Here is a 56,343-nt window from a genome sequence, read left to right as displayed (position 1 = left end):
CGCCCATATGCACCTCCGGCGCCGCCGGCAGTTCGAAGTCGAGCGCGGTCAGCGAACCGTCAGCGCCGCGCGCATGCATGCCGGCGAGCCGGCTGCGCATGCTCTCGGTCATCTCGAAGGCCGTATCGTTCATGCCGAGTGGCTCAAAGATGCGGCGCTTGAACACCTCGCCGAGACGCTGCCCGGTGATGCCCTCGACCACCTGGCCGCACCAGTCGATATTGGTGCCGTATTCCCAGCGATCGCCCGGATCGAACAGGAGCGGCGTCTTGAGCGAGGCCATCGACGAGGTCACTACGCTCGGCTGCCCCTTTTCGACGGCCAGCCGGTTGTAGGTCTCGTTAAAGAAGTCGTAGCCGAAGCCGGCCGTGTGCAGCATCAGCATGCGGGTGGTGATCTCCCGCTTCGGCGCCCGCAGCTGCGGCTCGCCGGCAGCATCGAAGCCCTCGATCACCTGCAGTTCGCCGATCGCCGGCGCATAGGTCTTGGCCGGGGCGTCGAGATCGAGCCGCCCTTCCTCGACCAGTTGCAGAACCGCCGTCCCGGTCACCGCCTTGGTGGTCGAGAAGATCGCGAACACCGTGTCGGTGGTCATCGGCTGGTCGCGGTCGATCCGCCGCTTGCCGGCGGCACCGCGATAGATCGTCTGCGTCCGGTCGGTCGCCATGGCGACGACGCCGGGCACATGCGGCGCGGTCTCGACCACGCCCTTCAGGATCGCGTCCGCCGACGCGGAAAACCCGTTCTGCATCGCTTCCTCCCCAATTCACGTTCTGTTTGTCGTGGTGCAGCGGGCGACCGATCGCCGCCCGCTCCGTCCGCATGCCGCCCAGGCGAGCAGATCCTACTGGATCGCGAAGCCCGGATAGCCCGCCGCCGCAACCTCGTCGCACTTTCGCCGATAGGTGCCGACCCCGCCGGTATAGGACAGCACGCGGCGCGGCTTGCCGGGGACGTTCGAGCCAAGATACCAGGAATTGGTCTTGGCGATCAGCGTCGCCCCGGCGGTCTCGTCATGGTGGCGCACCCACGCGTCCTCGGCTTCTGCCGTCGGCTCCATCACCGTCTTGCCCTGCTGGCGCAGGTGGGCGATGCAGGCGCTGATCCACTCTGTCTGCTGCTGCAGGCAGGTGGTCATATTGCAGAGCGCGGCCGAGGGAGCGAGCGGCACGGCGGTCGTGAACAGGTTCGGATAGCCGTGGATCTGCAGCCCCATCGTGGTGCGGATGTCGCGGCCCCAATCCGCCTTCAGCGAACGCCCGCCCTTGCCGCGGATGTCGATCCGGGTCAGGGCGCCGGTGCCGGCATCGAAGCCGGTCGCCAGGATGATCACGTCGAGCGGGTAGACGGTCCCGTCGGCGAGGCGCAGGCCCTCGGGCACCACCGCCACGATCGGGTTGTCCTTGACGCTGACCGCCGTGACGTTCGGCCGGTGGTAGACCTCCAGATAGTTGCGCTCGAGCGGCACGCGATGGGTCCCGAAGCCGTAGTCGCTCGGGATCAGGAGATCGCACAGCCGCGGGTCCTTCAGCCGCGCCCGCATCTTCTCGCGCACGAACTCGGAGATCTCCTGGCTGACCGCCTCGTCGAAGAACATCTCGCCGAACGAGGCGAGCCAGAGCTTCAACGAGCCGTCCGCGTAGATGTCCTCCAGCACGGCGCGACGCTCGGCCGGCGTCAGCTCCGCCCAGCTGTGCTGGAAGTCGTATTCGAAGCCCGTGAAGGTGTGCGGAAGCGTGCTCCGCAAGTCCTCGAAGCGATCCTTGTAGGCCTGAACCTCCTCGGGTCCGTAGGCCGGGCTCTTCATCGGCAGGGTATATTGCGGCGTCCGGATGAAGACATCGAGATGGCCGACCGTGTCGGCGATGGTCTGGATCACCTGGATGCCGGTCGCGCCGATGCCGACCACGCCGACCCGCTTGCCGGCGAGGTCGATCGGCTCGCGCGGCCAGCGGCTGGTGTGGAAGATGCGGCCCTTGAAGCTGTCCTGGCCGGGGAAGACCTCGGTCAGCGGCGCCGACAGCATGCCGCAGCAGGTGATCAGATACTGGGTGTCGATGACCTCGCCGGCCGCGGTCTTCACCGTCCAGCGGCGCGTTGCCTCGTCATAGTGGGCGGCCTCGATGGTGGTCTCGAACTGGATGTCCTTGCGCAGGTCGAGCCGGTCGGCGACGTAGTTGAGCCAGCGCTCGATCTCCGGCTGGGCCGGGAACTTCTCGCTCCAGGACCAGTCCTTGAAAAGCTCTTCCGAGAAATAATACTGGTAGATGTAGGCTTCCGAGTCGAACTTGGCGCCCGGATAGCGGTTCCAGTACCAGGTTCCGCCGACCCCTGCGGCGTTGTCGTAGGCGCGCACGGTGAGACCTTGGTTGCGCAGCATGTGAAGCTGGTAGAGACCGGCGACGCCGGCTCCGATGATCATCGCATCGAGCCGGGTCGCATCGTCGGTTGCCTGACCGGCATGATTGTTCGTGACCGAAGCGGCCATATCGTCCTCCCATGGTCCGTCCCTGGGGGCGCCTGTCCCAAGCGCATCCCCGAGCGTGCGCCCTCCCGGCAGCACAGCCCATCCTTGTCGGATGTCCAAAGGCTCGCCTGAAACCGCCGAGCCGGTCTTGAAGGCTTCCTGCAAAATTTGGAACGGATCCGACTGTCGGTGCGATTGCCGGCGCATTGGCTCGACAAAAGGCGATGTCTATGCGTTGATGAACGGATGAGCCAAATTGTGCACCGCACAAATCATGCGGCATGGCAACGTAAGTAAACCTGACGCTTCTCGGACCCTTGCGCGATGAGCAGCACCATCAACTACATGTCACTGCCGACTTACGTTCCTGGCCGGCTTGTCCTCGACAGCTCGTCTTGGGCATGCTCAGATTTCCGGCTCCGCATCTTCGACTACGCACCGCTGGACGTCGACATTCCGCCGCTCGACGACTATCTCGTGGTCATCTACCGCCAGGGCGAAACAGCCATGAACCGGCGGGTCACAGGGCCGTGGCGGCAGGACCGGGTCGGGCGCGGCGTGGTCAGTCTGCTGACCCGCGCCGAGAATTCGCACTGGCATTGGGGGGACAGGGTCGAGGTGACCCATTTCTACATCTCGCCGGCCAGCATGATCCGCACCGCCAACGAGGTCTTCGATCAGCCGGCCGAGCGCCTGGAATTGCGCGACGTCTTGCGCGCCGACGATGGCGCCCTGGAGACGATCGCCCGTCAGGCGGCTCACGAAGTGGCGGCGGGCGAGGCCGGCGGACGCCTCTTCGTTGATGCCCTGGCGCTGCAGGCCAACATCCACATTCTGCGCAACTATGCCTCGGTCACCTTCCGCCGCCCGCCTGCGCATGGACCGCTGTCCCGCAGCCACGCGCAGCGGATCGCCGAATTCCTGCGCGACAATCTTGGCCGGAACGTCTCGCTCGCCGAACTGGCCGCCGTCACCGGCTTTGCGCCGGATGCCTTTGCGCGGAAGTTCCGCGCCTATTTCGGCATGCCTCCGCACAGCTACGTGACGCAGATGCGCGTCGAGGCCGCGGCCGCTCATCTGCGGCGCGGGGCCTTGTCGATCAAGGAAATCGCGCTCCTGACCGGCTTCGCCGACCAGAGCCATCTGACCCGGATCTTCCGCAAGGAGATGGGCACCACGCCGGCCGACTACCGCAGAGACCAGCGCAGCGCCGTCGCGCTCGCGCCGGTTCGGCCCGATGCGTGAGGGTCGCCCGGCGCCACCGCACGGCACCGCGGCGCGGCCGGAACGGACCGCAGCCGGCCGCCCATTCCCTTCGCGCCCGCGCTACCCTTCGGCCAACCGTCGTGCCAGCGCCGGGGCGAGGCCCGTGCTCGGCTTGCCGGCCGGCCGCCGATAGTTGCCGACCGTCGGCTTGGCCGGATCGAGTGCGACCAGCGCCTCCGCCTGCTTGACCGCCGCCACCATGGCGTCGACGCAGGGCACCGGCACGCGGCCGCGCACCCGGGCGGCCAGCCCGGCCAGCGGCGCCCCGCCGAGCACGATCACGTCGGCCCCGTCCTCAACGATTGCCCGGCCGGCCAGGGCGACAAGATGGTCCTCCATCTCGGCCTGGACGCTGTCGATCGACGTGAAGGCGCGGTCCGCGCAACGCACGCCGGCCGAGCGGCCCTGCAGCCCGTTGGCCTCGATGCATTCCCGGTACCAGGGCTCCATGGCCGTCGTGAAGGTGACGACCGCGAAGCGGCGGCCGAGCATCAGCGCCGTGACCATCGCCGCCTCGGCATAGCCGACGACCGGGATGTCGAGCAGTTCGCGCGCCGCGCCGAGGCCCGGATCGCCGAAGGCGGCGACGATGACGGCATCGAAGCCGGCGGCCCGCTCGGCCAACGTTTCCAGGAGGACCGCGCCGCCGATCTGGGCCTCGATCCGGCTGGAGATATACGGCACGCCGCGCGGCGCGGTGGCGCCGACCAGTTCGGTGCCGGGGGCGGCGGCGGCGCGGCCGACCGCGAGCAGGCGCTCGGTGACGCTCTCGCTGGTGTTGGGGTTGGCGACCAGGATCCTCATGCGCGCCTCCGCGGTGCCGCGGGCCGGCCGGCGGTCCAAAGCCCGGCGCCATCGAGGATGGCCTCGATCCGCTCCGCAAAGCCGATCAGGCGGAAATCCCAGCCGCGCGCGGCCGCGATCTGCAATCCGAACGGCAGGCCCTGCGCGTCGCGGCCGGCAGGCAGCGAGATCGCCGGCACCTGGGCATGATTGAAGAAGGGCGTGAAGACCGCATGGGCGCGCGGGGCGACGGCGATGCCGCCGATCGTCTCCGGCCCGAGCCGGTCGTTCGGCCAGGCGCAACAGGGCACCGTTGGGGCGAGCAGGAAATCGACATCCAGGAAGAAGCGCGCCACCGACCGGCGCACCTCCTGCGACAAGAGGAAGGCCCGCGAGACGGTCGGCCCGTCCATGGCCAGCCCCTGCTCGATCTGCCGGCCGACATCGGGATCGAACAGCGACGGGTCGCGCCGCCAGGCCTCGCCGTGGATCGCCGCCAGACCGGCGAACTGGATCGGCATCAGCGACAGTTCGGTCAGTCCGTCCGGCCAGACCGGATCGCGCCGCTCCACAGTCATCCCGGCGGCCTGTAGGGCGGCCACGGCCCTCTCCAGCCCCTCGGCCACCGCGGCGTCGACAGGCACGTCGAGCCCGAGTTTCGGCGACCAGGCGATGCGCGGGGCGGAGGGGCCGTCCCGGCCGTCGAAGAGCGCGATCAGGCTTTCGGCATCGCGCGGGTCGGGGCCGGCCAGGACCGTCATGACCAGGCGGATGTCGGCGACCGCATTGGCGATCGGCGAGATGCAGGAGAGCCCGCCGAACGGGCTCGCGAAGCCCGGACCGCGCGGCACCGCGCCGTAGGAGGGTTTGTAGCCGACCGCACCGACATGGGCCGGCGGGCGCCGGCTCGACCCGCCGCCGTCGGTGCCGAGCGCGACCGGGACGAGCCCCGCCGCCACGGCCGAGGCCGGTCCGCCGGAGGATCCGCCGGGGGTCAGGCGCGGGTCCAGCGGGTGGCGGGTCGTGCCGTAGACCTTGTTGGTCGTCATGCCCTTGCAGGCGAATTCGGACGAATTGGCCATGCCCATCACGACCGCCCCGGCGGCGCGCATGCGGGCGACGCCGATCGCGTCGGCGGGCGGGCGGAAGTCGGCGAAGAGCCGCGAGCCCTGCGTCACGCGCCGGCCACCGACCCAGAGATTGTCCTTGACCAGGATCGGCACGCCGGCGAGCGGCAGGCTCTCCCCGGCCGCCAGCCGTCGGTCGACTTCGGCCGCCGCAACCCGGCCCTCGTCGGGATCGAAATCGACCACCGCGACCAGATCCGCCGCCGCCTCGATCCGGCGCGCCGCATCGGCCGCGACCTCGGCCGCCGAGATCTGCCCCGCCCCGACCGCCGCGGCGATCGCCACCGCGCCGGTTTCCTCATCGATCGTCATGCCGTTTCCCTCGTTGAATTTACCCGGCCGCTGCTGCAACACGAACGGATGCCATGGATGGCGCCATGCCGGCCGCGGCCGGCTGCCCGAAATTGCGGCATGCGTGCCGCGCCCCTACCCGCTACCACCGTGCCCGAACGTGATCCCCGCGGAGCCTTCCGGACATGACCCTGCGCATCGGCATGCTGACGCCGTCGTCCAACACCGTCCTGGAGCCGGTCACGGCCGCGATGGTCCGCGAGCTTGCCGACGTGACGGCGCATTTCGCCCGCTTCAAGGTCACCGAGATCGCACTCGACCGGGCCGCGCTCGGCCAGTTCGACGACCAGCCGATGCTGGCGGCGGCCGAACTGCTCGGCCATGCCCATGTCGATGTGGTGACCTGGAACGGTACCAGCGCCAGCTGGCTCGGCCTCGACCGCGACCGCGCGCTGGCCGACCGGCTCGCCGCCGCGGCCGGCGCCCCGGCCAGCACCTGTGTGCTCGCCCTGTTTGACCTGTTTTCCCGCGCAAACATCCGTTCGATCGGCCTGGTCACCCCCTATACGGCCGATGTCCAGGCCCGCATCGCCGAGGTCTACGGCCGCGAGGGCGTACGCGTCGTCGCCGAAAGCCATCTCGGCATCCGCGACAACTTCACCTTCGGCACGGTCGATGCGGCGACGCTCGACGGACAAGTGGCGACTGTGGCGGCGGCGAAGCCCGACGCGATCGTGATCCTGTGCACCAACGTCGCCGGCGCGCCGCATGCCGCGCGCTGGGAGGACGAGCATGGCGTCGCCGTCGTCGACAGTTGCGTCGTCACCCTCGACGGCGCCTTGCGCGCCGCCGGACGTTCGGGCTTCCAGGCGCCGCGCTGGGGCCGCCTGTTCGCCTGAGGGACCGCGCCCGAGCGCGCTCACGGCCGGACCTCCGCCGGCATCAATGGCGGCCGCCAGACGAAGCCCACCTCAGCCTCCAGCCGGGCCGCGAAGGCGAGAAGCCGCGCCTCCTCGCCCGGCCGGCCGATCAGCTGCAGACCGAAGGGCAGGTCGTCGAAGGGCGCCGGCAGGGTGACGACCGGAAAGCCGACCAGCGAGACCACGAAAGTGACCGTCAGATAGTCGAGGATGTCGGCGAGCGGGCGGCCGTCGATTTCCAGAACCTCGCCATCGGCATGGGGCCAGGGCATGACCGAGGCCGCCGGGGCGACCAGCACGTCGCGGGTCTGGAAGAAGGCGATGAAGCGGCGCCAGAGCCGCGCCCGCGCCGCTTCCGCCTCAAGGTAGGCGCGCGCGGTCAGGCCGCGCCCGGCGCCGAGATTCCAGCGCACCGGATCGGTCAGAAGGTCCTCGCGCCCGTCGACCAGATCGGCCAGACCACGCTCGATCTGGGCGGCACGCAGGGTTCGGAACGCTGCGGGCGCCTCCGCGCAGTCCGGATGCGCGCGCTCGACCGGGCCGGCGACGGCGGCGAGACGGGCGACTGCCTCCTCGAAACGGTGCCGGACCGCGTCGGCGATCGGCGCGACGCCGAAATCGGCCGTGGCGGCGACGCGCACCGGCCCGAGCACCGCCCCCGAGGCCGGGTCGGGCGTGGCGAGCGGCGGCCAGGCGGTCAAGGACAGCGGATCGGCCGGATCGGGTCCCGCCATCGCGGCGAGCATCAGGGCCGCATCGGCGACGGTGCGGGCCATGACGCCGTGGCTGGCAAGCCCGGTCCAGGCGAGGTCCCGGCCCGGCTCGGCGATCCGGCCCGGCGTCGGGCGGACCGAGACGATGCCGCAGAAGCCGGCCGGGGTGCGCACCGATCCGCCGAAATCCGTACCCTGGGCGAGCGGCACCAGCCCGGCCGCCACCGCCGCGGCCGACCCGCCCGAGGAGCCGCCGGAGGTCAGGCGCGGGTCGTAGGGATTGGCGGTCGGCCCCTGGATGCGGTTGGTGCAGACCGCGCCGAAACCGAATTCCGGCGTGTTGGTCTTGCCGACGATGACCGCCCCGGCCGCCTTCAGGCGCGCCACCGCCGGGTCGTCGGCTGCGGGAACGTTGTCGGCGAAGAGCAGCGAGCCGCGCGTGGTCCGAAGACCCGCGGTATCGGTCACGTCCTTGACGGCGACCGGCAGCCCGTGCAGCGGGCCGACCGGCCGGTCGGCCGCATCGAGCCGGCACGCGGTGGCGATCGCGCCCTCGCGATCGACGGTGATGAAGGCCTTCAGCGTCGGCTCGAGCCGGGCGATCCGGTCCAGCGCGGCCGTCACGACCTCTTCGGCCGAAACCTCACGCGCGGCGAGGTGGCGGGCGAGCGTGACGGCATCGGCGGGCGTCCCGGCGGCTTCCGTCCCGGTCTGTCGGCTTTTCATGCAGTGCCCCCGCGTTCCTGCCTTTTTGTTGGGCTGCGATCGTCCCGCAGACTGACATCACAGACCTCAATTCTCTGATTCATAGAGACTTTCACCAATTTGGCATGCCCATTGCTGAAGTCCAGTCATGCAAGACGGATGCCGGACGGGTGCGATGGTGCAGGGCGAAGGCATGGGTGGACGGTCCCTGGTGGTCGATGCGGTGACGCATCGATATGGGACCAGCGTGGCGGTCGAGAACATCAATCTCGACATCCGCGCCGGCGAACTGGTGGCCCTGCTCGGCCCTTCCGGCTGCGGCAAGACCACGCTGCTGCGGATCATCGCCGGCTTCGTCCGGCAGACCGAGGGCCGCATCATCCTGGCCGACGACATCGTCGACGACCTGCCGCCGAACCGGCGCCAGATCGGCATCGTGTTCCAGAACTATGCCCTGTTCCCGCATATGACGGTGGCCGAGAATGTCGCCTACGGGCCGGCCGCGCAGGGCGTCGGCAAGGCCGCGCGCGAGGCAGAGGCGAAGCGGGTGCTGGACCTCGTCCGGCTCGGCCATCTCGCCGACCGGTTGCCGCGGCAACTGTCCGGCGGCCAGCAGCAGCGCGTCGCCCTCGCCCGGGCGCTGGCCATCAAGCCGCGCATCCTGCTGCTCGACGAGCCCTTCGCGGCGCTCGACAAGAACCTGCGCCTCGACATGCAGATCGAGATCAAGCGCCTGCAGCGGCTCTCCGGCGTAACGACCGTCATGGTCACCCACGACCAGGAGGAGGCCCTGTCGATGGCCGACCGGGTCGCTGTGCTGAGCCAGGGCCGGTTGGAGCAATTCGGCTCGCCGCTCGACATCTACGACCGGCCGCAGACCCTGTTCGTCAACACCTTCGTCGGCACCGCGAACCGGATGCCCGGCGTGGTCATGGGCTCCTCCGGCGACGGACTGGCCGTCCGGCTCGATGCCGGCGCCGACATCGTCGCGCAGGCGCCCGCCGGCGGCCTCGGCCCGGCCGCGCGCGCCACGCTCTGCATCCGGCCCGAGCATCTCGAACTGTGCGACGATCCCGCAGGTTTCGCCGCGGTCGTCGAGATGGGCCTGCCGCTCGGGCCGACCGTCGTGCACGAGGTGCGCACCGCCGATGGCCTCGGCATCAAGGTCGCCGAACCGCGCCGCGCCGGTACCGCGCTCCGCACCCCTGGAACCCCGGTCCGCGTCCGCGTGGCGGCGCCGGGCCTCGCCTCCGCCTATCCCCTCCTGCCTTCGTGAGGATTGCCATGTCGTTGGATCGCCGCCATCTCCTGAAGACCGCACTCGCCCTCGGCGCCATGCAGGCCTTCCCGGGTCTGACCTGGGCGCAGGCGCGCCCGCTGGTCTTCGCCACCTTCACGGGCAGCTGGGAGGAAGCCCACAAGGCCGTCCTGGTCCCGGCCTTCCGCAAGGCGACTGCGGATGCCCAGATCGTGCTCGACCCGATGCTGTCGGTCGACCAGATCGCCAAGGTCAATGCCGCCCGCGCCAACCCGCCGATCGACGTGATGCTGCACGATCCGGGTCCCGCGCTGGTCGCCATCGGGCAGGATCTGGTCGAGCCCTATCCGGTCGCCAAGAGCGCCTACTACAAGGACCTGATCTCGGAAGCGCAGGTCGATACCGGCCCGGCGCCGTTCTTCCAGGTGGTCGGCCTGACCTATAACCCGGAGGTCATCAAGACCCCGCCGACCTCCTGGGCGGATCTCTGGAAGCCGGAATTCAAGGGCCGCGTCGGCATCACCAACATGAACTCGACGCTCGGCACCGGCTTCATGGTCGAGATCGCCAAGATGCACGGCGGCTCGGAAGCCAATATCGACCCGGCCTTCGCGGCGATCGAGAAGCTGAAGCCGAACCTCGCCGCGGTGGCGACCAATCCGGGCGCGCTGGCGACGCTGTTCCAGCAGGGCCAGATCGACATCTCGCCCGGCAACTTCAACGCCATCCAGATCCTCAAGGCCAAGGGCGTGCCGGTCGAGTTCGTGGCCCCCAAGGAAGGCGCGATCGCGTTCAAGACGACCATCCACATCGTCAAGAACTCGCCCAACAAAGAACTCGCCTTCAAGCTGATCGAGGCGGCCCTGTCGCCCGAGGTCCAGGCCAAGCTGATGGACAGCCCCTATCTGATCGTGCCGACCAACACCAAGGTCAAGATGGGCGGCGAGATCGCCAAGGTACTGGCCAAGGACACCGACGACTTGAAGAAGAAGTTTGTGTTCCAGGACTGGAAGAAGATCAACGAGCAGCGCTCGGCCTGGATCGAGAAGTTCAATCGCGAGATCAAGATCTGACGGCCTGATCGAGATCGCAGCCTGGGTGTCCGAGAGGTGCCGTAACGATCAACGCCTTCTGTCATTGCCGGGCTTGTCCCGGCAATCCAGCGGAGGCGTCAGGACGCACGGGGTCGAAAGCCGGGATGCCCGGGACAAGCCCGGGCATGACAGAAGCAGGGGCGTTGGCGCAGCGATGCGGCGGCGTCCGTCATCCGGAACGCCCGCCCGACCGCTCTGCCATTGCCGGGCTCGTCCCGGCAATCCAGCGGGGCCTCGCGGACCGCGGTGAGTGGTGCGAATGGAGTGCCTTGCTGGTCCGCTCGTGACCGTCTGAAGTCCGGCCGTCCCTACGTCAGGATCCCACCATGTCGTCTGCCAGTCCGACCGCCTATGACATGAAGCTGGCCTTGCCGCTGACCGGCTTTCTGGCGGCCTTCTTCGCCGCACCGCTGGCGCTGCTGTTCCTGCTCAGCCTGCAGGTCGACCCGAAGGGCGGCGGCTACGGGCTCTCGCAATATACCAACTTCCTCGGTGACCTGTTCAGCCTCGGCGTGCTCGGCTCGACGCTCCTGCTCGGGCTGGAGGTCACCGCGCTGTGCCTGCTGCTCGGCTATCCGGTCGCCTGGATTTACACCCGCTCGGGGCCGAAGGTGCGCAGCCTGATCATCCTGATCGTGCTCCTGCCGCTGCTGACCTCGGTGGTCGTGCGCACCTTCGCCTGGATCGTCATCCTCGGCCGCCAGGGCATCGTCAATTCGACGCTGCTCTCGCTCGGCCTCGCCGAGACGCCGCTGAAACTGCTCTACACCCAGGGCGGCCTGATCGTGGCGCTGGCCCAGGTGCAGATGCCGTTGACCATCCTGCCGCTGATCACCGCCATCGGCCGGATCGATCCCAATCTCGGCGACGCCTCCGCCTCGCTCGGCGCCGGCCAGTGGCGCACCTTCGTCAAGATCATGCTGCCTTTGTCGCTGCCCGGCATCATCGCCGGCGCCATGCTGACCTATGCGGCCTCGATCACCGCCTTCATCACGCAGAGCCTGGTCGGCGGCGGGCAGATGCTGTTCATGCCGATGTATCTCTACCAGCAGGCCTCGACGCTCCAGAACTGGCCCTTTGCGGCGGCGATCTCGATCATCTTCCTGGTCGCGGTGCTCGGCGTCGTCACCCTCTTCAACCTGCTCGGCCGCCTGTCGCGCGGCTACGCCAACGCGTGAGGCCGCCCATGCGGGTCGATTGGGAAGCCCTGTCCTTCCGTTTGGCGATGGGCCTCGTCGCGTTCGTCGCCCTGGTGCTGCTGGTCGCACCGACCGCGGTGGTGATCATCGTCTCCTTCACCAGCGGCTTCTCGCTGCGCTTCCCGCCGCCCGGCTATTCGCTGCGCTGGTACGGGGAACTGCTCGACGCCTGGCAACTGCATTTCGCCGCCATGAACAGCCTGAAGGTCGCCGCCTGGACGACCGGCCTGTCGGTGGTGCTCGGCACCATGGCGGCGCTCGCCATCGCGCGTTCGCCGAAATGGTCGGCGAAGCTGCTCGACAGCTTCTTCATGTCGCCTTTGGTGCTGCCGGCGCTGGCCTTCGGGCTCGCCGGGCTGATGTTCTTTTCCGCCCTCGGCTTGCCGGTCTCGCCGATGACGCTGATCATCGGCCATACCGTGGTCTGCGTGCCCTATCTGGTGCGCAATACGGTCGCGGCGCTGTCGCAGCTCGATCCGAGCCTGCTCGAATGCTCGGCCAGCCTCGGCGCCGACCGGCTCTATACCTTCCGCAGGATCACGCTGCCGCTGATCCTGCCCGGCATCCTGGCCGGCGGCTTCATCGCCTTCATGTCGTCCTTCGACAACGTCCCGGTCTCGCTGTTCCTGCGCGATGCCGCCACCGACATGCTGCCGATCCGTATGTGGCAGGATCTGGAAGGCAAGCTCGACGTGACCATCGCGGCGCTGTCGGGCGTGCTGATCGTGTTCACCGTCGCGCTGATCATGGTGATGGAACGGCTGACCGGCCTGTCGCGCCGGCTCGCCTGACGGGACGGACCGCCCACCGCATGAAGGCCTCCCGCCCGCCTTGCCGGTCGGCCCGCCTTCGTGACAGATGGCGCGCGACGGCCGGCGCGGGTCACACACCGCGGAACAGCTGGATGCCCCAGGGCGTGAACTTGAACGGAAGATGATAGTGCTGCGCCACGTCGCCGATCACGAAGCGGAACGGCACCAGGTCGAGAAAGGCCGTCTCGCGGGCCGAGTAGCCGGCCGCCTTGAGCCAGTCGCCGAGATGGAACAGAACCTCGTGTGGCCCGGCGACGATCCCCTCGCCGCGCACGCTCGGATGGTCGAGCTGGCCATTGGCACCGAGCCGGCCGGCGGCGATCAGGCGGCGCTCGGGCTCCAGCGCGTGGAGTTCGACGAACAGCCCCTCCGCCGCGATGCCCCGCGCGATGTCCACGCCGTGAATCGATACGCCGCCCGCCATGCCGCTCTTCCCTCTGCCGTTCTGGAGACGGCGCTATGGTAGCGACGCCGGACCGGAATGCCAGCGCGCCGGCATCCGCGGATGCCGCACCCGCCGATGCCCGCCCGGCCGTTCCGTCCTGGACCGCTTCGTGCGGGACCGTTCCGCCGACGTCCGATCCCCCCCTGGGACCGGCCCTGGCCGCCATGATGGCCGTGCAGGCGGTAATCTCGATGGCGGTCTTCGCGCCCGGCGTGGTCGCGCCGCGCATCGGGCTCGATCCGTCGACGCTCGGGCTGTTCTCGACCGTCGTCTTCGCCGTCGCGGCGCTGGCCGCGCCGAAGAGCGGCGTCCTGGTCGCGCGGCTCGGACCGATGGGCGTGGTGGCGGCCTGCTGCCTCGCCACCGCGCTCGCCATGCTGGCGGCCGCGGCCGGATCGCTGGCCGGCCTCATCGCGGCCGGGGCGCTGATCGGCTTCGCCTTCGGGCCGGAGACGCCGGCCAGCACCACGCTGCTCGGCCGGCTGACGAAGCCGGCCCGGCGCTCCTTCGTCTTCTCGGTACGCCAGACCGGCAACCAGATCGGCGCAGCGATCGGTTCGGTCGCCCTGCCAGCCCTGGTGGCGGTCGTCGACCCGCGGCTCGGCTACGGGCTGGTCGCGGTCCTGGCCGGCGCCGTCGCGATCCTCTGCTGGCGCATGGCACCGCGCTACGATCGCACCGTCGCGGCGGCCGGGGCATCCGCCCGGATGCCGCTCGCGGCGCTCTTTCGCTCACGGCCGCTCGCCACGCTGGCCCTGGCCTCGGCCGCCTTCGGGGCGATGCAACTGGGGCTCAACACCTTTTTCGTCAGTCATGCCGTCACCGGCCTCGGCCACCCGCATGTCGCCGCCGGCTTCGCGCTCGGCGTCGCCCAGATCGCCGGGTTGGCCGGGCGGCTCGGATGGGGTGCAGCGGTCGGCTGGATCGGCACGCCGCGCGGGGTCATCGCCGGGCTCGGCATCGGCATGACGGTCGCCGCCGCCACGCTGGCGCTGGCCGGCCCGGCCCTGCCCTTCTGGGCCCTGGTGCTGCTCGCGGCCATGTTCGGCACCACGGCGAGCGGTTGGAACGGCCTTTTCGTTGCCGAGATGGCCCGCCTCGCCCCGGACGGCCGGGTCGCGGAGACGACCGGCGCGGTCCTGACCGTGACCTATCTCGGGCTCCTTGTCGGACCCGGCCTGGTGGCCGCGACCGCCGCAGTCGGCGGTCTCGGCCTGAGCTTCCTGGTGCTGGCCGGCATCTCGGCGCTGGGCACCGCGGCGCTGATCGCGGGAGGCCGCCCATGAGCGATGTCGTCGACACGCCGCCGCGCCGCGCCGCGACCCGCCCGCGTCAGCCGCCGGCCTCGCTGTCCGATCAGGCGGTGGTGCGCCTGCGCGAGATGATCGTGCTCCTGGAAATCGCGCCCGGCGCGATCCTGAGCGAACCGCACCTGACCGCGATCCTCGGCGCCTCCCGCACGCCGGTGCGCGAGGCCCTGAAACTGCTCGCCGCCGAGGGGCTGGTTCTGCTCCGCCGCAATCGTGCAGCCATCGTGGCTCCACTCGACGAGGCGGAGTTGCATCACCTGTTCGAGGTCGAGGTGGCGCTCGAAAGCCACGCCGCCCTGCTGGCCGCCACGCGCATGAGCCAAGCCGCGCTCGACCAGCTCGCCCGCCTGCAGGTCCAGTTGGAAGACCGCCACCAGGCCGGCGACTGGGCCGGCTATATCCGCATCAACCAGCGCATCCACTCCGCGGTGGTCGCCGGTGCCGACAATCCGGCCCTGGCGGAGACCCATGCGCGCATCCTCGGCCGCCTGGCCCGGGCGCGCAATGTCGGGCTGTCGGCGGCCGGCCGCATGGAGGAATCAATCGCCGAACATCGGGCGATTCTGGCTGCCCTGCAGGCGCGCGATGCCGAGCGCGCCCGCACGCTTTTCGCCGCTCACGTCGAGCGGACCGGCGAACTGGTCGCCCGTCACTGCGCCGAACACAGCCCCGGCACCGCCCGCCGCCGACGCACGACGCGGTGATGGCGGCACGCCCCGGTCACTTCAGCCAGGCCTGCAGGCGGTCGGCGGCCTCGACGATGTCGGCCTCGGTGCCCGCGAAGGAGAATCGGATGAAGCCGTGGCCGCGCGCGGCGTCGAAATCCGGCCCCGGAGTCGCTGCGACGCCGGCCTCGACCAGCATCCGGCGGGCGAATTCGAGGCTGTCGTTGGAGAAGCGCTTGACCGAGGCATAGACGTAGAAGGCGCCATCGACCGGCAGCAACTCGTCGAATCCGATCCGCGGCAGCCGGTCGATGAGGACCGCACGGTTGGCCGCATAGACCGCCCGGGTGGCGTCGAGTTCCACAGCGGAGGCCGGGTCGAAGGCGGCGACGGCGGCGCGCTGCGAGATCTCGTTGTTGGAAAGGTAGAGGTTCTGCGCCAGCCGGTCGACCGGGCGGACCAGCATTTCGGGCAGCACCATCCAGCCGATGCGCCAGCCGGTCATGCAGTAATATTTCGAGAAGCTGTTGACGACGATCGCCCTGGGCGAGAATTCGAGCGCGCTGCGCTGCTCGCCGGCGAAGACGAGGCCGTGATAGATCTCGTCCGAGATGAACCACAGGCCGAGTTCGTCGGCGACCTCGACCAGCGCCTTCAGCGCCTCAGGCGAATACATGGTGCCGGTCGGGTTGGCCGGACTGGCGATCAGGATGCCGTGCAGCGGCTTCAGGGCATGGGCGCGTCGGATCATGTCGGGCGTCAGCGCCCATCGGGTGTCCGCGCCGGCCTCGATCTCGACGGCTTCGATGCCGAGCGCGCCGAGCAGGTTGCGATAGGCCGGATAGCCGGGCGTCGGCATGGCGACGCGCTGGCCGACATCGAATGCGGCCAGAAAGGCGAGACTGAAGGCGCCGGAGGACCCGGCCGTTACGGCAATTCGGTCGGGCGAGACGTCCAGCCCGTAGGCCTTGGCGTAGTGGCCGGCGATCGCCTCGCGCAGCGGACGGATTCCCATCGCCTCCGTGTAGCCGAGCCGGCCCGAGGCGATGGCCGCCTGGGCCGCCGCCACGACCGGCTTCGGCGCCGGGGCACCGGGCTGGCCGACCTCCATGCGCACCACCCGGTGGCCCTGGCGCTCGCGCTCGACGGCCGCCGCCAGCACCTCCATGGCGATGAAAGGCTCGACGCGGCTGCGATTTGATGGCTGGAACGGCATGGCAGTCTCCGGTGTCGGGCCCTTGCGCGCGACGCTCTATCAGGTCGCGGCCCTGAGGCAAGACCCGCTGCCGCGGCCCCGACCGTCATTGGGAGCGGTCGGCGCCGGAGCACGGCGGCGGCAGCCCCGGACGCCACCGCCCCTCAAGCAGATGTGAGACCGGCATTGCGAGCCCGGCTTCGCGGAATGGCGCCGATATCCTATAAGGCTCGTCACGCCTGGGCTGCGGTCCGGCCGAACCGGAGTTCGCGATCGATGAAGCTGCGCCTCGCCGTCCTTGCCCTCCTCGCCGCCCTCGTGCTGCCCTTCGCGGGTCTGGCATCCCGGCCGGCCGCTGCCGCCGATGCATTGACCGCCCAGCAGAAGACGGCCGTCGAGTCGATCATCCGCAACTACCTGCTCGAACATCCGGAACTGCTCGAAGAGGTGATGACGGCGCTCGAGAAGAAGCGCGCCGACGAGGCCGCGCTTGCCCGGAACCAGATCATTTCCGAGAAGGCGGGCATTCTGTTCAATTCGGCGCGGCAGGTCGTGCTCGGCAATCCGAAGGGCGACGTAACCGTTGTGGAATTCTTCGACTACCGCTGCGGCTACTGCAAGCGCGCGCATTCCGACATGGCGGCTCTCCTCAAGGAGGACGGCAAGATCCGCTTCGTGCTGAAGGAATTCCCGGTGCTCGGTCCGGCGTCCAAGGACGCTGCCCGGGTGGCGGTGGCGGTCAGCCGGATCGCACCCGAAAAGTATGCAGACTTCCACCAGAAGCTCCTGCTCGGCCGCGGTGAAGCCAACCTGGCGCGCGCGACCGAGGTCGCGGTTTCGATCGGCATCGACAAGGGGCGCCTGGAGGCCGAGATGGGCAGCCCGGAGATCGAGGCGACGCTGGATGAAAGCTACGCCCTTGCCAACGGGCTGGGTCTGACCGGAACGCCCTCCTACGTGATCGGCAACACCGTCGTACCCGGCGCCGTCGGCTACGACCAGTTGAAGCAACTCGTGTCCCAGGCCCGTTGCGGCACGACGACCTGCTGAGACCCGGTCCGACGCCTCATCCCGCGCCACGTTCGCCAGCCGGCCCGATGGGGGCTTTTCCTGGCCGGTCCGAGCCCCTATAAAGCGCGCCTGCAGCCGGCCCCCGAGCGGGATCGACTCGGGGCGGTTTTGGCCGCTCCGGCGATCGCGAAGCGGGGCCGCAACCCGGGCGGCGGGAGCCTTGCGAGGCTCTACCGGATCCTCCGGGCGGATCGGCCGCCGGCACGGCCCAGGATGGACATGTCGATCCCAGTCTTCGCCGAGTGTCGTTTCCCCGTCGCCGACCGGCCAGCCCTGGCCGGTTTCCGGCGCCTGCGGAAACGATGCCGCCGAGGTCGCCTCCCCTGATCCGGCGCGGCGCCCGCTCCGGAGCGGACGCGCCGGCCCTCAAAGGCTCGAGTAACGTAATGGCCACCACGAAGAAACCGTTCGACACCGATCTGATCCGCGATCTCGCGATGCTGATCGCCGAGACGGACCTGACCGAAATCGAAGTCGCCCATGGCGACCTGAAGATCCGCGTCGCCCGCAACGTGACCATCACCGCGCCGGTGCACATGGCGCCGGCCCCGAGCTATGCGGCCGCGGCCGCACCGTCCTCCCCGCCGCCGGTGCCGCCCTCGGCACCCGGAACGGCCGCGCCGGTCTCCGACTTCGCCGGCCACCCGGGCTTGGTCAAGTCGCCCATGGTGGGGACTGCCTATCGCGCCGCCGAACCCGGCAGTGCGCCGTTCGTCGACATCGGGTCGAAGGTGCGCGAGGGACAGACCCTGCTGATCATCGAGGCCATGAAGACCATGAACCAGATCCCGGCCCCGCGCGCCGGGACGGTCACCGCCATCCTGTTCGACGACGCCGCGCCGGTGGAGTATGGCGAGCCCCTGGTCGTGATCGAGTGAGCCAAGGACCCGCGCGGATGTTCAACAAGATCCTGATCGCCAACCGCGGCGAGATCGCCCTGCGCGTTCTGCGCGCCTGCAAGGAACTCGGCATCAAGACCGTGGCGGTCCACTCGACCGCCGATGCCGACGCCATGCATGTCCGCCTCGCCGACGAGAGCGTCTGCATCGGCCCGCCGCCCGCACGCGACAGCTACCTGAACATCCCGCAACTGGTCGCCGCCTGCGAGATCACCGGCGCCGACGCGGTCCATCCGGGCTACGGCTTCCTGTCCGAGAATGCCCGCTTCGCCGAGATCGTCGAGGCGCATGGCGTCAAGTTCATCGGCCCGACGGCGGAGCATATCCGCATCATGGGCGACAAGATCGAGGCCAAGCGCACCGCCGAGAAGCTGGGCATCCCGGTCGTGCCGGGCTCCAACGGCGGCGTGTCGAGCGAGCAGGACGCGCTCCGGGTCGCGGCGGAAATCGGCTATCCGGTGCTGATCAAGGCGGCCGCCGGCGGCGGCGGGCGCGGCATGAAGGTGGCGAAGACCGAGGACGACCTCGTCGAGGCCTATTCGACCGCCCGCACCGAGGCACGCAACGCCTTCGGCGACGATTCGGTCTATATCGAAAAGTATCTCGGCCGGCCGCGCCATATCGAAATCCAGGTGATGGGCGACGGCAAGGGCAACGCGATCCATCTCGGCGAACGCGACTGCTCGCTGCAGCGCCGCCACCAGAAGATCTGGGAAGAGGCCGGCTCGCCCGCCCTCAATGCCGAGGAGCGCGACCGCATCGGCGGCGTCGTCGCCAAGGCGATCGCCGATCTCGGCTATGCCGGCGCCGGCACAATCGAATTCCTCTACGAGGACGGCGAGTTCTACTTCATCGAGATGAACACCCGCCTGCAGGTCGAGCATCCGGTGACCGAGGCGATCACCGGCATCGACCTCGTCAACGAACAGATCCGGGTCGCCTCCGGAGCGACGCTGTCGGTGCGCCAGGAGGACGTGAAGTTCAACGGCCACGCCATCGAGTGCCGGATCAATGCCGAGAACCCGGCCACCTTCACGCCGTCGCCGGGCCGGATCACCTACTACCATCCGCCCGGCGGGCTCGGTGTGCGGGTCGATTCGGGCGTCTATCAGGGCTATTCGATCCCGCCCTACTACGACAGCCTGATCGGCAAGCTGATCGTGCACGGCCGCAATCGCGTCGAGTGCATGATGCGGCTGAGGCGCTGCCTGGACGAGTTCGTCGTCGACGGCATCGAGACGACGATCCCGCTGTTCCGCAAGCTGGTGGAGAACCAGGACATCGCCAACGGCCAGTATGACATCCACTGGCTGGAGCGCTTCCTGGCCTCCAAGCCGTTCGCCGACGGAGCCTGACGCGCCGATGGCCGGCCGAAGTGGCTCCAGCGTCGACATCACCCCAGACATCCTGCTGCGCGCCTATGCGGTCGGCATCTTCCCGATGGCCGAATCGGCCGACGACCCGGGCCTGTTCTGGGTCGAGCCGGAACGGCGCGGTATCATCCCGCTCGACGGCTTCCATGTCGGCCGCCGCCTCGCCCGCACCGTCAAGGCCGACAAGTTCGAGATCCGCTGCGACAGTGCCTTCGAGGCCGTGATGGAGGGCTGCGCCGCGCCCGCCCCCGGCCGGCGCAAGACCTGGATCAACGACCGCATCCGCGAGCTCTACACCGCCCTGCACCATTTGGGCCGTGCCCATTCGGTCGAATCCTGGATGGGCGAGGAACTGGTCGGCGGCCTCTACGGCGTCTCCCTCGGCGGCGCCTTCTTCGGCGAGAGCATGTTCTCGCGCGAAACCGACGCCTCCAAGGTCGCGCTGGTCCACCTGGTCGCCCGTCTGAAGGCCGGCGGCTACACCCTGCTCGACACCCAGTTCGTCACCGAACACCTGTCCGGCTTCGGCGCCATCGAGGTCTCGCGCCGCGAATACCAGCGCCTGCTCGAACGCGCCATCGTGCTCGAGGCCGATTTCGCCGCCCTCCCGAAGACCGGAGTGACAGGGGCTGAAGCGCTCGTTCGCCTGTGAGGCTAGGTCTGCCACGCGAGAGGGTGACACCCTAGATTGTTGTTCGGTTTCGGATTATGGTTTGACGGGAGCAATTACACGACTCCTGGATGACGTCATGCATCTTACCGGAACATCCCTGCGTTCGAGCCGATTGAAGGCGCTGGAGCCCATCGTCCAGACTTGGGCCGATTGCGTCGTCGCCTATTCAACTTTTCACAACGGCGACGATGCCGCCTACTACTACGGTGAGCGTCCGAACGTATCGGTTCTGTGCAGCGCCGCATGGGTGGCCGGCGCTGTGGGGATTGAAGAATACGCAGCGGAAAAGGGATTCGGCCCGAAAGCGCGACCGGGGCGAGCCGACCTGTACATCAAAGGGCGCGATTTCTATTTCGCCATTGAGGCGAAGCATCGCTGGGACGATATCTTCTCGGAAGGGTCCAATACCACCATCCAGGATGCGATTGTCAGTGCGAAGGAAGACGCTCGAGACGTCCATGACGGGACCCGGGTTGCAGTTGTTTTTCTGGCTCCGTCATGCAAGAGTGATAGTCTCTTTGAATTCAAGAAAAATCCGAAGATAATTATCGACCGATACGTCGAGAGCATCCAAAGTACATACGGTGATGCCGGGCTGATAGGGTGGAGTTTTCCACAATCGACGCGATTCATCGAAGGAAGCGACGGCAACTTCTGGCCCGGCGTGGCGGTTCTGGCATATGCCGTCAACCGTGACTCGTAGATTTTCGACTATCTACTGCTTGACCGCGGTCGCCGGGACGTCGCTGGAGGTGGCTTTGCAGGCGGTCAGCCAGATGTCGTAGACGGGGTGCTCGACGGCGTGCAGGCCAGGGCTGTCGGCGAACATCCAGCCGGTGAAGATACGGCGGATCTTGTTGTCGAGCGTGATCTCGTCGACTTCGACGAAGGTGGTGGTCAAGGGCGCGATGGTCTGCGGGCGCGAATAGCAGACGCGCGGGGTCACCTGCAGGGCGCCGAACTGGACCGTCTCGTTGATTGCCACGTCGAAGGCGATGATCCGGCCGGTGATCTTGTCGAGCCCGGAGAAGTTGGCGATCGGCTGCGAGATCTTGGTGCCGTCGTCGGGCGACGGCGGCGGCTGGCGGCGCCCCTGGCTCTGCGCGAAGGCGGCTCCGCCCAGCGCAATCGTTCCGGCCGCGAGCGCGGCCACCAGGATATGCGCCCGAAGAGTCCGTCCGCCCGTCATGCCGCGTCCGCTTGTCCCTGCCCTGCCCTGCCGGAAATGCCCCGCCGGACGTGCCATTTTCAGAAGTCTCGACCCGGCGGCTGACCGCCCGGAAGCGGCTTGCCTCGGCCCGTCCGGCCGCGCCGTCACCCGCTGAAGGCTTCCGACGGCGTCGGCCACATAGCACGCGTCTAGCGGGGCGAAAAGGCGAGATTCAGGCGGCGGGGGATGATGGCACCGCCGACCTCCCGCCCGGCCGGCGTCGGCATCGAAAGGATGCCGTCAGCGCGTCCTTAACCTTGACGCCCGATTCACCCTGCCCCTTGAGCAGGCCTTAAGCGTGAACGGCCCCAATGGCCCTCGAAAGCGGGTGGCGACGGGAGGGTCGGGTGCACGCAAGGCTCTTTCATCCGGGGTTCGGCGTCATGCCGGTGCGATTCTGCCTTTCCGTCCTTTTGGCCGCCGCCTTGGCCGGCTGCTCGGACGAGACCGGATTCGCCGGCGCCGCAGCCGCCGCCACCGCGGACGGCACCGGCCCGGCAACCACCCCGCTTGCCGACAAACCTCTTGCCGCCGCGCAGACAGCGACCACCCCCACCGGAATCGTCCCAGCCGGCGCCGCCCCCACCGGTCGCCGCTTCCCCGTCGAGGGGACATGGATCTGGGCCGATGGTGGTCGCTGGCTGCCGGCGCGCAATGTCGGCTGCGGCGAGGGCCAGGCGAAGCTGGCGCTGAAGCCGAACGCCGTCGAGGTCAAGGCCGGCCGCTGGCATCATGCCGCCTTCACGGTGATCGAGTGGCACCCGGCCGCCGCAGGCCAACTGCGGCTGCGGTTGGAGGAGAAAACCAGCCTCGGCCGGCGCCGTCTCCTGGTCACGCTCAATCTGGCCGAGCCGGGCTTCGTCCGTTTCGTCGGCGCGACCGACGAGCGTGGCCGGCCGCTTGCCGGCTATCGCGAACGCGACGGTCGGGAAATCGGTCCCGAGGAGGATCGGGCAACACTGGCCAAGGCCTTCACGCTGATCCGCTGTGCCGGATCGAGTCCCGCCCCCGACGCGACCGCGCTGCTGCGCGGTACGACGCCGGGCGAACGTCTCCGGGTGATCCGATGAGTGCGAAGCCTCCCCGCCTGCGCCCGGGCGTCAACATCCTGCCGCGCGCGGCCCGCACGGCGGCGGTCGATCGGGATCAGGACCTGCTCTCCTTCGACGACTACACGGCTTTCGCCACATGGGTCGATCCGATCGGGCGCGTCCGCCGCGCGCCGGTCGAACCGGATGGCGACGGGACCTGTCGCCGGCGCCTAGTGCCGGATGCGACGCTCGACGCCATCGAGCGGCCGCGCAGCACGGTGCATTGATCGGAAGCCGGCGGTGGAAGGAGCCTCTTCCGCACCGCTCGCTTGACCGGCTTTGCCTGCGGCGATCTTCGCAAGCGAGCGGGGCCGCGGCTTTGATGGTCGAAGATGGCCGCCGACGCTCGGCAAGCGCGACAAGATCGTCCCATTGCAAAAGGCCGGGCTGATCCGGCCCGGCCTCTTCGACACGCTCGATGTTCAACGGTCGAAGCCGGCCGGCATCGCCCGGGAAGCGCCCCTTCTCCCCTCTCAGAAGCCTCGATTTCGCCGAGGGACAGGGAAGGCCGCGCGCCGCCGGTCAGGCTGCCGCCGTCACTTCGGCTGCCAGGCCTGATAGTCGGCCGAGGCGCTCGCGCGCCGGGCAGTCCCGAGGATCGAGCCCTTCGGGCGGTAGGCACCCGGCGTGCCCGTGAGATTCGGCTGATGCGGCAGTTCCCATTCGCGCACGCGGTGGCCGTCGCGGCTCGGGATCACGTCGGTGCGGTGATGCATCCAGCCGAACCAGCCCGGCGGGATGGTGGTCGGTTCGGCATAGCCGGCATAGATCACCCAGCGCCGCTGGACGCCGAGGGTCGGATCGATCGCCCCGCCCTTGGTCCGGTAATAGGCGTTGCCGAACTCGTCGTGACCGACCAGTTCGCCGTTGCGGCGGGTATGCACCATCGTGCCGATGGTGTGCCCGTTCCACCAGGTGAAGAGTTTCAGCAGGAAATCGATCATCGCGCGCGCATCCCGGAAACCGGATGCCGGGGCGGCGGGCTGTCCCGCTGCGGTCCCGGTGCCGGCATGGGTGTCGGTGCGCCGCCCGCAAGCCGCGGCGGAACACCAGGAACGGGGCGTTTATGGCGCCTCGGCGCCGGCCTGTCCAGTCGCACGATCGTCGGAGCGCCTGCGTATCGCCGCGAAGGCGGTGCGAGGGGTAGACGCCGCCGTGCCCTGCCCGTCGGCGGGCCGGTAGGGATCGGCCAGATGCGGATCGGGCGGAACCGGATGGGGCCGATACGGAACCTCCACGGGCGGCCGACGGCGCTCCGAAGGGGTGCCAAGCACCAGCGTGTCGTCGTCCTCCGGCAGGCCGCGCAGGGCGTTCCAGCGCGTCTTCTGGGCGGCGAGCAGACGGAGCGTGCCCTCCAGATGTAAGACGCCGCCGGTTTCGTCGAGATCGAAGCGGCGGTCGTCCGCCAGGATGGACAGGATCCGGGTGACCAGCGTGTTCGGCGCGAAGGGCTTGGCGATCACCGACTGGATGCCGCACAGGATGGCATGCCGGATCAGGCGCAAGGTCGGATGGGCGGTGACCAGGATGACCGGCACCAGCGCCAGCGCCCCGGCCTTGGCTTGGCGCATGGTGCGCACCAGTTTGAGCCCGCTGGTCGGCTTCATGCGCCAATCGACGATCGCGAGATGCGGCGGTTCGACCGCCATGGCGGCGAGCGCGTCCTCGGCGCTGTCGAAGCAGCGCACGCGCGCAACACGGCAGCCATGCAGAATCGATCGGAGGATCGCCTGCATCGGACGCGAATCGTCGACGACGACCACATCGAGCGATTCGAGAGCGAGCCCGAAGGCCCGATGATGCCGCATGGGCTACCTCGCCATCGTCGCATCCGCCGCGGGTTCGCGAGCGCTGCAAACGATTTGGCCCGCGATCCGAGGGACCCGGCCGACCTGTCGCGATCCTGCCACGGTCGGCTTAAGTGTCGGTTGCCGCGTCCGCGCGAGTTTCGATCGAATTGTCGCAATCGCCCCCCCGGACCCGGCCGGTCTTCGCCGGCAAGGACCCGGCCCGATTGGCGAATTCGCCGCTCCTCCCCGTTATCCACACCGTCCGACCCAACATATAGCCGGCTGAAGGGAGCGACGCCCCCAAGTCTTGACCTCCCAAACAGACTCGGACTAGCTTCGAAGCCATCGGATCGCGGCCCCTCCGGCCGTGAAAGATCCGGCATAAGTTCCTGAAAATGTACTGAAATCGGATCGGGTCGCGGATCTTCCGGATCGGCGCCCAGCCGATTTTTGCGCGTGTTTCAGGGGGCTGCGTAATCGGCCGGGCATTAACACTATATTTAGTGGCCAGGCCGAGCCTGAGACACTACATAGAGACGCGGCGCGGCGATTCGAAGCCAGAGTCGGACCAATCCGACCGGCCGCGTCCATCGGGGCGGAAGAAGAAGAACGATAGGGCCTGCGGCGTAACGGCCGACGGGCGGGGACAGGATGGCGACCCGACAGGGCGCCTCCATCATGCTAGGATCGGGCTCGTGAGGTCCGATCACCATTGGGGGTCGACACGATGCGCATCGAGCGGCGCTTCACGACGGCGGGTCTATCGCCGTATGCAGCGATCGAATTCCGAACCACGACGAGCGAGATCCGCAACCCTGACGGTTCGGTCGTCTTCAAGCTCGACGGCATCGCGGTGCCGGCGCAGTGGAGCCAGGTGGCGGCGGACATTCTCGCCCAGAAGTATTTCCGCAAGGCCGGTGTGCCGACCCGCCTGAAGCGCGTCGAGGAGGAGACCGTTCCCTCCTGGCTGTGGCGCTCGGTGGCCGACGAGGCCGCGCTCGCCCCCCTGCCCGCGTCCGAGCGGACCGGCTCGGAGATCGACGCCCGCCAGGTCTTCGACCGCCTCGCCGGCACCTGGACCTATTGGGGCTGGAAGGGCGGCTATTTCGACGCCGAGGCCGACGCCCGCACCTTCCATGACGAGCTCTGCTACATGCTGGCGATGCAGCTCGTCGCCCCCAACAGCCCGCAATGGTTCAATACCGGCCTGCACTGGGCCTATGGCATCGACGGCCCGAGCCAGGGCCATTTCTACGTCGACTATCGGACCGGCAAGCTGACCCGCTCGGAGACCGCCTACGAGCATCCCCAGCCGCATGCCTGCTTCATCCAGTCCGTCGACGACGACCTCGTCAACGAGAACGGCATCATGGATCTGTGGGTGCGCGAGGCGCGCCTGTTCAAATACGGTTCCGGTACCGGCTCCAACTTCTCCAAGCTGCGCGGCGAGGGCGAACGGCTCTCCGGCGGCGGCCGCTCGTCCGGCCTGATGAGCTTCCTGAAGATCGGCGACCGTGCCGCCGGCGCGATCAAGTCGGGCGGCACCACCCGCCGCGCCGCCAAGATGGTCGTGGTCGACATCGACCATCCCGACATCGAGGACTATATCAACTGGAAGGTGAAGGAGGAGCAGAAGGTCGCCGCGCTGGTGACCGGCTCCAAGATCGTCTCCCGGCACCTCGGCGCGATCATGAAGGCCTGCGTCAACTGCGACGGCTCGGGCGAGGATTGCTACGACCCGCTGAAGAACCCGGCGCTGAAGCGCGAGATCCGCGCCGCCAAGAAGAGCCTTGTCCCTGAGAACTACATCAAGCGCGTGATCCAGTTCGCGCGCCAGGGCTACAAGGACATCGAATTCCCGACCTACGACACGGACTGGGATTCGGAAGCCTATCTGACCGTCTCGGGCCAGAACTCGAACAATTCGGTGCGTGTCACCGACGAGTTCCTGCGCGCCGTCGAGCAGGACGGCAAGTGGGACCTGAAGTTCCGCCAGACCGGCAAGGTCAAGAAGACGCTGCGCGCCCGCGACCTTTGGGAGACCGTTGGTCATGCCGCCTGGGCCTCGGCCGATCCGGGCATCCAGTTCCATACGACCATCAACGACTGGCACACCTGCCCGGCCTCCGGCGAGATCGTCGCCTCGAATCCGTGCTCGGAATACATGTTCCTCGACGACACGGCCTGCAACCTGGCCTCGATCAACCTGCTGCCCTATCGGCGCCAGGACGGCAGCTTCGATGTCGAGGCCTATGTCCATACCTGCCGGCTGTGGACCGTGGTTCTCGAAGTCTCCGTGCTGATGGCGCAGTTCCCGTCCCGGGCGATCGCGGAGCTTTCCTACAAGTTCCGCACCCTCGGCCTCGGCTACGCCAATATCGGCGGCCTCCTGATGTCGTCGGGCATCGCCTATGACAGCCCGGAAGGCCGCGCCATCTGCGGCGCGCTCTCCGCGGTGATGACCGGCACGGCCTATGCGACCTCGGCCGAAATGGCCAAGGAACTCGGCCCCTTCCCGGGCCATGCCGAGAATGCCGACCACATGCTGCGCGTGATGCGCAACCATGCCCGGGCGGCGCGCGGCGAACATGACGGCTACGAGAAGCTGAACACCCCGCCGGTTCCGCTCGACAATGGCGCCTGCCCCGACAAGGCGTTGCTCACGGCGGCCGTGAAGGCCTGGGACGACGCCCTGGCGCTCGGCACGAAGTTCGGCTACCGCAACGCCCAGGTCACCGTGATCGCGCCGACCGGCACGATCGGCCTGGTCATGGACTGCGACACCACCGGCATCGAGCCGGACTTCGCGCTGGTCAAGTTCAAGAAGCTGGCCGGCGGCGGCTACTTCAAGATCATCAACCAGTCGGTGCCGCAGGCCCTGCGCAGCCTCGGCTATCGCGAGAGCGAGATCGCCGAGATCGAGGCCTATGCGGTCGGCCACGGCTCGCTCGCCCAGGCGCCGGGCGTCAACCCGTCGTCGCTCAAGGCGCGCGGCTTCACCGACGAGGCGATCGCCAAGATCCAGGGCGGCCTGAAGTCGGCCTTCGACATCAAGTTCGCCTTCAACAAGTGGACGCTCGGCGAGGAGTTCTGCACCAAGGTGCTCGGCTTCACGGCGGCCGATCTCGACAGCCCGTCTTTCGACATGCTGACCGCGCTCGGCTATTCCAAGGCCGAGATCGAGGCCGCCAACATCCATATCTGCGGCGCCATGACGGTCGAGGGTGCGCCGCACCTGAAGGCCGAGCATCTGGCGGTGTTCGACTGCGCCAATCCGTGCGGCCGCACGGGCAAGCGCTTCCTGTCGGTGGAAAGCCACATCCGCATGATGGCCGCGGCGCAGCCCTTCATCTCCGGGGCGATCTCCAAGACCATCAACATGCCCAACGACGCCACCGTCGAGGACGCCAAGAACGCCTACACGCTGTCCTGGCGTCTGGCGCTCAAGGCCAACGCGCTCTACCGCGACGGCTCCAAGCTGTCGCAGCCGCTGAATTCGCAGCTGCTCGCCGATGACGAGGACGAGGCGGAGGATGCGGCCGAGGCGATGATCGCGGCCCCGGCTCCGGCACGGGCCGCGATGGCGGCGGAACGGATCGTGGAGCGCATCGTCGAGCGGGCGATCCGCGAGCGCGAGAAGTTGCCGAACCGGCGCAAGGGCTATACCCAGAAGGCGATCGTCGGCGGCCACAAGGTCTATCTCAGGACCGGCGAGTATGACGACGGCCGCATCGGCGAGATCTTCATCGACATGCACAAGGAAGGTGCCGCCTTCCGCTCGCTGATGAACAATTTCGCCATCGCGATCTCGCTCGGCCTGCAATATGGCGTGCCGCTGGAGGAATATGTCGACGCCTTCACCTTCACCCGGTTCGAACCGGCCGGCATGGTGCAGGGCAACGAGGCGATCAAGAATGCGACCTCGATCCTCGACTATGTCTTCCGCGAGCTGGCGGTGTCCTACCTGGCGCGGCACGATCTGGCCCATGTCCGGCCCGAGGATATCGGCGCGACGGCGATGGGGTCCGGCGTGGTCGAAGGCGTCGCCAAGCCGACCCCAGGCCCGGAGGCCGTGGTCTCCCGCGGTCTGGTGCGCGGCAAGGTGCAGGAACGGCTGAAGGTGGTCGACAGCGGCCCGCGCAACGCCACCAATGTCGCCCCGGCCTCGTCCGGCCCGGCCGTGGTCACCGCCTTCGCCAATGTCTTCGGCGCCACCGCGCTGAAGGCCGGCGCCGCCACCGAGACGCGCAGCGTCCCGGCCGGCCGCACCGAGGCCGAGGAGCGCCCGCAGCCCGCCATCGGCGCCCGCATCGCGGAAGCCCGCATGAAGGGCTACGAGGGTGAAGCCTGCAGCGAATGCGGCAACTTCACCATGGTCCGCAACGGCACCTGCCTGAAATGCGACACCTGCGGCGGCACCAGCGGCTGCAGCTGATCTCGCCCCAAAACCCGACGATGGCGCCTCGGACGAAAGTCCGGGGCGTTTTCTATTGCGCCAGGTCGCCCGACATTCCCCAGTGCGCGGGCTTGAATGCCGCGTCATATGTCGTATATTTTGCGACAGATGACACAGGGTGCTGTGATGGCGACGGCTTCGGTTTCGGCCAAACGTGATGATCTTCAACGCGTGAGCGATCTGCTTGGCGGCACCGCCGTGCTTTCGAAGCGGGTGTCCACCGCGCTGGAGGTGCACGAGTTGATCTTGGAGGGACTGCCGGCCTCGGCACTCGATCATCTGGTCGACCAGTTGCGGATCCTCGGCCGCACGGAGTCCCTGGAGAAGGCCGTCGGCATGAGCATCCGGACGCACCAGCGCCGCCGGGCGGATCTGTCCAAACCGCTCGGACGGGAGCAGAGCGGCCGAGCCTGGAAGTTCGCCGAAATCCTGACGCGTGCCACCGACGTGTTCGGCTCCCAGGAGGAGGCCGAGCATTGGCTGGAACGTCCGGCCCTGGCCTTCGACGGATACCGACCTCTCGACCTTCTCAGTACGCCCGCCGGAGCGGAGATGGTCGACGACCACCTGGTCCGCCTCGAATACGGGGTCTACACGTGACATCCGTTCCGGCGGTGCTCGGCGGCGAGGTCATCATTTGGCGCCTCGACCTCGAACGCCATGCGCCAACATGGAACACGGGTGAAGGCGCCTATCGCGTCGGCGGGCGCTGGAACAGCCGCGGCACAAGGGCCGTCTACAGTTCGCTCGACGCCTCGACGGCGATCCTGGAAGTCGCAGTCCACAAGGGGTTCAAGACCCTCGATACGGTCGCCCACATCCTGACGGCCGCCCGAATTCTCGACCCCCGACAAATCCACATCGTCGAGCCGACCGGCCTGCCCAACCCGCACTGGCTTCGGCCGGGCATTCCGAGCGCCGGCCAGCAGGCCTTCGGCAATGACCTGATCGCCCGGCACAAACTCGTTGCCCTGCCGAGCGCGGTCTGCCCGTTCAGTTGGAACGTGGTCTTCGATCCCGAACGGGCGGCTGGGACCTACGAAATCCTGTTCCAGGAACGCTTCGCCCTCGACACCCGCCTGCATCCGCCGGCGTGAGAACAATCTGCCTCCGCCCTCACCCCCGCAGCACGAAGCGCGAGCCCGGGACCGTCGTCCGGTCGACGGCGTCGAGGTCCCAGGCGATGCCGAGGCCGGGGGCTTCCGAGGGGTAAGCGCGGCCGGCTTCGATGCGCATCGGGCTGGTGGTCAGGCTGTCGAGCTGGGGGATGTATTCGACCCAGCGCGCATTGGGCACGGCGCAGCACAGCGCGACATGCAGTTCCATCAGGAAATGGGGCGAGACCGGCAGATTGAAGGTCTCGGCCGCGTGGGCGACCTTGAGCCAGGGCGTGATGCCGCCGATGCGCGCCACGTCGACCTGGACGATCGAGCAGGCGCCGGCCTGCATGTATTCGCGGAAATGCAGCGGGCTGTAGAGGCTCTCGCCGACCGCGACCGGAATGGTCGTCGAGCGCGCCAGGCGGACATGGCCGGCGAGATCGTCGGCCGGCAGCGGCTCCTCGAACCAGGCGATGTCGACGGCCTCGTAGTGGCGCGCGCGGCGGACGGCCTCGTCGACCGTGAAAGCCTGGTTGGCGTCCGTCATGATCTCGAAGGCCGGGCCGACCGCATCGCGCACGGCGGAGAGACGGGCGACGTCCTCGCTGACATGCGGCCGGCCAATCTTGATCTTGGCGCCGCCGAAGCCGTCGGCCTTCGCCTTCAGCGCATCCTCGACCAGGGCGGCGGGTTCGAGATGCAGCCAGCCGCCCTCGGTCGTGTAGAGCGGCAGGCTCGCCTGCGCGCCGCCGGCCAGCCGGTGCAGCGGCTCGCCGAATTTGCGCGCCTTCAGATCCCACAGCGCGGTGTCGAGCGCCGCCATGGCCAGCGCCGTGATCGCGCCCACCGTGGTGGCGTGGGTGACGAACAGCATGTCGCGCCACAGCCGCTCGATCTCCAGCGCCTCGCGGCCGATCAGCAGCGGCCCGAGCGTCTTCTCGATCAGCTTCATCACCGAGGGGCCGCCGGTGCCGATCGTATAGGAGTAGCCGATGCCCGTGACGCCGTCGGCGTCGGTGATTCGGACGATCGGCGTCTCCTGGCTGACGAAGCTCTGGATCGCGTCGGTGCGCTTCACCTTGGGCGCGATATCGACCATTCCGGCTTCGATCCGGACGATGCGGGCCATGATGTTCCTCCCGGGTTTCCCGGTCTTGATTGTGAAGCCTGGGCGCGGTCGGCTCGGAGCCCGTCCTGATCGAATCGCCACGATCGACATGACGGGAACCGGCTCAAGCCCTTGGCGCCGAGCAATTTCCGTGTCGCTCGGATGCCTGCAACCGCGCAGGACAGGCTGCAGGGCTCCGGACTTGCCCGTCATCTTCTTCGATTCGATCGACGAGTGCACGCCGAGGCGGACGCAGCCGGCGCAGGCCCGGTCGGCGACGCCATGCGGACCGGGACGGCCGTCGCAGCGCCCCCGCCCCATGGCGGCCTCCGCCTCGCCGAGGCCGTCCGACATGGCGCTGCTCGGCGGCAGCGGACCGTCAGATCGTCACCCCGGCCTGCAAGTCGGCGTGTGTCGCGTCGAGGGCCTCGCCGACCACCGCGATGATGCGCGCGATGTCGTCCGCGGTCGCCACCAGCGGCGGGGCCGTGGTCAGGGTATCGCCGAGCGCGCGCAGGATTACGCCGCGAGCCTGGCAGTGGCGCTCGGCCATCAGGCCGACCATGCCGGGCGACGGGAACGGGGCCTTGGTGGCCTTGTCCGACACCAGTTCCCACCCGCCCAGAAAGCCGATCCCGCGCGCCTCGCCGACGAGCGGGTGGCCGGCGAGGCTCTGGACGCCCGCCTGCAGGACCGGCGCCAGCCGTTGCACGTTGCCGACGATATCAAATTCCTCGTAGAGATCGAGCGCCTCCAACGCCACCGCGGCCGCGACCGGGTGGCCCGAATAGGTGAAGCCGTGGCCGAAGACGCCGAGCTTGCCGGACTGCGCATAGCAGGCGTCCCAGATCTTCGCATTCATCATGACGGCCGAGATCGGCACATAGCCGGACGACAATCCCTTGGCGATCGCGATCATGTCCGGCTCCAGCCCGTAGACCTGGCAGCCGAACATCGCGCCGAGCCGGCCGAAGCCGCAGATCACCTCGTCGGCGACGAACAGGATGTCGTATTTCTTCAGGAGCGGCTGGATCAGGTCGAAATAACCCCGGGGCGGGACGATGACGCCGCCCGAGCCGATGACCGGCTCGGCGAAGAAGGCCGCGATCGTCTCCGGGCCCTCCCTGAGGATCAGGGCCTCCAGGTTGGCGGCGAGGCGGGCCGCGTAGTCGGCTTCCGATTCGCCGGGCAGCCCGTAGCGCCAATGGCTCGGACAGTCCGCATGCAGGAAGCGCGGCAGCGGCAAGTCGAAGTCGGCGTGGTTGCGGGCGAGGCCCGTCAGGCTGCCGGACGCCACCGTGATGCCGTGATAGCCGCCGATGCGGCCGATGATCTTCTTCTTCTCGGGGCGGCCGCGGGCGTTGTTGTAGTACCAGGCGAGCTTGATCGCGGTGTCGTTCGCCTCGGAGCCCGAATTGGCGAAGAATACCTTGGACATCGGCACCGGCGCGATGCCGAGCAGCCGTTCGGCGAGCTCGATCGCCTTCGGGTGGCTCTTGTGGCGGAACAGGTGGTAGCTCGGCAGTTCCATGAGTTGCCGGTATGCCGCATCGGCGAGCCGCTTCTGCGCGAAGCCGAGCGAGACCGACCAGAGGCCGGACACGCCCTCGATATAGGCCTTGCCGTCCTCGTCATAGACCATGACCCCGTCGCCGCGGGTGATCAGCAGAGGACCTTCGCGGTCGTGCCGCTGCAGGTCTGTCATCGGGTGGATGACACCGGCGCGATCGCGCGCACTGTCGGAGTTGGCCGGCGATGGCGTCTGGTCTTCGAACACGGGGCCTCTCCTGGGTGAACGGTCAGAGGGCTGCGCGGAGCGCGGCGGTGGCGGCATGGTCGACGCTGCCGTCCGGAGCGATCACCGCCTTGTAGACATCGCGCGCGCGGTCGCGGGAAATCCATTTTTCCTGCACATCCTTGGCGATGCGCTCGGGATCGCGCGTCGCCGGGTCGCCGTAGCCGCCGCCGGCCGTCGAATAGGAGACGACCGTCTGGTCGCGGCGCACCAGCACCTGCTCGGACGTGCCGAGCGGCGTGATCGTGCCGTCGTCGGCGGCGAGCCACTGCCGGGCCGGCTGGGCGTCGAAGCCGCCGCGCGTGCCCTTTGCGGCATTGACGGTACCGTCCGAGCAGTAGCCAAGCTCGAAATCGCAATCGATCGGTCGGTATTCGACCAGGATGCCGGGCGCGCCGCGATGCATGCCGGCGCCCTCACTGTCGGCGACCAGACGACGCGTCCCGATCATCATCGGATGCAGCATCTCGTCGACCTCGACGCTGTCGTAGAAGGGCATGCCGGCATTGCCCATCGAGAACAGCGACAGCCAGCCGTCCTGCGTCGGCGTCCCGGCGCCGCCGGCGGCGGCGAGGATCACTTCGTTGACGAAGGCATGGCCGTTGCGCGGATCGACACCCGAGATGACGCCCGCCGCCGGCGGGATGGCGGCGCCGCCTTCCGCCATTCCGATGGTCGGATCGATGGCGGCGAGCGCGCATTGCACCGCATTCGTCACCCGGTCGCCCAGATTGGTGGTGGCGACCGAGGTCGAGGTCGGATGGCGCGGGATGCCGACGACGCAGCCTTCGCGCAGGTGCACGACGATACGGCGCAGGCTGCCGGCATTGGGCTGCATCGGCGTCGGCAGGCTGTTGAAAACGCCGACCAGCGCCGCCGTGCGCGCGCAGGCATGGGAGAGATTGACGCCCACCGGCAGGCTGTCGATGTTGTCGGTCATGTCGACCGTGATCAGCGCCGCCTCGGGATCGACAGTGACATCCGCGGTGGCCGGGATGCCCTCGGCCGGGGTCCGCGGCAGCGGATCGTGCATCGAGGTCGCCCGCGCGCGCCCGGCCCTGATGCCGCGGATGCAGGCGATCATCTGCTGTTCGCACAGGTCGAACCAGTCCTGGGCATGCCGCGTCAGCGCGTCCCAGCCGAGTTCTCGCCCCATACGGACGATCTCCTGCTCGCCGATCCGGGCCGCCCCGACGGTCGCCAGATAGTCGCCGCGCCACTGGTTGGGCACCCGGATGCGCATCATGCAGATGTTGATGATGTCCTGGATGTCCTTGTAGCCCGTCTGCACCTTCACGGCCGGGAAGATCAGCGCGCCCTCCTCGTAGACGTCGCGCGCATTGCCCATGTAGGTGGTCGGCAGCGAGTTGCCGCAATCGGCCTGATGCGCCTTGGCGAGCACCGTGAAACGGTGCCGGCCGTCGTCGTCGAAGACCGGGACCAGGATGGTATGGTCGGCCGCATGGCTGTTGCCGTGATAGGGCGAATTGTGCAGGAACGCGTCGCCCGGCTTCGGGTCGGGGTGCATATCGAGCATCGCCCGCGCCATCAGATCCGCGCCGCCGATCACGTGGATCGGATAGCTGTCGGCGGCGGTCAGCAATTCGCAATCGGCCGTGACCAGCGCGCAGGAGAAATCGCGCGCGGTGTTGATGACACCCGAACGCGCGGTCCGCAGCAGGGTATTGGCCATCTTGCGGGTCACGCCTTCGAAGCGCTTCTGCGTGATGGCGAGGCGGACGCCGTCGGGCTTGGGGCGGGTCTCGATGGCGGTCATGCGGCAGTCTCCTCGGCGTCTCGAAGGGCAGGAAGGGGCCGGGCGTCCCGGACCGTGCGGGCGCTCACAGGGTGATCAGCAGATGGCCGGCCGGCCGCTTCACCGCCGTGGCGCCCGGATCGACCACGACGGTCGTAAAGCTCGATTCGATCACCGCCGGGCCCTTGACGGGCACGTCCGGGGCGAGGTCGTCCCAGCGCCACGCTGGCGCCTCGACCGATCCCGTCTGGCGGAACGTCATGGTCCGATGCTCGACCCCGGGGCCGCGCCCGGCCCGCGGCGCGAGATGCGCCCGGCTTTCCTCGGCCACCCGGCAGCGGGCGACGGCGCGCCAGTTCATGATCTCGACATCGTCGCCATCGTCGCGGAAGCTGAACAGGTCCTGATGGCGGGCATGGAAGGCCGCGACCAGCCGGGCGACCGCGTCGGGGGCGGCCATGTCGGCCGCCGTGATCGGAACCTCGATCTCCCAGACCTGGCTCGGGTAGCGGCCTTCGATGGCGAGTTCGACCCGCCTGGCGAAGGCGTCGGGCCCGGCCGCGGCGAAGAAGGCCTCAGCCTGCGCGGTCAGGTCGGCCAGGATCCTCGCCGCGCGGGCAGCATCGAAGCGACGGGTCGGCATGAAGGCGGTGACCGAGAAGTCGCGGGTCAGTTCCGACATCATCGCCCCGGCCGCGCTCAGCGCGGCGGCGACGTCCGGGACGATCACGGTATCGCAGCGCAGCCGCCGGGCGATCAGCACCGCGTTGATGCCGGCGGCCCCGCCGCCGCCGATGATGACGGCGCCGGTCGGGTCGATGCCCTGCTTCACGGTGATGTCCTCGATGGCGTTGACCATCTGCTCGGTCGCCAGATCGATGACAGCGAGCGCGGCATCCTCCAGACCGAGGCTCAGAGGATCGGCCACGTCCCGCTTCAGCGCCGCCCGCGCCGTGTCGAGGGCGAGCCCCATGCGCCCGCCGAGGAAGAAGGACGGATCGATATAGCCGAGCACGACCGCCGCGTCGGTCACGGTCGGCTTGGTGCCGCCACGCCCGTAGCAGACCGGCCCGGGCGTCGAGCCCGCGCTTTCCGGCCCGACATGGAGCAGGCCGGCGGCATCGACCCGGGCGATCGACCCGCCGCCGGCACCGATGCTCTTCACGTCGACCGACGGGAAGCCGGTCAGGTGGCCGCGATAGATCGGGCCGAGCCAGGTGTCGCGCGTCCAGGGGATGATGCCGTCCTTGACCAGGCTGACATCGTAGGTGGTGCCACCCGCGTCGGTGACGATGGCCGCGTTCCAACCCTCCTCGGCCGCGAAATAGCGCCCGGCGACCGGAGCCATCGACGGCCCGGAGTTGAGCGCCAGGATCGGGCGTTCGGCGAGGTCGTCGACATCGACCAGACCGCCTTGCGAGGTCACGGCGAAGATCCGGCCCTTGAGGCCGGCCGCGGTCAGCCGCGTCTTCAGGGCATGCATGTAGCCCTGCATGATCGGCTTCAGCGAGGCATCGATCGCGGTCGCGGACGTGCGGCGATACTCGCGCACCGTCGGGTTTAATTGATGCGCCAGTGTGTAGGGCACACCCGGCATGTGCGCGTCGAGCAGCGCGCCGACCGCCAGTTCATGCGCAGGATTGACGATCGACCAGATCAGCGACACCGCAACGGCCTCGATGCCGGCCGCCTTCATGGCTTCGATCGTGGCGACGACCTCGGCCTCGTCGAAGGGGACCAGTTCGCGCCCGTCGGCCCAGATGCGGCCCGGCACCTCGAAGGTGCGCGAGCGGGGGATATAGGGATCCGGATAGGGAACCTGATAGTTGAACGGGTCGGTGCGGCCGCCCTCGCGGATCACCAGGATGTCGGGATGGCCCTCCGAGACCAGGAGCGCCGTGGCGGCGGTCCGTCCGGTCACGACCGCATTGATGGCGCGGGTGGTCGAGTGGAACAGGAGGTCGGTCTCCGACAGGATCGCGGCGACGCTGGTCCCCATCTCGTCGGCCGCGACCGCCACGGCGTCGAGGATGCCGTCGACCGGGTCCGGATAGGTCGTCGAGGCCTTGTGCAGGGATAGCACGCCGTCGCGGTCCACGACCAAGTCCGTGAAGGTACCGCCCACGTCGATCGAAAGCCGCATCCGTGTTCCCCTTGCGTGACCGGCATTGCGCCGGTGGCTCCATCATGAACTTGCGGCCCATGCAAGCAAGTTGCAGGCCAGCATCCGAGGCCGAAAGAGCATGGCCGACGGACCGGCCGAGGCCGTTGATCAAGACACATGTGCTGCTTTGCAAGCCCTTTGCCTGCAAGTTGGGCATCGGAGGCCGACTCGTCGCTGCTGTGCCCCGAACTTCGGCGCCGTCGCTGATTGCGTGGTTTGCAAGTTCGTTTCATCGACAGGACGGCACGTCCGTTGCACGGGACGGGCGCCGACGAACCGGAGACCGCCCCCATGCCCAAGACCACGCTCGTTCCCGCCAGCCTCTCCTTCCAGCCCCGCCCGTCCTATCCCTATTCGCCCGGAACGGCGGCCGCCGGCTTCGTCTTCACGGCCGGACAGGTCGCCTGGACGTCGACGGGCGAGCTCGTCGGCCTCGGCGATGTGCCGGCTCAGACGCGTCAGGTGCTCACCAACATCCGGGCGATCCTGGCGGAGGCCGGCGCGACCATGGACGACGTGCTGAAATGCAACGTCTACCTCGCCGACATCCGCCATTTCGCGGCCATGAACGCCGTCTTCGCAGAGTTCTTCCCCAAGGATCCGCCGGCACGCACCACCGTCCAGGCGGCGCTGGCCGAGCCCGAGATGCTGGTCGAGATCGAAGCGATCGCCTATGTGAAACCATGACCGAAAGTGCGCCGCTGGCGCGGATTCGCGTCCGACAACAGACTGCTCGTTGCACGGACTTGACGATCGAGCCCGAACGGTATCGTTAGGCCGCCATGACCGACGAAGCCTCCTCCGCCGCCGTGCTGCCCGCCGCAGCCGAAACCACCCCGGCCCCGGCCAAGACCGGCACTGCGCTGCCGGCGGTGGGCCCGCGGCTGCGCCTGCAGCGCCGGATCCGCCGGCTGCGGCTGAAGGACCTCGCGGTGAAGGCCGGTTGCTCGGAGAGCCTGCTGTCGCGCATCGAGAACGGCCTTGTGACGCCGTCGCTGACCACCCTGCACCGGCTCAGTCAGGCGCTCGGCATCAATGTGTCGACCCTGCTCGAGCCGGTCGAGGAGAAGATCTGCACGGTCTACGGCCCCAACGACCGGCCGCGCCTGTTGCGCGGCGACGAGGCCGAGGGCGACGGCTCGACCGCCGACAGCATCATTCCGGTCGACGAGAAACGCCGCCTGGAAGGGTTGATGATCACCCTGCCGGCGGGCGGGCCGCTGTGCGGTCCGTTCCGCCATGCCGGCGAGGAGGTCGGCTATGTCGTCAACGGTGCCGTCGAACTGACCGTGGAAGGCGAGATCTTCATCGTCCCGGCCGGTTCGACCTTCTTCTTCGAGTCGGACCGTCCGCACAGCTACCGGGCGTCCGGTCCGACCAGCGCCCTGGTCGTCTGGATCAACACGCCGCCGACCTTCTGAGCAGCCGATAGCCCTCGCGCTCACCCCGGCATCGCGTCGTCGTCGGTACCGGCCTGTTCGACCATGCGCAGGAAGCGGCGGGTCCGCTCGTGTATCGGGGCGTCGATGACCTGTTCGGGCGGACCCTGCTCGATGATCCGGCCTTCGTCCATGAAGATGACCCGATCGGCCACGTCGCGGGCGAACCGGATCTCGTGCGTGACCACGATCATGGTCATGCCGGCGGCCGCGAGGCGCCGCATCACGTTCAGGACCTCGCCGACCAGCTCGGGGTCGAGCGCCGAGGTCGGTTCGTCGAAGAGCATCAGCCGCGGCTTGATGGCGAGCGCGCGCGCGATCGCGACCCGCTGCTGCTGCCCGCCCGAGAGCCGGTGCGGGAGATGCTGCGTGTGCGCGTCCAGGCCGACGCTGGACAGCAGTTCCTGCGCCAGCGACTCGGCCTCCGCTTGCGGGACGCCGTGGACCCGGACGGGTGCTTCGACCACGTTCTCCAGGGCGGTCAGATGGCCGAACAGATTGAACGACTGGAACACCATGCCGATGCGGGCCGAGGCCTTCGCGGCGGCGAGGCTGCGGACGGGGCGCGGGCGGCCCGTCGCGTAGTCGTAGCCGACGGTCTTGCCGTCGATCCGGATCTCGCCCCAGTCCAGGACCTCGAGATGGTTGATCATGCGCAGAAAGGTGCTCTTGCCCGAGCCTGACGGCCCGAGGATGACGACGCATTCGCCGCGATTGACCGTCAGGTCGATGCCGGTCAGCACCTCGCGGCCGCCATAGGCCTTCTGCACATTCTTGGCGACCACGAAGGGGGCACCGATCGGCGCCTCGACATCTGCTGCCGCGGCGATGCGGGCGAGCCAGGCTTCGTCGAGTTGACGGCGCGCGACCGGCGCGGGCCGGGCCGGCGCAGGGTCTTCGGGGGTGCGCACCGGTTCGGCGTCGGCGGGGGCCGGATTCCAGCCGCCGATCAGGCCGCCGGTCAATCGGGCCATCAGGTTGGCGCCCTTGCGCTGGGTCCGGTCGGTCTCCAGGTCGTAGCGCGCCTCCAGCCAGGCCTGGAACAGCGAGATGGCACTGGTCATCACCAGATAGATCGCCCCGGCGGCGATGAAGACGGGGAAGAACCGAAAGTTCTGTCCGACGATCTGCTGGGCCCTGAAGGTCAATTCGTTGACGAAGACGATCGAAGCGATCGAGGTCAGCTTGAGCATGCCGATCGTGTCGTTGGACACGCCGGGCAGGATGGCCCGCATCGCCTGCGGCAGGATGATCCGCCGCAGCGTCAGGAACTTGCCCATGCCCAGACTGTCGGCCGCGATGGACTGGTTGCGGTTGACCGACAGGATGCCGCCGCGAATGATCTCGGCGCTGAAGGCGGCCTCGTTCAGCGCGAAGCCGATGATCGCCGTGGTGATCGGATCGAGCCTGATGCCCAGTTCGGGCAGTGCGTCGAACAGGAAGACCAGCTGCAGGAGCTGCGGCGTGCCGCGCACGACCCAGATGTAGAACCATGCCGACGCACGGACGGCCGCGAGGCTCGAAAGCCGCATCAGCGCGAGCCCGAGCCCGAGCAGCAGGCCGACCGACATCGCGCAGACCGTGATCTTGACCGCGATCCACGCGCCTTCCCACAGGAAGCCGGAGACGAAATAGCCCCAGACCTCGATTACGAAGGGCGGGGGGCCCTTCTTGGTGATGCTCCCGCCGGACGCCAGGTTGTCGAGTGTCGAGGTGTTCTGTGTGCCGGCGTCCGGGCCGCAGGCGGACAGCAGCAGCGTGAGGATAAAAGCCAGCGAAAACAGGCCAGTAAACCGTCGGAGCCAGATCTGCATTCGCCACACCCGGCCGCTGCGGCCGCCATCTGTTTCGCCCCGGAGCGCGGATCGCCAGAGCCGGCTCCGCGGTCATGCCCTTCGCTTCGGCGGACGGCGGGCGTGGCACAAGGCCTCGCCCGCAGACGCCGGGTCAGTCCTTCTTGATTTCGGCCGCGACCTGCAGGTCCGGATCGATCTTGTATTTCTGGAAGATCGCCTTCTGACCGCCGCTCGCCTGGACGGCCACGAGGCCCTCGTAGATCGCCTTGAGCAGCTCGTCGTTGCCGTTCTTGACCGCCGCCCCGATGGTGAAGCCGGTCAGGATCTTGAAGGCGCGGGCATAGGTCTGCGGGTTGTCGATGGCGAGGGATTCGACGATCGCGAGGTCGGTCATCATGATGTCCGCGCGGCCGGTCTGGACGAGCCGGATGCCGGCGGCGAGGTCCGGATAGGTCATCACGGTGACGCCGGGCTTGCCGGCCGCCTTGCACTTCTCGTCTTCCTTCTTGAGGGCGGCTTCCTCGACCGTGCCGAGGCCGGCCGCCGCGGTGGTGCCGCAGGTCTGATCCAGCCCGCCGATCTTCTTGGGATTGCCGGCCTGGGTCAGGGCGCCCGTGCCGGCCTGCATGTAGAGCACGTAGTCGACCTGCTTGGCGCGCTCGGCCGTGTAGTAGAGATTGTTCCAGAATACGTCGATCTGGCCGGAAATGGTCGCCGGCAGCAGGCCGGACCAGCCACCGAGGAAGATCTCGTACTTGATGCCCTGACAGTCGAACACCGCCCGGGCCAGATCGGTATCGGCGCCGATGATCTTGTTGAAGTCCGCGCCATCACGCATGGTGTAGGGCGGGGTCTGCGGATCGGCGCCGAACTTGATCGTCTTTCCGACGAGGCTCGGATACTTTGTGGCCAACTTTGCCGGCTCGCAGGCCGGGGCTTGGGCCAGCGCCTCGCCGGCCACGCCGAGCGCGAGAGCGAATGCGACTGCGGAAGTCCATCCTTTGGCCGTCATGTCGGTATCCTTCGAGTTCGCGGACGAAGAGGTGCCTCCCGGAGACTGCGGTCCGGGACACATCCCGCTTGCGGGTCGCACCGGGCAGGAGCCGGGATCCGTTCGCACAACCAAGTGCGCACCGTTCAAGTCTCTTGCGCCGAGGTAAATTAGCAAGCCGCGTGCCAAGGCCACCGGACCGGAACGCCTGTTCACGCAGGGACACGGTGCGACGTTCGCGGCAAAGCGCCGCTGGTTTCTGCGGCACTTGCCCGAAAGTTGCTCAATCCCGGATCTTCCATGGCGCGCCAGGGCCTTTTGCGGCGCTGCGCCGGGATGCGGGAACCACCCGCCTGGGCTGCCGAAAATCAGGCCGTTCCGTGCCCGATTTCAATGCAAGTCACTTCTTTACCACGCAACTCTGGTTCGTTAGATTTGAATCCAGTGACGCCCTTGCGTCCCGCGAGGACGGGGAGACCCATGCAGCTTGCCAGGGCAGACCTCCTGAAGGCCTACAGGACCATGGCGCTGATCCGCGTCTTCGAGGAGCGGGTCCAGCGGGAGATGTCGTCGGGCGACATCCCCGGTTCGACCCACCTCTATGCCGGGCAGGAGGCCTCCGCGGTCGGCATCTCGATGCACCTGACCGATATCGACCGCGTCGCCTCGACCCATCGCGGACATGGCCACTCGATCGCGAAGGGATGCGATGTCGACGGCATGATGGCCGAGATCTTCGCCCGCGCGACCGGCATCTGCCACGGCAAGGGCGGCTCGATGCACATCGCCGATCTCGACAAGGGCATGCTCGGTGCCAACGGCATCGTCGGCGGCGCCCCTCCCCTCGCCTGCGGGGCGGCCCTGACCGCCAAGCTGACCGGCTCCGGCGCCGTGGCGGTCGCCTATACGGGCGACGGTGGCTTCAATCAGGGCACGACCGCGGAATCCCTCAATCTCGCCCGGGTCTGGGACCTTCCGGTGATCTTCGCCATCGAAGACAACGGCTTCGCGGAGGCGACCGCGTCGAGTTGGGCCGTCGCGGGCGACATCGTCGTCCGGGCCGCCGGCTACGGCATCCCGGCCGAACGGGTCGACGGCACCGATGTCTTCGCGGTCCACGAGGCGGCCGGACGCGCGGTGGCGCGCGGCCGCGCCGGCGAGGGACCGACGGTCCTGCACATCACCGTGCCGCGCTATCTCGGCCATTTCAGCGGCGACGCCGACACCTATAGGACCCCGGCCGAAAAGCAGTCGATGCGATCCGAGCGCGACTGCCTGAAGGTCTTCCGCGCCAAGGTCGTGCCGGCCGGCCTGATCGACGAGGCCGAACTCGACGCCATCGATGCCGAGGCGGCGGCCTCGGTCGAGGGCGCCGTCGTGGCGGCCCGCGCCGCACCCCGACCGGATCCCGCCACCGTCGCGACCGACGTCTACGTCTCCTATCCCTGAAGCCCGCCGACACGCGACGGAGACCCAGCAATGCCGAGGAAGTCCTTCCGACAGGCGCTGAACGAGGCGATGCGGCTGGAGATGCGGCGCGATCCGCGGGTCTTCGTCATGGGCGAGGATGTCGCCGGCGGGAAAGGAGCGTCAGGCGAGCAGGATGCCTGGGGCGGTGCCTTCGGGGTCACCAAGGGGCTGCTCGCCGAATTCGGCCCCGAGCGGGTGCGCGACACGCCGATCACCGAAAGCGCCTTCGTGGGCGCCGCCGCCGGCGCTGCGATGACGGGCCTGCGGCCGGTGGTCGAGATCATGTTCGTCGATTTCATGGGCGTCTGCTTCGACCAGATCTTCAACCAGGCCGCCAAGTTCCGCTACATGTTCGGCGGCAAGGCCGTCACCCCCATGGTGCTGCGCGCCACCTTCGGGGCCGGCACGCGCTCGGCCAGCCAGCACAGCCAGGCGCTCTACCCGCTTTTCACCCACATTCCGGGCCTGAAGGTCGTGGTGCCATCCTCGCCCTATGACGCCAAGGGCCTGCTCATCCAGGCGATCCGCGACGACGACCCGGTCATCTTCCTCGAACACAAGGCGATGTATGACGACATGGGCGAGGTGCCGGACGGCGCCTATGTGGTGCCCTTCGGCGAGGCCGGCGTGCTGCGCGACGGCGGCGATGTCACCATCGTGGCCTATGGCCGCATGGTCGGCCGCGCCATGGAGGCGGCGGCCCGGCTCGCCCGCGACGGCATCGAGGCGACGGTGGTCGACCCGCGCACGACCTCGCCCATCGACATCGACACGATCGTCGAGACGCTCGAAGAGACCGGCCGGCTCGTCATCGTCGACGAGGCCTATCCGCGCTGCGGGATGGCCTCCGACATCGCCGGCATCGTCGCCGAGGAGGCTTTCGGCCTGCTGAAGGCGCCGATCCAGAAGGTCACGCCGCCGCATGCCCCGGTGCCCTATGCGCCGGAGCTCGAGGCCGCCTACATCCCGAGCGTCGAGAAGATCGAGGCGGCGGTCCGCAAGGCCGTCGGGTGGACCCGATGAGCGCCGCCGTGACGCCGGTCCGCATGCCGCGCTACGGCATGACCATGACGGAGGGGGCCGTGGCCCGCTGGCTGGTGGCGCCGGGCGAGGCGGTCGCCGCGGGTCAGGATCTGGCGGAGATCGAGACGACCAAGATCACCAATGTGGAGACGGCCGCCGCCGCGGGCGTATTGCGCCGCGCCGTCGTCGAGGCGGGACGGATCGTGCCCGTCGGCACGCTGATCGGCGTGATCGCGGACGCCGGCGTCCCGGACGCCGAGATCGACGCGGTCGTGGCGGCGCAGGCCGAATGGGTCGTCGAGGCAGCCGACACGGATGCAGGCCCGGTCGACGAGGTCGTCACGGTCGGCGCCCTGTCGATCGCCCTGCGCCGCACGCCGGGGGCGGGGCCCTCCGACGCCGTACCGGTGGTGCTGATCCATGGCTTCGGCGGCGACCGCGACAACTGGATGTTCGTCGAAAGCCAACTCGCCGCGGAGCGCCCGGTCCTGGCGCTCGATCTGCCTGGCCACGGCGCCTCCGGCACCGAGATCGGCGACGGCACGCTGAAGACGCTGGCCGGGGCGGTAACGGGCCTGATTGACGCCCTCAACCTGCCGCGCGCGCATCTCGTCGGCCATTCGCTCGGCGGCGCCGTCGCGCTCGCTGCTGCGGCCGCACGGCCGGAGGCGGTCGCCTCGCTGTCGCTTCTGGCGCCGGTCGGCTTCGGACCCGAGATCGACGGCGGCTACATCGCCGGCTTCCTGGCGGCCGAGCGGCGCAAGGATTTGAAGGACATCCTCGGACGGCTCTTCGCCAATGCCGACGCGGTCGAGCGCCGGATGATCGACGACGTGCTGCGCATGAAGCGCCGCGACGGCGTCCCCGAGGCGCTCGCGGCGATCGCCGCCGCCGTGTTTCCCGACGGGCGGCAGGCCGTGGACCTGCGCGCCGAAGCCGCGTCGCTGGCCTGTCCGGTCGCCGTCATCTGGGGCGAGGCGGATCGGATCGTCCCGATCGCCCACGCCGCCGGTCTGCCGGCAGGAGTTGCGACGAGCCGGATCGCCGGTGCCGGCCACATGCCGCAGCTCGAAGCGCCCGCGGAGGTCGTCCGCGCACTGCGGGACTGTTTTGCGCGCGCGGGGGTCTGAGCGATGACCCCGTCGACTGCCGCCCGCGGCATCCCCGGCCTGGCCGGGCTTGACCATGTCGGCCTGACCGTCCCCGACCTGGAAGCGGCCGTGGTCTTCTTCGTCGAGGTGATCGGCGCCGACTTCGTCTATGCGGGCGACGCCATCGGCGGGCGGCCCGAGGACGAGGCCTTCATGGCCGAGGCGCTCGACGTCGACCCGAAGGCGACCTGCCGCTATTCCTTCCTGCGCTGCCGGAACGGTCTCAACCTCGAGCTCTTCGAATACACCGCCCCCGACCAGGTCCGCACGCGGCCGCGCAACAGCGATTGGGGCGGCCACCACATCGCCCTCTATGTCGACGACATCCATGCCGCCGTCGCCCATCTGAAGGCCCATGGCGTCCGCATCCTCGGCGAACCGATGGCGATCACGACGGGCAACTCGGCCGGCGCGTCCTGGGTCTATTTCCTCGCGCCATGGGGCCTGCAGATGGAGCTCTGCTCGGCGCCGCGCGGCAAGGCCTACGAGGCCGACGCGCCGGTCCGCCTCTGGCACCCGAAGCGGCCGGCGGAGTGAGGCCGCCATGGTGGAAACGACCGATGTCCTGATCGTCGGCGCCGGGCTGTCCGGGGCCGTGGTCGCCCGCCGCCTCGCCGAGGCCGGGATCGCCGTGACGTGCCTGGAACAGGGCGGGCGCCACGACCGCGAGGACTATCGCGGCCGCCACGACGACGTCGAGGTGGCGGGGCTCGGCCCCTGGCATGCCCATCCCAACCGCCGGGGACGGCGGGAGGACACGCCCGTCGACGACACCGACGCGGAGATGAAGCCGCAGCTCTTCCACGGCGTCGGCGGCTCGACCATCCTGTACGGCGCCCACTGGATGCGCTTCCTGCCGTCCGATTTTCGGGTGCGGTCGCTCGACGGCGTCGCCGACGACTGGCCGATCGACTATTTCGAGCTCGATCCCTTCTATGATCGCATCGACCGCGACTTCGGCGCCTCGGGCCTCGTCGGCGACCCGGCCTATCCGCCGCGTGCGGACTACCCGCTACCTCAGCTGCCCGTCGGCGCCTGGGGCACGAAGGTCGCCGCGGCCCATCAGCGCCTCGGCTGGCACTGGTGGCCCGGCTCCAATTCGATCGCATCGCGCCCCTATGACGGGCGACGGCCCTGCGTGCAGCGCTCGACCTGCGGCTACGGCTGCAACGAGGGCGCCAAGGCCTCCGTGGACCTGACCCACTGGCCGCGCGCGGAAGCGCTCGGCGCGCGTGTGCTCGATCATGCCCGTGTCGCCGAGATCACGCTCGACGCAGCCGGCCGGGCAGACGGCGTCGTCTATGTGCGCCACGGCGAGCGCCGCCGGATCCGCGCGGCGCTCGTGATCCTCGCCGCCAACGCGCTCGGCAGCGCGCGCCTGCTCCTGCTGTCGCGCTCCGGCCGCAACCCGGACGGCCTGGCGGCCCGCTCCGGCCAGGTCGGCCGGCGGCTGATGATGCACCCGTTCGGGCGGGTCGTCGGCTTCTTCGACGAACCGATGCAGAGCTGGCAGGGCCACTGGGGCCAGAGCCTCTATTCGATGGAATTCGCCGAATCCGATCCGTCCCGCGGCTTCGTGCGCGGCGCGAAATGGAATCTCGGCCCGTCCGGCGGCCCGCTCTCGGCGGCGCTGTTTCCCTGGCGCGACGGCCGGCGCTGGGGCGATGCCGTCCACGACCATGTCGCCGCCTGGCTCGGCCGGACGGCGATCTGGGGGCTGTCCTGCGAGGACCTGCCCGATCCGGAAAACCGCGTCGAACTCCATCCGACCCTGACCGATTCCGACGGGCTGCCGGCGCCGCGGCTGGTCTATCGCGTCTCGGAGGACTGCCACAGGATGCTGGCCTTCAACACCGCCAAGGCGGAGCAATCGCTGCGCGAGGCGGGCGCCTACCGGACCGAGGCGACCGGCCTGATCCCGGATCTCGGCTGGCACCTGCTCGGAACCGCCCGCATGGGCGACGACCCGGAGACCTCGGTGGTCGACCGCTGGAACCGCGTCCACGACGTGCCCAACCTGATGATCGTCGACGGCAGCACCTTCGTGACCGGCTCCTCGGTCAATCCCGCGCTGACCACCGCGGCCCTCGCGCTGCGGGCGGCCGAAAGGCTGGTCGCCGGGCGCCGCGACATTCGGAGTGCGGCATGAGCGACCCGCGCCGGACGCAGCTGTTCGATCTGCTCGTGCCGGGCCGCGGGCCAAGCCCGGCCTACTCGGCGGCCGATCCCGCAGGGGCCCTGATCGCCCGCGTCCTCAAGATCCGTCCGGATCTCGCCGGCGTGCCGGACCGGATCCTGGCCGCCCTGCCGGAGGCCTTCGGGCCGGACGATGTCGAGGCCTGCGCGGCCGCCGACCGTCCGGGCTTCGAAGCCCTGCTCGAACTCGTCTTCGGCGCCTATTTCCTCAGCCCCGCCGTCCGCCACGCTATCGGCTATGACGGCCAGCAGGCTCTCACCCTGCCGCGCGACGGGTTCGGGGCCGAGGAGCAGGCCGTCGCCATGATGGCGGCGCCGCCGCGCTGGCGCGATCCGCGCGTTCCGGTCGATCCGGAGGCATCCGAGTGTCCAACTGCGAGTCCGCAATGACGTCCGATCCGGTCAGCCAGGTTTCCAACCGCTCCACGCGCCGCGATGCCCATGGCCCGGCGGTGCGCGCCGTGCTCAACCGGGAGGCGGGCGCCGGCAGCGAGGGCGCAACCGCCCCGCAGACCGGCGCCCGGATCGTCGGCCGTCGTGCCGAGGCCGTTCAGCCGTGACGCCGCGGGGGTCAGCCGATCTGCCAGCCGCCGTCCACGGTGATCGACTGGCCGGTGACGTAGCGCGACAGGTCGGAGGCCAGGTACACGTAGGTTCCGGCGAGATGATCGAGCGGACCGAGATGGCCGACCGGAATCCGGCCCTCGAGCGCGCCCCTGACTTCCGCTTCCGGCACGCCGCGGATGGCGGCACGGTCGCGGAACAGCTGCCGGATCATCTCGGTGTCCATTTGCCCGGGGCAGACCGCGTTGACCAGAATCCCGGCCGGCGCGAGTTCCGCCGCCAGGCTCTGCATCACGCCGATCATGCCGAATTTCGAGGCCGAGTAGGCCGAGTTCTCGCGCCCGCCGCGCAGTCCGAACAGCGACGAGGTGAATACGATCCGGCCGCCCTTGCCGTGCGCCAGCAGGCGCCGGGCCGCGACCTTGGCGGTCACGAAAGCGCCGGTCAGGTTCACGTCGAGCACCCGGCGGAACTCGTCGACCCCGGTTTCGACCCCGTGCTTCAGGACCAGGATGCCGGCATTGGGCACCGCGATCGCAAGCGGGCCGAGGTCCGCCTCGATCCGCGCGACCGCCATCTCGGTCGCCGCTTCGTCGGTCACGTCGAGGGCGACCGGCAGGACCCGGCCCGGCAGCCCCGCCGCCGCGGCCTCCAGCACGTCGGCGCGCACGTCCGCGATCGCCACGGCGGCGCCCTCGGCCAGGAAGGCGCGCGCGACCGCGAGCCCGATCCCCTGCGCGCCGCCGGTGACCAGCGCCACCTTGTCCTGCAACAGTCCCGCCAAGTCGTCGCCCTCCGGTATCGGGCCTGCGGCCATCCGCAAGTCCTTTGCGCAAGACGCAAACGACATGCCACCGTCCTGCGACCCCCCGGAGGCTTGGCCATGACCGCCCCGCTCGCATTCGATGCCGCCATCGAGGCCGCCACCCCCGCGCTCCTCGCCTTCCTCGACCGGCTGGTCGCCGCCGACAGCAGCAACCCGCCCGGCGACACGCGTTCCGTCGCGGACCTCGTCGTCGATCGGTTGAGCGCGGCCGGCATTGCCCCCCGCACCGTCCGCAAGGTGCCGGAGAAACCCAACGTCATCGCCGTCGCCGAGGGCAGCGGGCCCGGCCGGCATCTCGTCTTCAACGTCCATCTCGACACCGTGCATCCGGGCGAGGTCGCCGACTGGTCGGTGCCGCTGCACGCTGCGACGCACCGGGACGGCCGGATCTTCGGCCTCGGCGTCGGCAACATGAAGGGCGCGGTGGCGGCCCAGACGCTCGCCTTCGAGCTGCTGGCGGCCCACCCGGACGCCTGGTCCGGTCGCATCACCTTCACGGCCGTCGCCGACGAGACGGTGTTCGGGCCGGATGGGGCCGGCTATCTCCTGGAGACCGAATCGGGACTGATCGGCGACGCCATGATCTGCGGCGAGGGACCCGGCGCGATGGCGCTCGCGCTCGCCGAGAAGGGTCTCCTGTGGCTGGCGCTCGACGCCACCGCGCCGTCTGCCCAGGGCATGCTGGCGCGCCCGCTCTCATCGGCGGTCACCCGCCTCGCCGCGGCGATCGCCGAGATCGACCGCTGGAACGACACGACGGCGGCACCGCCTGCCGAGATCGCCGCGGTCGCGGACCATCCCGAGCGGGACGGCCTTCGTCTCTCGGTCAACACCGGCACCATCGCGGGCGGCCGTTTCGTCAGCCAGTCGGCGACCCGGGCCACCGCGGAGATCGATTTCCGCATCCCGCCGGGCCTGACCATCGCCGACATCGAGGCCCGCGTCGACGCGGTGATCGGGCGGATCGAAGGCCTGTCGCGCCGGCGCCTGAAGGGCTGGGAGCCGAACTGGACCGCGGCCTCCAGCCCGATCGTCGCCGCCATGGCAGCCGCCCATGGCGCGGTGCGGGGCGAAGCGGCAGTCCCGGTCGTCCGCTTGCCCGCGAGCGATGCCAGCCGCTGGCGCCGGCTCGGCGTGCCGGCGGTCTGCTATGGTCCGCAGGCCGATCGCGTCTCCGGCGTCGACGACTGGGTTCATGCCCGGGACGTCGTCGATTGCGCCAAGATCTACGTGCGCGCTGCGCTCGCCTTCCTGTCCGAACCGACCTGACCCCGGCATTTGCCGAACACCGACCCTCGAGGCCCGAACATGCTTCTGCCGGATCCCTTTTCCTCCAAGTCCCGCCCGGCCGTGTTCGGCATTCGTGCCGCCATCTCGGCGGCGCATCCACTTGCGACCGCGGCCGCCCAGGCGATCATCGAGCAGGGCGGCAACGCGGCGGATGCCACCGTCGCCGCCCAGGCTGTGATCGGCGTGCTCATCCCCGAGGCCGGCGGCGTCGGCGGCGACGGCTTCTTCCTGGTCCGCACCGCGCCCGGGCAGGTCACCGCGATCAACGCCGCCGGTGCGGCGCCGTCTTCCGGCGTCCCAGAGGCGATCCGCGACGACGGCACGTCCGTCAACGTGCCGGGTCTCGTCGCCGGATGGGCGGAACTCGCCCGCCGCTTCGGCCGCCTGCCGCTCGCCCAGAGCCTCGCACCCGCGATCCGGATCGCACGCGACGGCATGCGCGTCCGGCCGCGTCTCGTCCATACCGTCGGCCAGCAGCGCGCGCGGCTGGTCCGCGGCGGCGCCGAAGCCTCCGTCTTCCTGACTGCCAAGGCGCATGATCTGGTTTGCCAGCCCGAACTTGCCGCCACGCTGTCAGGCATCGCCCGGGACGGCGCCGACTGGTTCTACGGCGGCCCGGTCGGTGCCGCGGTGGCGCAGGCGGTGGCGGCGCGCGGCGGGCTGATGACACCCGGTGACATGGCCGGCCACCAGACGACCGTCACGGCGCCGATCTCGGTCGCCTGGGCGGGGCGGACCGTGCATGTGCAGCCGCCGATGTCGCAGGGCATCCTGCTCGCCATGGCGCTGAACGGTTTCGAGAAGCTCGGCACCGTACCGCTCGACCGCGTGGAACACGCCGCCGTCGAACTGACCGAGGGCTCCTTCGCCTATCGCGACCGCTGCGCGGAGGGCGCGGCCCTGCTTGCCGTCGACCTGCCGGTCGACCTCGACCGGGCCTCCGGCCGCGGCGGGCCGCGCGGCTATCTGCATACGGCCGGGGTCGCGGTCGCGGATGCCGATGGGATGGTGATCTCGTCGCTCTTCTCGGTCTTCGACAATTTCGGGTCCGCCATCTACGTGCCCGAGGGCGGCTTCGTCCTCAACAACCGCGCCGGCAGCTTCACGGGGGCGCCGAACGAGGTTGCGCCCGGCAAGCTTCCGGTCCACACCCTGGCCCCGATGCTGATGGAGCATGACGGCGAGGCGGTCGCGATCTCGACGCCGGGTGCCGACGGCCAGGTGCAGACCCTGCTGCAGATCCTGGCCGCGACGGTGCTGCAGGGGATCGACCTGCCCAGCGCGATCGACCGCCAGCGCTGGCGGTCGGAGAACGGCAAGCTGCTCATCGAAGCCGGCCATCCCGCCTTCGACACCCTGAAGGCACTCGGGCATGCGGTCGTGGAGATGCCCTATGGCGACATCCGTGGCGGCGGGGTCGTCTGCGCGGGCCTCAAGGGAACCATGCCCTACGCGGTCTCGGACTTCCGGCGCGAGAACTGGAGCGGCGCCGTCTGAGGCGCCCGCGACATCGCGTGACGGCCGCGGCCGTCACGCCCCGCCGACGAGCCGGGCGATCCCGGCCGCGATCGGGATCGCCGGGCGGTAGCCGAGACGGTCGCGGGCGCGGGCGAGATCGAGCGGGCCGATCGCCCCGTCGCCGTTCTCGCCCTTGTCGGCGACCACGTCGAGCCGGAGCGCCGGCAGATGGGCGCACACCATCGCGCCGATCGCGGCCTCCGACAGATACTCGCCGCCCGTGATGTTGACGGGCACGCAGCCGCCCGCAGGCGTTCCGACCGCCGCGGCGACGGCCTCGACCACATCCTCGACCGCCACGAACTGCCGCATGTTGGAGCGCTCGTCCGTGACCACGACCGATCCGCCGGACCGTCCGGCCGCGATCAGGTCCGAGACGAGGTAGGGCGATGTCCGCCCCGGCCCGTAGATCGATGCGATCCGCAGCATCCAGGTGTCGATCCCGGCGCTGGCCGCATAGGCGGCGACGATGGCTTCGGCCGCGACCTTGCTGGCGCCATAGGGATCGGTCTTGCCGGTGGCCCAGTCCTCACGAACGGGCTCGCGATCCGGCCGGTCGCGGTAGACCGCGTTGGAGGAGAAATGCACCAGCCGCGGCACCGATGCCCGGCGCATGGCCTCCAGGACGGACAATGTGCCGGTGACGTTCACGTCGAACATCAGCGCCGGCTCGCCGCGCGCCAGCATCGGGCCGGAGATCGCGCCGGCATGGACGACGAGGTCGGGCCGGGCCTCGGCGAGCGCGGCGATCACGGCCGGCCGGTCGCGCAGGTCGAGCCCGGTCCAGCCTCCGGACGGGTCGGCGGAAAGATCGGTGCCGAGCACCTCGTGCCCGTCCTGCGCCAGCCGCCGGGCGAGGTGACGCCCGACGAAACCGGCCGCGCCGGTGAGCAATAGCCGCACGGTCGTCCCTCCCTCAGGCCGGATGCACCCGCATCCAGTGCTCGGCGATGTCCTTGCCGGTCGCCACCCAGACCTTGTCGCGGCTGCGGATGTGGTCGAGGAACCGGACCAGCCCGGTGATCCGCCCGGGCCGTCCGATCAGCCGGTCGTGCAGGGCGAGCGACATCATCTTCGGCCGGTCCGCGCCCTCTGCGTAGAGCGTCTCGAAGCAGTCGATCATGTAGCGGGCGAAATCGTCGCCGGTTGAGAAGCCGTGGTTCTGGTCGAACCGGTTGTCGTTGGTCTCGAAGGAATAGGGCACGACCAGATGCCTGCGGTCCGACACCGTGACCCAGTAGGGCAGTTCGTCGGCGAGCGAGTCGCGGTCGTAGAGAAGCCGGCCCGTCTCGACCAGGAGGCGCCGGGTGTTGGCGCCCGGCCGGCCCGTCATCCAGCCGACCGGTGCGACCCCGGCCACCTGCTCCAGCGTCTCGAAAGCGAGGCGGATATGCTCGCGCTCCTCGGCCTCGGGCATCACCTGGTAGTCGAGCCAGCGATAGTGGTGGCTGACGATCTCGTGCCCCTCCGCAGCATAGGCGCGCACGAGCCGCGGATTGCGCGCGGCCGCCCGGGCGACGGCGAGCAGGCAGACTTTCACGTCGAAACGCCGGAACAGGTCCAACAGCCGCCAGGCGCCGACGCGCGACCCGTAGGCAAAGACGGACTCCACCAGCGGGCTGCGCAGGCCGTCCAGCGAGGGCTGTCCGATGTCGTTGAGCACGCCTTCCGAAACGCCGTCCCCGTCCATCAGCGAGCGCTCGCCGCCGGCCTCGTAGTTCAGATTGATGTTGACCGCGATGCGCGCGCCGCCCGGCCATTGCGGGTCCGGCGGATTATCGGCGTAGCCGACATAGTCGCGGTCGTCGATCATGGGCGCGGGCTCCGGTCGGATATCGGTGCAAAGCCTAAGGACCCTTGCATCAGAAGCAAGCCGGTTTCAGAGGCGAAATGGTCACCGCTTGGGCGAGGCCGGTCGCTTTCCGACAGGACGGGGACGGACCGCCGCATCTCGGCGCCGGCGGCCAATCGCCATCAGTTCATGCAAGTTACTTGCATATCACGCAATTCGCGTTAGCCTGATCGGATCGGACATTTCGCAGCGAAGGAACGAGACCTCATGCCCATCCGCAACGGCGCCGCCTATCTCGCCGCCCTGAAGGACGGCCGCCGCATCCATCTCGAGGGCCGCCGCGTCGCCGACGTGACCGCCGACCCGGCTTATCGCGGCACGGTGGCTTCCTTCGCCCGGCTCTACGACTTCCAGGCCGCGCCCGAGAACCGCGACCTGATGACCTTCGAGACCCCGACCGGGCGGCGCGTCAACCGCGCCTGGCAGCTGCCCCTGTCGCCCGACGATCTGGTCCAACGTCGCCGCGCCATCGAGGCCTGGTCGGCGCTCAATTTCGGCTGGCTCGGCCGGTCGCCCGACCATCTGGCCACCGCCCTGTCCGGCCTGATGATGGGGCACGACGTGATGGCGCAGCACGATGCCCGGCGCGCGGTCGCGTTCCGCGACTACTTTGAGTACGCGCGCGACCGCGACCTCTTCGTCACCTACGTGATCCAGAACCCGCAGGCCGACAAGTCCAAGTCGGCGTCGTCCCAGGCGCGCGACCTTGTGCTCCATGCGGTCGACGAGGACGCCGACGGCATCACCGTCAGCGGCGCCAAGATGCTCGGCACCAGTTCGGTCATGGCGGACGAGATTTTCGTCGGCAACATCCAGCCGCTGAAGGCGGGCGAGGGCGCCTATGCGCTCAGCTTCGCCATGCCGATGGCCACGCCCGGCATCGTGCTCCTGTCGCGCCGCTCCTACGAGGCCGGCGTTACCACGTCCTGGGACTATCCGCTGTCGAGCCGGTTCGACGAGAACGACGCCGTCGTGGTCTTCGACCAGGTCAAGGTCCCGTGGGAGCGCGTCTTCGTCCATGGCGACGTCGACGCCGCGCGGACGCAATGGCATGGCACGCCGACGCATGTCTATCAGAACTACCAGTCGCAGATCCGCCTTGCGGTAAAGCTCCGCTTCCTGGTCGGGCTCGCCCGCCGGATCGCCGAAGTCAACGGGTCGGCCGGCATGCCGCAGATCGAGGGCACGCTGGCGCGGCTCGCGGCCGACGCGTCGATCGTGGAGGGCATGGTCGCCGGCATGGAAGCGGCGGGCCGTCGCTTCGGCCCCTACTGGGTCCCGTCCGCGCACCTTCTCTACGCGGCGCAGACCTACACGCAGGAGCTCTACCCGCGCTTCGTCAACACCATCCGGGATCTCGCCGGCGGCGGCGTCATCATGCTGCCCTCGTCGGTGCGCGACCTGGAAAACCCCGAGATCCGCGCCCTGATCGAGGCGACGCAGGTCTCCTCGGCGACGGATGCGGTCGGTCGCGTCGGCGTCATGAAGCTCGCCTGGGACGCGCTCGGATCCGAATTCGCGTCCCGGCACGTGCAGTACGAGATGTTCTATGCCGGGGCCCCCTACGTGAACCACGCCAACATGAACCGCACCTACGACTGGGCCGGCGCGACCGCCTTCGCCGACGCGGCCCTCGCCCTTTCGCCCCGCCCGGACTGGCCCGCGCGGGCTGCCGCCGAATAGGCGCCCGTCACAGGAAGACGTCGCCGCCATTCGGCGACAGCGTCTGCCCGACATAGAAGTCGCCGTCCGCGGATGCCAGCATCACGGCGGTCGGCGCGATCTCCTCCGGCCGGCCGAAGCGGCGCAACGGCAGGCCGCCGATCTTCCAGGCCTTCCATTCCGGCGACAGGGTGTCGTTGAGGCGGGTGTCGATCGGGCCCGGCGCGATGGCGTTGACCAGGACGCCGTGCGGCGCCGCCTCCTGCGCGAAGGCGCGCGTGAAGCCGACCACCCCGGCCTTCGCAGCGCTGTAGTGGGCGAGGCCGGGCGCGCCCTTGTAGGCGAGCTGCGACGTGACGTTGATGATCCGTCCCGCGCCGCGCGGCTTCATGGACCGGTAGGCGAGCTGCGACAGCAGGAAGGTCGCCTCCAGATGGACCCTCAGCATCCAGCGCAGCGAGGCCATCGAGATGTCCTCGACCAGCGCCTCCTCGCTCACTCCCGCATTGTTCATCAGGATGTCGACCCGTCCGAGCGCGGCCTCCGCCTTGGCGAAGAGGTCGCGGCAGGCCTCTTCGGAGCCGATGTCGATCCGCCATGCGAAGCCGCGTCGCCCGGCCGCCGCGATGGCGGCCAGGACCGCCTCGGCGCCTTCGTCGTCGTCGTCATGGCAGAAGGCGACGTCCGCGCCCTCGGCCGCGAAGGCGCGTGCCGTCGCGGCGCCGATGCCGCGGCTTGCGCCGGTGATCAGCGCCATGCGCCCTGCGAGACGGCCGCTCATGCCGCGGCCCTCCGGGCGGCCCGCTCCGCGGCGGTCGCCGCCGGGTCGAGCGTTCCGTCCGCCGCGCACACGACCGCATAGACGGACCGCGCCCGCGCCGGCGTCACCCAGCCCTCGGCGACATCTTCCGCCACCCGCTCGACCTCGCGCTCGAGCGGGTCGCCGCAGCCGCCGCCCGCCGCCGTAATCGAGATCAGGCTCTCGCCCGGCTGCAGCACCACCTGTCCGTAGGTCGGCAGGATTTCCTCGCTCCCGTCCGCCCTCACCCGCCACTGGCGCGACGGCCCGCCCGGCAGTCCGCCGCCGACGCCCTCGGCCGGATGCACCGTGCCGTCGCTGACATAACCGACCTCGACGGGGGCCGCGGTCGGACCGAAGCGTGTCAGCGTGCCCGGCGCGCCCCGGCGCCGTCCGTCGCCGCCGGTATCCGGCACGATGGCGCGATCGTGGATCACGATGGGGTGCTGGATTTCGGCGACCTCGATCGAATGCATCTGCGGCATGCCGGCATTGCCCATGGACAGAAGCGTCACCCAGCCGTCGGTATACGGGTTGCCGGGGCCGCCGCTGCCGGCGAACAGGATGCCGTTGCAGTAGGGCGCGCCGGTATCCGGTTCGAAGCCCGACAGCACGCCGGCCACGGGCGGGAACGGGGGCCCGCCATCGGCCATGCCGAAGCGCGGATCGATCTCGGCCACGGCGCGCTGGACCGCGCAGCTCAGCCGGTCCGAGAGGTTGGTCGTCGCCACCGAGACGCTGGTCGGGTGGCGCGGGATGCCGACGCAGCAGTTCTCGCGCAGCTTCACCTCGATGCGGCGCAGACTGCCGGCATTGGGCGGCACGGTATGGTCGATGCAGTTGAAGATGCCGACGATCGCGGCCGACAGCGCGCAGCCCTGCGACAGGTTCAGGCCGTTCGGCATGCGGTCCGGATTGTCGGTCAGGTCGATCGTCACGCGCCCTGCCCCGGCGTCGATGGTGACGTCGGCCTGCACCCGGATGCCGCCGGGCGGCGTCCCCGGAATAGCGTCGTGGGTGCCTGCCGCGA

Annotated in this window: 51 protein-coding genes (2 of these 51 cut by a window edge); 30 read left to right on the top strand and 21 right to left on the bottom strand. The window is 69.2% G+C overall.

The window, feature by feature from the left end; translation table 11 throughout:
• A protein-coding gene (locus tag KL771_RS19295; RefSeq protein WP_261970150.1) for a serine hydrolase domain-containing protein crosses the window boundary here: on the bottom strand, positions 1 to 751 show its 5' portion. It extends 443 nt beyond the left edge of the window; 751 of the gene's 1,194 nt are visible here — the first part of the coding sequence; it begins with the start codon at positions 749 to 751; its stop codon lies off the left edge, out of view.
• A 93-nt stretch (positions 752 to 844) separates the two neighbouring features.
• The gene (locus KL771_RS19290) at positions 845 to 2,488 is read right to left on the bottom strand and encodes a flavin-containing monooxygenase (RefSeq protein ID WP_261970149.1); all 1,644 of its coding nucleotides are present in this window, start codon (positions 2,486 to 2,488) and stop codon (positions 845 to 847) included.
• Positions 2,489 to 2,791: 303 nt separating this feature from the next.
• Here KL771_RS19290 and KL771_RS19285 point away from each other — a divergent pair, with 303 nt between their 5' ends.
• Positions 2,792 to 3,712, top strand: coding sequence for a helix-turn-helix domain-containing protein (locus tag KL771_RS19285; RefSeq protein WP_261970148.1), 921 nt, complete (start codon positions 2,792 to 2,794; stop codon positions 3,710 to 3,712).
• 81 nt (positions 3,713 to 3,793) lie between these two features.
• On the opposite strand, the gene KL771_RS19280 is transcribed toward KL771_RS19285, so the two are convergent.
• Entirely contained in the window at positions 3,794 to 4,537 is a 744-nt protein-coding gene (locus tag KL771_RS19280; RefSeq protein ID WP_261970147.1) for an aspartate/glutamate racemase family protein, read from the bottom strand.
• Entirely contained in the window at positions 4,534 to 5,955 is a 1,422-nt protein-coding gene (locus KL771_RS19275) for an amidase (protein ID WP_261970146.1), read from the bottom strand. The genes KL771_RS19280 and KL771_RS19275 overlap by 4 nt, the downstream gene beginning before the upstream one ends.
• A gap of 164 nt (positions 5,956 to 6,119) precedes the next feature.
• Here KL771_RS19275 and KL771_RS19270 point away from each other — a divergent pair, with 164 nt between their 5' ends.
• The gene (locus KL771_RS19270; RefSeq protein ID WP_261970145.1) at positions 6,120 to 6,833 is read left to right on the top strand and encodes a maleate cis-trans isomerase family protein; all 714 of its coding nucleotides are present in this window, start codon (positions 6,120 to 6,122) and stop codon (positions 6,831 to 6,833) included.
• Positions 6,834 to 6,853: 20 nt separating this feature from the next.
• On the opposite strand, the gene KL771_RS19265 is transcribed toward KL771_RS19270, so the two are convergent.
• Positions 6,854 to 8,293, bottom strand: coding sequence for an amidase (locus KL771_RS19265; RefSeq protein WP_261970144.1), 1,440 nt, complete (start codon positions 8,291 to 8,293; stop codon positions 6,854 to 6,856).
• A 154-nt stretch (positions 8,294 to 8,447) separates the two neighbouring features.
• Between KL771_RS19265 and KL771_RS19260 the strand changes: the two genes are divergently transcribed.
• The 4 genes from KL771_RS19260 (at position 8,448) to KL771_RS19245 (ending at position 12,614) form a co-directional block, all read left to right on the top strand.
• Entirely contained in the window at positions 8,448 to 9,548 is a 1,101-nt protein-coding gene (locus KL771_RS19260; RefSeq protein ID WP_261970143.1) for an ABC transporter ATP-binding protein, read from the top strand.
• Positions 9,549 to 9,556: 8 nt separating this feature from the next.
• Entirely contained in the window at positions 9,557 to 10,603 is a 1,047-nt protein-coding gene (locus tag KL771_RS19255) for an ABC transporter substrate-binding protein (protein ID WP_261970142.1), read from the top strand.
• 347 nt (positions 10,604 to 10,950) lie between these two features.
• Positions 10,951 to 11,802, top strand: a complete 852-nt coding sequence (locus KL771_RS19250) for an ABC transporter permease (RefSeq protein ID WP_261970141.1) — start codon at positions 10,951 to 10,953, stop codon at positions 11,800 to 11,802.
• Between the two features lie 8 nt (positions 11,803 to 11,810).
• Positions 11,811 to 12,614, top strand: a complete 804-nt coding sequence (locus KL771_RS19245; protein ID WP_261970140.1) for an ABC transporter permease — start codon at positions 11,811 to 11,813, stop codon at positions 12,612 to 12,614.
• A gap of 91 nt (positions 12,615 to 12,705) precedes the next feature.
• On the opposite strand, the gene KL771_RS19240 is transcribed toward KL771_RS19245, so the two are convergent.
• A complete protein-coding gene (locus tag KL771_RS19240) occupies positions 12,706 to 13,059 on the bottom strand; it encodes a hydroxyisourate hydrolase (protein WP_261970139.1) in 354 nt (117 codons plus the stop codon).
• A 35-nt stretch (positions 13,060 to 13,094) separates the two neighbouring features.
• Here KL771_RS19240 and KL771_RS19235 point away from each other — a divergent pair, with 35 nt between their 5' ends.
• Positions 13,095 to 14,366, top strand: coding sequence for an MFS transporter (locus KL771_RS19235; protein ID WP_315901514.1), 1,272 nt, complete (start codon positions 13,095 to 13,097; stop codon positions 14,364 to 14,366).
• Complete coding sequence (locus KL771_RS19230; RefSeq protein ID WP_261970138.1) at positions 14,363 to 15,094, top strand: GntR family transcriptional regulator; 732 nt, start codon at positions 14,363 to 14,365, stop codon at positions 15,092 to 15,094. Before KL771_RS19235 ends, KL771_RS19230 begins: the two co-directional genes overlap by 4 nt.
• A gap of 16 nt (positions 15,095 to 15,110) precedes the next feature.
• On the opposite strand, the gene KL771_RS19225 is transcribed toward KL771_RS19230, so the two are convergent.
• Positions 15,111 to 16,271: a pyridoxal phosphate-dependent aminotransferase gene (locus KL771_RS19225; RefSeq protein ID WP_261970137.1), complete on the bottom strand. Its 1,161-nt coding sequence runs from the start codon at positions 16,269 to 16,271 to the stop codon at positions 15,111 to 15,113.
• Positions 16,272 to 16,526: 255 nt separating this feature from the next.
• Between KL771_RS19225 and KL771_RS19220 the strand changes: the two genes are divergently transcribed.
• The 5 genes from KL771_RS19220 to KL771_RS19200 all read left to right on the top strand — a co-directional run bounded on the left by KL771_RS19220 (position 16,527) and on the right by KL771_RS19200 (position 20,969).
• Positions 16,527 to 17,300 carry a DsbA family protein gene (locus tag KL771_RS19220; protein WP_261970136.1) on the top strand — a complete coding sequence of 258 codons (774 nt, stop codon included), beginning with the start codon at positions 16,527 to 16,529 and terminating at the stop codon, positions 17,298 to 17,300.
• Positions 17,301 to 17,707: 407 nt separating this feature from the next.
• Positions 17,708 to 18,199, top strand: coding sequence for an acetyl-CoA carboxylase biotin carboxyl carrier protein (gene accB / locus KL771_RS19215; RefSeq protein ID WP_261970135.1), 492 nt, complete (start codon positions 17,708 to 17,710; stop codon positions 18,197 to 18,199).
• 17 nt (positions 18,200 to 18,216) lie between these two features.
• Entirely contained in the window at positions 18,217 to 19,575 is a 1,359-nt protein-coding gene (accC, locus tag KL771_RS19210) for an acetyl-CoA carboxylase biotin carboxylase subunit (protein WP_261970134.1), read from the top strand.
• Positions 19,576 to 19,582: 7 nt separating this feature from the next.
• Positions 19,583 to 20,245 (top strand): leucyl/phenylalanyl-tRNA--protein transferase, encoded by a 663-nt coding sequence (gene aat, locus KL771_RS19205; protein WP_261970133.1) that lies wholly within the window; start codon positions 19,583 to 19,585, stop codon positions 20,243 to 20,245.
• 97 nt (positions 20,246 to 20,342) lie between these two features.
• Positions 20,343 to 20,969: a hypothetical protein gene (locus KL771_RS19200; RefSeq protein WP_261970132.1), complete on the top strand. Its 627-nt coding sequence runs from the start codon at positions 20,343 to 20,345 to the stop codon at positions 20,967 to 20,969.
• 12 nt (positions 20,970 to 20,981) lie between these two features.
• Here KL771_RS19200 and KL771_RS19195 read toward each other — a convergent pair whose 3' ends face one another.
• Complete coding sequence (locus KL771_RS19195) at positions 20,982 to 21,455, bottom strand: DUF2155 domain-containing protein (protein WP_261970131.1); 474 nt, start codon at positions 21,453 to 21,455, stop codon at positions 20,982 to 20,984.
• Positions 21,456 to 21,859: 404 nt separating this feature from the next.
• Between KL771_RS19195 and KL771_RS19190 the strand changes: the two genes are divergently transcribed.
• Positions 21,860 to 22,546, top strand: a complete 687-nt coding sequence (locus KL771_RS19190; RefSeq protein WP_261970130.1) for a hypothetical protein — start codon at positions 21,860 to 21,862, stop codon at positions 22,544 to 22,546.
• Positions 22,543 to 22,794 (top strand): hypothetical protein, encoded by a 252-nt coding sequence (locus KL771_RS19185; protein WP_261970129.1) that lies wholly within the window; start codon positions 22,543 to 22,545, stop codon positions 22,792 to 22,794. Before KL771_RS19190 ends, KL771_RS19185 begins: the two co-directional genes overlap by 4 nt.
• A 309-nt stretch (positions 22,795 to 23,103) precedes the next feature.
• Here the strand turns inward: KL771_RS19185 and KL771_RS19180 are convergent, their stop codons facing one another.
• Both KL771_RS19180 and KL771_RS19175 read right to left on the bottom strand, forming a co-directional pair.
• On the bottom strand, positions 23,104 to 23,511 hold the full coding sequence (locus tag KL771_RS19180) for an NADH:ubiquinone oxidoreductase subunit NDUFA12 (protein ID WP_261970128.1): 408 nt from the start codon (positions 23,509 to 23,511) through the stop codon (positions 23,104 to 23,106).
• A gap of 120 nt (positions 23,512 to 23,631) precedes the next feature.
• Positions 23,632 to 24,375, bottom strand: coding sequence for a response regulator (locus KL771_RS19175; RefSeq protein WP_261970127.1), 744 nt, complete (start codon positions 24,373 to 24,375; stop codon positions 23,632 to 23,634).
• Between the two features lie 709 nt (positions 24,376 to 25,084).
• On the opposite strand from KL771_RS19175, the gene KL771_RS19170 reads away from it, so the two are divergent.
• The 3 genes from KL771_RS19170 to KL771_RS19160 all read left to right on the top strand — a co-directional run bounded on the left by KL771_RS19170 (position 25,085) and on the right by KL771_RS19160 (position 29,910).
• The gene (locus KL771_RS19170; protein ID WP_261970126.1) at positions 25,085 to 28,792 is read left to right on the top strand and encodes a vitamin B12-dependent ribonucleotide reductase; all 3,708 of its coding nucleotides are present in this window, start codon (positions 25,085 to 25,087) and stop codon (positions 28,790 to 28,792) included.
• A gap of 147 nt (positions 28,793 to 28,939) precedes the next feature.
• Complete coding sequence (gene parS, locus KL771_RS19165) at positions 28,940 to 29,413, top strand: type II RES/Xre toxin-antitoxin system antitoxin (RefSeq protein ID WP_261970125.1); 474 nt, start codon at positions 28,940 to 28,942, stop codon at positions 29,411 to 29,413.
• Complete coding sequence (locus KL771_RS19160; protein ID WP_261970124.1) at positions 29,410 to 29,910, top strand: RES family NAD+ phosphorylase; 501 nt, start codon at positions 29,410 to 29,412, stop codon at positions 29,908 to 29,910. The genes parS and KL771_RS19160 overlap by 4 nt, the downstream gene beginning before the upstream one ends.
• 19 nt (positions 29,911 to 29,929) lie before the next feature.
• On the opposite strand, the gene KL771_RS19155 is transcribed toward KL771_RS19160, so the two are convergent.
• The 4 genes from KL771_RS19155 to KL771_RS19140 all read right to left on the bottom strand — a co-directional run bounded on the left by KL771_RS19155 (position 29,930) and on the right by KL771_RS19140 (position 36,715).
• Positions 29,930 to 31,042: a mandelate racemase/muconate lactonizing enzyme family protein gene (locus tag KL771_RS19155; RefSeq protein ID WP_261970123.1), complete on the bottom strand. Its 1,113-nt coding sequence runs from the start codon at positions 31,040 to 31,042 to the stop codon at positions 29,930 to 29,932.
• Between the two features lie 358 nt (positions 31,043 to 31,400).
• Complete coding sequence (locus KL771_RS19150; RefSeq protein WP_261970122.1) at positions 31,401 to 32,798, bottom strand: aminotransferase; 1,398 nt, start codon at positions 32,796 to 32,798, stop codon at positions 31,401 to 31,403.
• A gap of 22 nt (positions 32,799 to 32,820) precedes the next feature.
• Positions 32,821 to 34,593, bottom strand: coding sequence for a hydantoinase B/oxoprolinase family protein (locus KL771_RS19145; protein WP_261970121.1), 1,773 nt, complete (start codon positions 34,591 to 34,593; stop codon positions 32,821 to 32,823).
• 64 nt (positions 34,594 to 34,657) lie between these two features.
• Complete coding sequence (locus KL771_RS19140) at positions 34,658 to 36,715, bottom strand: hydantoinase/oxoprolinase family protein (RefSeq protein ID WP_261970120.1); 2,058 nt, start codon at positions 36,713 to 36,715, stop codon at positions 34,658 to 34,660.
• 312 nt (positions 36,716 to 37,027) lie between these two features.
• Here KL771_RS19140 and KL771_RS19135 point away from each other — a divergent pair, with 312 nt between their 5' ends.
• Complete coding sequence (locus KL771_RS19135; RefSeq protein ID WP_261970119.1) at positions 37,028 to 37,423, top strand: RidA family protein; 396 nt, start codon at positions 37,028 to 37,030, stop codon at positions 37,421 to 37,423.
• Between the two features lie 95 nt (positions 37,424 to 37,518).
• Complete coding sequence (locus KL771_RS19130) at positions 37,519 to 38,157, top strand: helix-turn-helix domain-containing protein (RefSeq protein WP_261970118.1); 639 nt, start codon at positions 37,519 to 37,521, stop codon at positions 38,155 to 38,157.
• Positions 38,158 to 38,177: 20 nt separating this feature from the next.
• On the opposite strand, the gene KL771_RS28300 is transcribed toward KL771_RS19130, so the two are convergent.
• Entirely contained in the window at positions 38,178 to 39,989 is a 1,812-nt protein-coding gene (locus tag KL771_RS28300; RefSeq protein WP_315901513.1) for an amino acid ABC transporter permease/ATP-binding protein, read from the bottom strand.
• Positions 39,990 to 40,122: 133 nt separating this feature from the next.
• A complete protein-coding gene (locus KL771_RS19115; protein WP_261970117.1) occupies positions 40,123 to 40,983 on the bottom strand; it encodes an ABC transporter substrate-binding protein in 861 nt (286 codons plus the stop codon).
• Between the two features lie 459 nt (positions 40,984 to 41,442).
• On the opposite strand from KL771_RS19115, the gene KL771_RS19110 reads away from it, so the two are divergent.
• From KL771_RS19110 to KL771_RS19080, 7 genes are read left to right on the top strand one after another with little or no spacing between them, the layout of a single operon-like run.
• Complete coding sequence (locus KL771_RS19110) at positions 41,443 to 42,411, top strand: thiamine pyrophosphate-dependent dehydrogenase E1 component subunit alpha (RefSeq protein WP_261970116.1); 969 nt, start codon at positions 41,443 to 41,445, stop codon at positions 42,409 to 42,411.
• A 30-nt stretch (positions 42,412 to 42,441) separates the two neighbouring features.
• Positions 42,442 to 43,455 (top strand): alpha-ketoacid dehydrogenase subunit beta, encoded by a 1,014-nt coding sequence (locus KL771_RS19105; RefSeq protein ID WP_261970115.1) that lies wholly within the window; start codon positions 42,442 to 42,444, stop codon positions 43,453 to 43,455.
• On the top strand, positions 43,452 to 44,585 hold the full coding sequence (locus tag KL771_RS19100) for an acetoin dehydrogenase dihydrolipoyllysine-residue acetyltransferase subunit (protein WP_261970114.1): 1,134 nt from the start codon (positions 43,452 to 43,454) through the stop codon (positions 44,583 to 44,585). Before KL771_RS19105 ends, KL771_RS19100 begins: the two co-directional genes overlap by 4 nt.
• A gap of 3 nt (positions 44,586 to 44,588) precedes the next feature.
• Positions 44,589 to 45,143 (top strand): VOC family protein, encoded by a 555-nt coding sequence (locus KL771_RS19095; protein WP_261970113.1) that lies wholly within the window; start codon positions 44,589 to 44,591, stop codon positions 45,141 to 45,143.
• A 7-nt stretch (positions 45,144 to 45,150) separates the two neighbouring features.
• Entirely contained in the window at positions 45,151 to 46,755 is a 1,605-nt protein-coding gene (locus KL771_RS19090; RefSeq protein WP_261970112.1) for a GMC family oxidoreductase, read from the top strand.
• Positions 46,752 to 47,192, top strand: a complete 441-nt coding sequence (locus KL771_RS19085; RefSeq protein ID WP_261970111.1) for a hypothetical protein — start codon at positions 46,752 to 46,754, stop codon at positions 47,190 to 47,192. The genes KL771_RS19090 and KL771_RS19085 overlap by 4 nt, the downstream gene beginning before the upstream one ends.
• Positions 47,189 to 47,362, top strand: coding sequence for a hypothetical protein (locus KL771_RS19080; RefSeq protein ID WP_261970110.1), 174 nt, complete (start codon positions 47,189 to 47,191; stop codon positions 47,360 to 47,362). The genes KL771_RS19085 and KL771_RS19080 overlap by 4 nt, the downstream gene beginning before the upstream one ends.
• Positions 47,363 to 47,373: 11 nt before the next feature.
• Here the strand turns inward: KL771_RS19080 and KL771_RS19075 are convergent, their stop codons facing one another.
• The gene (locus KL771_RS19075; RefSeq protein ID WP_261970109.1) at positions 47,374 to 48,150 is read right to left on the bottom strand and encodes an SDR family NAD(P)-dependent oxidoreductase; all 777 of its coding nucleotides are present in this window, start codon (positions 48,148 to 48,150) and stop codon (positions 47,374 to 47,376) included.
• A 99-nt stretch (positions 48,151 to 48,249) separates the two neighbouring features.
• On the opposite strand from KL771_RS19075, the gene KL771_RS19070 reads away from it, so the two are divergent.
• Complete coding sequence (locus KL771_RS19070; protein ID WP_261970108.1) at positions 48,250 to 49,461, top strand: M20/M25/M40 family metallo-hydrolase; 1,212 nt, start codon at positions 48,250 to 48,252, stop codon at positions 49,459 to 49,461.
• A gap of 39 nt (positions 49,462 to 49,500) precedes the next feature.
• Entirely contained in the window at positions 49,501 to 50,979 is a 1,479-nt protein-coding gene (locus KL771_RS19065) for a gamma-glutamyltransferase (protein WP_261970107.1), read from the top strand.
• 33 nt (positions 50,980 to 51,012) lie between these two features.
• Here the strand turns inward: KL771_RS19065 and KL771_RS19060 are convergent, their stop codons facing one another.
• Both KL771_RS19060 and KL771_RS19055 read right to left on the bottom strand, forming a co-directional pair.
• A complete protein-coding gene (locus tag KL771_RS19060) occupies positions 51,013 to 51,903 on the bottom strand; it encodes an NAD-dependent epimerase/dehydratase family protein (RefSeq protein WP_261970106.1) in 891 nt (296 codons plus the stop codon).
• A gap of 13 nt (positions 51,904 to 51,916) precedes the next feature.
• The gene (locus KL771_RS19055) at positions 51,917 to 52,813 is read right to left on the bottom strand and encodes a polysaccharide deacetylase family protein (protein WP_261970105.1); all 897 of its coding nucleotides are present in this window, start codon (positions 52,811 to 52,813) and stop codon (positions 51,917 to 51,919) included.
• A 246-nt stretch (positions 52,814 to 53,059) separates the two neighbouring features.
• Here KL771_RS19055 and KL771_RS19050 point away from each other — a divergent pair, with 246 nt between their 5' ends.
• Positions 53,060 to 54,535: a 4-hydroxyphenylacetate 3-hydroxylase family protein gene (locus tag KL771_RS19050; protein ID WP_261970104.1), complete on the top strand. Its 1,476-nt coding sequence runs from the start codon at positions 53,060 to 53,062 to the stop codon at positions 54,533 to 54,535.
• 7 nt (positions 54,536 to 54,542) lie between these two features.
• Here the strand turns inward: KL771_RS19050 and KL771_RS19045 are convergent, their stop codons facing one another.
• Positions 54,543 to 55,295 (bottom strand): SDR family NAD(P)-dependent oxidoreductase, encoded by a 753-nt coding sequence (locus KL771_RS19045; RefSeq protein ID WP_261970103.1) that lies wholly within the window; start codon positions 55,293 to 55,295, stop codon positions 54,543 to 54,545.
• On the bottom strand, positions 55,292 to 56,343 hold the 3' portion of the coding sequence (locus KL771_RS19040; RefSeq protein ID WP_261970102.1) for a hydantoinase B/oxoprolinase family protein. Its footprint extends 739 nt past the window's final position; 1,052 of the gene's 1,791 nt are visible here — the last part of the coding sequence; its start codon lies off the right edge, out of view; the stop codon is at positions 55,292 to 55,294. Before KL771_RS19040 ends, KL771_RS19045 begins: the two co-directional genes overlap by 4 nt.

This window comes from Prosthecodimorpha staleyi, assembly GCF_018729455.1.
GTDB lineage: Bacteria > Pseudomonadota > Alphaproteobacteria > Rhizobiales > Ancalomicrobiaceae > Prosthecodimorpha > Prosthecodimorpha staleyi.
Note: the sequence above shows the minus strand (reverse complement) of the source record. Positions and strands in the feature narration are given on the sequence as shown.

Coding starts and splice junctions, on each gene's coding strand:
- KL771_RS19290 (WP_261970149.1), bottom strand. CDS start 2,488: ATGGCCGCTTCGGTCACGAACAATCATGCCGGTCAGGCAACCGACGAT.
- KL771_RS19285 (WP_261970148.1), top strand. CDS start 2,792: ATGAGCAGCACCATCAACTACATGTCACTGCCGACTTACGTTCCTGGC.
- KL771_RS19280 (WP_261970147.1), bottom strand. CDS start 4,537: ATGAGGATCCTGGTCGCCAACCCCAACACCAGCGAGAGCGTCACCGAG.
- KL771_RS19275 (WP_261970146.1), bottom strand. CDS start 5,955: ATGACGATCGATGAGGAAACCGGCGCGGTGGCGATCGCCGCGGCGGTC.
- KL771_RS19270 (WP_261970145.1), top strand. CDS start 6,120: ATGACCCTGCGCATCGGCATGCTGACGCCGTCGTCCAACACCGTCCTG.
- KL771_RS19265 (WP_261970144.1), bottom strand. CDS start 8,293: ATGAAAAGCCGACAGACCGGGACGGAAGCCGCCGGGACGCCCGCCGAT.
- KL771_RS19260 (WP_261970143.1), top strand. CDS start 8,448: ATGGTGCAGGGCGAAGGCATGGGTGGACGGTCCCTGGTGGTCGATGCG.
- KL771_RS19255 (WP_261970142.1), top strand. CDS start 9,557: ATGTCGTTGGATCGCCGCCATCTCCTGAAGACCGCACTCGCCCTCGGC.
- KL771_RS19250 (WP_261970141.1), top strand. CDS start 10,951: ATGTCGTCTGCCAGTCCGACCGCCTATGACATGAAGCTGGCCTTGCCG.
- KL771_RS19245 (WP_261970140.1), top strand. CDS start 11,811: ATGCGGGTCGATTGGGAAGCCCTGTCCTTCCGTTTGGCGATGGGCCTC.
- KL771_RS19240 (WP_261970139.1), bottom strand. CDS start 13,059: ATGGCGGGCGGCGTATCGATTCACGGCGTGGACATCGCGCGGGGCATC.
- KL771_RS19235 (WP_315901514.1), top strand. CDS start 13,095: ATGGTAGCGACGCCGGACCGGAATGCCAGCGCGCCGGCATCCGCGGAT.
- KL771_RS19230 (WP_261970138.1), top strand. CDS start 14,363: ATGAGCGATGTCGTCGACACGCCGCCGCGCCGCGCCGCGACCCGCCCG.
- KL771_RS19225 (WP_261970137.1), bottom strand. CDS start 16,271: ATGCCGTTCCAGCCATCAAATCGCAGCCGCGTCGAGCCTTTCATCGCC.
- KL771_RS19220 (WP_261970136.1), top strand. CDS start 16,527: ATGAAGCTGCGCCTCGCCGTCCTTGCCCTCCTCGCCGCCCTCGTGCTG.
- accB (WP_261970135.1), top strand. CDS start 17,708: ATGGCCACCACGAAGAAACCGTTCGACACCGATCTGATCCGCGATCTC.
- accC (WP_261970134.1), top strand. CDS start 18,217: ATGTTCAACAAGATCCTGATCGCCAACCGCGGCGAGATCGCCCTGCGC.
- aat (WP_261970133.1), top strand. CDS start 19,583: ATGGCCGGCCGAAGTGGCTCCAGCGTCGACATCACCCCAGACATCCTG.
- KL771_RS19200 (WP_261970132.1), top strand. CDS start 20,343: ATGCATCTTACCGGAACATCCCTGCGTTCGAGCCGATTGAAGGCGCTG.
- KL771_RS19195 (WP_261970131.1), bottom strand. CDS start 21,455: ATGACGGGCGGACGGACTCTTCGGGCGCATATCCTGGTGGCCGCGCTC.
- KL771_RS19190 (WP_261970130.1), top strand. CDS start 21,860: ATGCCGGTGCGATTCTGCCTTTCCGTCCTTTTGGCCGCCGCCTTGGCC.
- KL771_RS19185 (WP_261970129.1), top strand. CDS start 22,543: ATGAGTGCGAAGCCTCCCCGCCTGCGCCCGGGCGTCAACATCCTGCCG.
- KL771_RS19180 (WP_261970128.1), bottom strand. CDS start 23,511: ATGATCGATTTCCTGCTGAAACTCTTCACCTGGTGGAACGGGCACACC.
- KL771_RS19175 (WP_261970127.1), bottom strand. CDS start 24,375: ATGCGGCATCATCGGGCCTTCGGGCTCGCTCTCGAATCGCTCGATGTG.
- KL771_RS19170 (WP_261970126.1), top strand. CDS start 25,085: ATGCGCATCGAGCGGCGCTTCACGACGGCGGGTCTATCGCCGTATGCA.
- parS (WP_261970125.1), top strand. CDS start 28,940: ATGGCGACGGCTTCGGTTTCGGCCAAACGTGATGATCTTCAACGCGTG.
- KL771_RS19155 (WP_261970123.1), bottom strand. CDS start 31,042: ATGGCCCGCATCGTCCGGATCGAAGCCGGAATGGTCGATATCGCGCCC.
- KL771_RS19145 (WP_261970121.1), bottom strand. CDS start 34,593: ATGACCGCCATCGAGACCCGCCCCAAGCCCGACGGCGTCCGCCTCGCC.
- KL771_RS19140 (WP_261970120.1), bottom strand. CDS start 36,715: ATGCGGCTTTCGATCGACGTGGGCGGTACCTTCACGGACTTGGTCGTG.
- KL771_RS19135 (WP_261970119.1), top strand. CDS start 37,028: ATGCCCAAGACCACGCTCGTTCCCGCCAGCCTCTCCTTCCAGCCCCGC.
- KL771_RS19130 (WP_261970118.1), top strand. CDS start 37,519: ATGACCGACGAAGCCTCCTCCGCCGCCGTGCTGCCCGCCGCAGCCGAA.
- KL771_RS28300 (WP_315901513.1), bottom strand. CDS start 39,989: ATGCAGATCTGGCTCCGACGGTTTACTGGCCTGTTTTCGCTGGCTTTT.
- KL771_RS19115 (WP_261970117.1), bottom strand. CDS start 40,983: ATGACGGCCAAAGGATGGACTTCCGCAGTCGCATTCGCTCTCGCGCTC.
- KL771_RS19110 (WP_261970116.1), top strand. CDS start 41,443: ATGCAGCTTGCCAGGGCAGACCTCCTGAAGGCCTACAGGACCATGGCG.
- KL771_RS19105 (WP_261970115.1), top strand. CDS start 42,442: ATGCCGAGGAAGTCCTTCCGACAGGCGCTGAACGAGGCGATGCGGCTG.
- KL771_RS19100 (WP_261970114.1), top strand. CDS start 43,452: ATGAGCGCCGCCGTGACGCCGGTCCGCATGCCGCGCTACGGCATGACC.
- KL771_RS19095 (WP_261970113.1), top strand. CDS start 44,589: ATGACCCCGTCGACTGCCGCCCGCGGCATCCCCGGCCTGGCCGGGCTT.
- KL771_RS19090 (WP_261970112.1), top strand. CDS start 45,151: ATGGTGGAAACGACCGATGTCCTGATCGTCGGCGCCGGGCTGTCCGGG.
- KL771_RS19085 (WP_261970111.1), top strand. CDS start 46,752: ATGAGCGACCCGCGCCGGACGCAGCTGTTCGATCTGCTCGTGCCGGGC.
- KL771_RS19080 (WP_261970110.1), top strand. CDS start 47,189: ATGACGTCCGATCCGGTCAGCCAGGTTTCCAACCGCTCCACGCGCCGC.
- KL771_RS19070 (WP_261970108.1), top strand. CDS start 48,250: ATGACCGCCCCGCTCGCATTCGATGCCGCCATCGAGGCCGCCACCCCC.
- KL771_RS19065 (WP_261970107.1), top strand. CDS start 49,501: ATGCTTCTGCCGGATCCCTTTTCCTCCAAGTCCCGCCCGGCCGTGTTC.
- KL771_RS19055 (WP_261970105.1), bottom strand. CDS start 52,813: ATGATCGACGACCGCGACTATGTCGGCTACGCCGATAATCCGCCGGAC.
- KL771_RS19050 (WP_261970104.1), top strand. CDS start 53,060: ATGCCCATCCGCAACGGCGCCGCCTATCTCGCCGCCCTGAAGGACGGC.
- KL771_RS19045 (WP_261970103.1), bottom strand. CDS start 55,295: ATGAGCGGCCGTCTCGCAGGGCGCATGGCGCTGATCACCGGCGCAAGC.